Source organism: Enterobacter sp. BNK-29 (assembly GCF_048684785.1).
GTDB classification, from domain to species: domain Bacteria; phylum Pseudomonadota; class Gammaproteobacteria; order Enterobacterales; family Enterobacteriaceae; genus Enterobacter; species Enterobacter cloacae_M.
Genome location: NZ_JBLQTU010000004.1, coordinates 281,693 through 336,439, shown reverse-complemented (window position 1 = coordinate 336,439; position 54,747 = coordinate 281,693). Strand labels below are relative to the sequence as shown.

59 protein-coding genes and 2 pseudogenes (2 of these 61 only partly in view) are annotated in these 54,747 nt (G+C 55.5%); 23 read left to right on the top strand and 38 right to left on the bottom strand.

Going from position 1 to position 54,747, the window contains the following annotated elements:
• Positions 1-358 carry the final stretch of a Cu(+)/Ag(+) efflux RND transporter permease subunit SilA gene (silA, locus tag ACMGGX_RS21235; RefSeq protein ID WP_420299031.1) on the top strand. It extends 2,783 nt beyond the left edge of the window, so only the last 358 of its 3,141 coding nucleotides appear in the window; its start codon lies beyond the left edge, outside the window; the stop codon is at positions 356-358.
• A gap of 264 nt (positions 359-622) precedes the next feature.
• On the top strand, positions 623-850 hold the full coding sequence (locus ACMGGX_RS21230; protein WP_420298939.1) for a hypothetical protein: 228 nt from the start codon (positions 623-625) through the stop codon (positions 848-850).
• A gap of 130 nt (positions 851-980) precedes the next feature.
• Here ACMGGX_RS21230 and ACMGGX_RS21225 read toward each other — a convergent pair.
• Positions 981-1,100 (bottom strand): annotated as a pseudogene (locus tag ACMGGX_RS21225) (LysR family transcriptional regulator); the annotation flags it as partial.
• Positions 1,101-1,227: 127 nt separating this feature from the next.
• Between ACMGGX_RS21225 and ACMGGX_RS21220 the strand changes: the two are divergent.
• From ACMGGX_RS21220 to ACMGGX_RS21200, 5 genes and pseudogenes are all read left to right on the top strand, one after another.
• Positions 1,228-2,013, top strand: a pseudogene (locus ACMGGX_RS21220) (NAD-dependent epimerase/dehydratase family protein); the annotation flags it as partial.
• A gap of 75 nt (positions 2,014-2,088) precedes the next feature.
• Positions 2,089-2,532, top strand: coding sequence for a PACE efflux transporter (locus tag ACMGGX_RS21215; RefSeq protein ID WP_420298938.1), 444 nt, complete (start codon positions 2,089-2,091; stop codon positions 2,530-2,532).
• Positions 2,533-2,569: 37 nt separating this feature from the next.
• Complete coding sequence (locus tag ACMGGX_RS21210) at positions 2,570-2,998, top strand: DUF4354 domain-containing protein (protein ID WP_420298937.1); 429 nt, start codon at positions 2,570-2,572, stop codon at positions 2,996-2,998.
• 87 nt (positions 2,999-3,085) lie between these two features.
• Entirely contained in the window at positions 3,086-3,457 is a 372-nt protein-coding gene (locus ACMGGX_RS21205) for a VOC family protein (RefSeq protein ID WP_063439387.1), read from the top strand.
• A 148-nt stretch (positions 3,458-3,605) separates the two neighbouring features.
• Positions 3,606-3,968 carry an NUDIX hydrolase gene (locus tag ACMGGX_RS21200; protein ID WP_420298936.1) on the top strand — a complete coding sequence of 121 codons (363 nt, stop codon included), beginning with the start codon at positions 3,606-3,608 and terminating at the stop codon, positions 3,966-3,968.
• Between the two features lie 38 nt (positions 3,969-4,006).
• Here ACMGGX_RS21200 and ACMGGX_RS21195 read toward each other — a convergent pair whose 3' ends face one another.
• Positions 4,007-4,780 (bottom strand): DeoR/GlpR family DNA-binding transcription regulator, encoded by a 774-nt coding sequence (locus ACMGGX_RS21195; protein WP_325760259.1) that lies wholly within the window; start codon positions 4,778-4,780, stop codon positions 4,007-4,009.
• An 86-nt stretch (positions 4,781-4,866) separates the two neighbouring features.
• Between ACMGGX_RS21195 and ACMGGX_RS21190 the strand changes: the two genes are divergently transcribed.
• Complete coding sequence (locus ACMGGX_RS21190; RefSeq protein WP_033145559.1) at positions 4,867-5,451, top strand: NUDIX domain-containing protein; 585 nt, start codon at positions 4,867-4,869, stop codon at positions 5,449-5,451.
• Between the two features lie 302 nt (positions 5,452-5,753).
• Positions 5,754-6,446 carry a helix-turn-helix transcriptional regulator gene (locus ACMGGX_RS21185; protein ID WP_023311808.1) on the top strand — a complete coding sequence of 231 codons (693 nt, stop codon included), beginning with the start codon at positions 5,754-5,756 and terminating at the stop codon, positions 6,444-6,446.
• A 14-nt stretch (positions 6,447-6,460) separates the two neighbouring features.
• On the opposite strand, the gene ACMGGX_RS21180 is transcribed toward ACMGGX_RS21185, so the two are convergent.
• Positions 6,461-7,099 carry an acyl-homoserine-lactone synthase gene (locus ACMGGX_RS21180; protein WP_045354992.1) on the bottom strand — a complete coding sequence of 213 codons (639 nt, stop codon included), beginning with the start codon at positions 7,097-7,099 and terminating at the stop codon, positions 6,461-6,463.
• Between the two features lie 384 nt (positions 7,100-7,483).
• Here ACMGGX_RS21180 and tam point away from each other — a divergent pair, with 384 nt between their 5' ends.
• Positions 7,484-8,242 carry a trans-aconitate 2-methyltransferase gene (gene tam, locus ACMGGX_RS21175; RefSeq protein ID WP_420298935.1) on the top strand — a complete coding sequence of 253 codons (759 nt, stop codon included), beginning with the start codon at positions 7,484-7,486 and terminating at the stop codon, positions 8,240-8,242.
• Between the two features lie 4 nt (positions 8,243-8,246).
• On the opposite strand, the gene ACMGGX_RS21170 is transcribed toward tam, so the two are convergent.
• The 6 genes from ACMGGX_RS21170 to ACMGGX_RS21145 form a co-directional block, all read right to left on the bottom strand.
• The gene (locus ACMGGX_RS21170; protein ID WP_420298934.1) at positions 8,247-9,437 is read right to left on the bottom strand and encodes a cytochrome c biogenesis protein/redoxin; all 1,191 of its coding nucleotides are present in this window, start codon (positions 9,435-9,437) and stop codon (positions 8,247-8,249) included.
• A 135-nt stretch (positions 9,438-9,572) separates the two neighbouring features.
• Positions 9,573-10,871, bottom strand: a complete 1,299-nt coding sequence (locus ACMGGX_RS21165) for an ATP-binding protein (RefSeq protein WP_420298933.1) — start codon at positions 10,869-10,871, stop codon at positions 9,573-9,575.
• Positions 10,868-11,608, bottom strand: a complete 741-nt coding sequence (locus tag ACMGGX_RS21160) for a response regulator (protein ID WP_420298932.1) — start codon at positions 11,606-11,608, stop codon at positions 10,868-10,870. Before ACMGGX_RS21160 ends, ACMGGX_RS21165 begins: the two co-directional genes overlap by 4 nt.
• Before the next feature lie 44 nt (positions 11,609-11,652).
• A complete protein-coding gene (locus ACMGGX_RS21155; protein ID WP_032657053.1) occupies positions 11,653-12,648 on the bottom strand; it encodes an alpha/beta fold hydrolase in 996 nt (331 codons plus the stop codon).
• A gap of 145 nt (positions 12,649-12,793) precedes the next feature.
• Positions 12,794-13,234, bottom strand: coding sequence for a GNAT family N-acetyltransferase (locus tag ACMGGX_RS21150; protein ID WP_126795355.1), 441 nt, complete (start codon positions 13,232-13,234; stop codon positions 12,794-12,796).
• Positions 13,235-13,246: 12 nt separating this feature from the next.
• Positions 13,247-13,717 carry a GNAT family N-acetyltransferase gene (locus tag ACMGGX_RS21145; RefSeq protein WP_420298931.1) on the bottom strand — a complete coding sequence of 157 codons (471 nt, stop codon included), beginning with the start codon at positions 13,715-13,717 and terminating at the stop codon, positions 13,247-13,249.
• A 117-nt stretch (positions 13,718-13,834) separates the two neighbouring features.
• Between ACMGGX_RS21145 and ACMGGX_RS21140 the strand changes: the two genes are divergently transcribed.
• Entirely contained in the window at positions 13,835-14,383 is a 549-nt protein-coding gene (locus ACMGGX_RS21140) for a GNAT family N-acetyltransferase (protein ID WP_420298930.1), read from the top strand.
• Here the strand turns inward: ACMGGX_RS21140 and ACMGGX_RS21135 are convergent.
• From ACMGGX_RS21135 to sad, 9 genes are all read right to left on the bottom strand, one after another.
• Complete coding sequence (locus ACMGGX_RS21135) at positions 14,371-15,285, bottom strand: bestrophin family protein (RefSeq protein ID WP_420298929.1); 915 nt, start codon at positions 15,283-15,285, stop codon at positions 14,371-14,373. The genes ACMGGX_RS21140 and ACMGGX_RS21135 overlap by 13 nt on opposite strands.
• Before the next feature lie 200 nt (positions 15,286-15,485).
• On the bottom strand, positions 15,486-16,937 hold the full coding sequence (locus tag ACMGGX_RS21130) for a tagaturonate reductase (protein ID WP_420298928.1): 1,452 nt from the start codon (positions 16,935-16,937) through the stop codon (positions 15,486-15,488).
• A 118-nt stretch (positions 16,938-17,055) separates the two neighbouring features.
• Positions 17,056-17,583: a GNAT family N-acetyltransferase gene (locus ACMGGX_RS21125; protein ID WP_063439375.1), complete on the bottom strand. Its 528-nt coding sequence runs from the start codon at positions 17,581-17,583 to the stop codon at positions 17,056-17,058.
• Between the two features lie 82 nt (positions 17,584-17,665).
• Entirely contained in the window at positions 17,666-18,631 is a 966-nt protein-coding gene (locus ACMGGX_RS21120; protein ID WP_325759902.1) for a sensor domain-containing diguanylate cyclase, read from the bottom strand.
• 119 nt (positions 18,632-18,750) lie between these two features.
• On the bottom strand, positions 18,751-20,190 hold the full coding sequence (locus ACMGGX_RS21115; protein WP_420298927.1) for a diguanylate cyclase: 1,440 nt from the start codon (positions 20,188-20,190) through the stop codon (positions 18,751-18,753).
• Positions 20,191-20,303: 113 nt separating this feature from the next.
• The gene (locus ACMGGX_RS21110; RefSeq protein ID WP_045354969.1) at positions 20,304-20,660 is read right to left on the bottom strand and encodes a DUF4186 domain-containing protein; all 357 of its coding nucleotides are present in this window, start codon (positions 20,658-20,660) and stop codon (positions 20,304-20,306) included.
• Positions 20,660-21,586 carry a glutaminase B gene (glsB, locus tag ACMGGX_RS21105; RefSeq protein ID WP_023311792.1) on the bottom strand — a complete coding sequence of 309 codons (927 nt, stop codon included), beginning with the start codon at positions 21,584-21,586 and terminating at the stop codon, positions 20,660-20,662. The genes ACMGGX_RS21110 and glsB overlap by 1 nt, the downstream gene beginning before the upstream one ends.
• Before the next feature lie 62 nt (positions 21,587-21,648).
• A complete protein-coding gene (locus ACMGGX_RS21100; RefSeq protein ID WP_420298926.1) occupies positions 21,649-23,238 on the bottom strand; it encodes a methyl-accepting chemotaxis protein in 1,590 nt (529 codons plus the stop codon).
• A gap of 122 nt (positions 23,239-23,360) precedes the next feature.
• A complete protein-coding gene (gene sad / locus ACMGGX_RS21095; protein WP_420298925.1) occupies positions 23,361-24,749 on the bottom strand; it encodes a succinate-semialdehyde dehydrogenase in 1,389 nt (462 codons plus the stop codon).
• Positions 24,750-24,847: 98 nt separating this feature from the next.
• Between sad and ptrR the strand changes: the two genes are divergently transcribed.
• Positions 24,848-25,726, top strand: a complete 879-nt coding sequence (gene ptrR / locus ACMGGX_RS21090; protein WP_168979450.1) for a putrescine utilization regulator PtrR — start codon at positions 24,848-24,850, stop codon at positions 25,724-25,726.
• On the opposite strand, the gene ACMGGX_RS21085 is transcribed toward ptrR, so the two are convergent.
• The 3 genes from ACMGGX_RS21085 to ACMGGX_RS21075 form a co-directional block, all read right to left on the bottom strand.
• Positions 25,680-26,162: a GNAT family N-acetyltransferase gene (locus tag ACMGGX_RS21085; protein ID WP_047653295.1), complete on the bottom strand. Its 483-nt coding sequence runs from the start codon at positions 26,160-26,162 to the stop codon at positions 25,680-25,682. The genes ptrR and ACMGGX_RS21085 overlap by 47 nt on opposite strands.
• Positions 26,163-26,249: 87 nt before the next feature.
• The gene (locus ACMGGX_RS21080; protein WP_420298924.1) at positions 26,250-27,041 is read right to left on the bottom strand and encodes a PhzF family phenazine biosynthesis protein; all 792 of its coding nucleotides are present in this window, start codon (positions 27,039-27,041) and stop codon (positions 26,250-26,252) included.
• Between the two features lie 27 nt (positions 27,042-27,068).
• Positions 27,069-27,857 (bottom strand): PhzF family phenazine biosynthesis protein, encoded by a 789-nt coding sequence (locus tag ACMGGX_RS21075; RefSeq protein ID WP_420298923.1) that lies wholly within the window; start codon positions 27,855-27,857, stop codon positions 27,069-27,071.
• 177 nt (positions 27,858-28,034) lie between these two features.
• Here ACMGGX_RS21075 and ACMGGX_RS21070 point away from each other — a divergent pair, with 177 nt between their 5' ends.
• Complete coding sequence (locus ACMGGX_RS21070; RefSeq protein WP_033145533.1) at positions 28,035-29,231, top strand: sugar transporter; 1,197 nt, start codon at positions 28,035-28,037, stop codon at positions 29,229-29,231.
• Positions 29,232-29,316: 85 nt separating this feature from the next.
• Here ACMGGX_RS21070 and ACMGGX_RS21065 read toward each other — a convergent pair whose 3' ends face one another.
• The gene (locus ACMGGX_RS21065) at positions 29,317-29,982 is read right to left on the bottom strand and encodes a MarC family NAAT transporter (protein WP_023311775.1); all 666 of its coding nucleotides are present in this window, start codon (positions 29,980-29,982) and stop codon (positions 29,317-29,319) included.
• Between the two features lie 255 nt (positions 29,983-30,237).
• On the opposite strand from ACMGGX_RS21065, the gene marR reads away from it, so the two are divergent.
• From marR to marB, 3 genes are read left to right on the top strand one after another with little or no spacing between them, the layout of a single operon-like run.
• Entirely contained in the window at positions 30,238-30,672 is a 435-nt protein-coding gene (gene marR, locus ACMGGX_RS21060; protein ID WP_008502236.1) for a multiple antibiotic resistance transcriptional regulator MarR, read from the top strand.
• Positions 30,673-30,692: 20 nt separating this feature from the next.
• The gene (gene marA / locus ACMGGX_RS21055) at positions 30,693-31,073 is read left to right on the top strand and encodes an MDR efflux pump AcrAB transcriptional activator MarA (RefSeq protein ID WP_008502237.1); all 381 of its coding nucleotides are present in this window, start codon (positions 30,693-30,695) and stop codon (positions 31,071-31,073) included.
• A 32-nt stretch (positions 31,074-31,105) separates the two neighbouring features.
• Positions 31,106-31,324, top strand: a complete 219-nt coding sequence (marB, locus tag ACMGGX_RS21050; RefSeq protein ID WP_029741246.1) for a multiple antibiotic resistance protein MarB — start codon at positions 31,106-31,108, stop codon at positions 31,322-31,324.
• A 32-nt stretch (positions 31,325-31,356) separates the two neighbouring features.
• Here marB and eamA read toward each other — a convergent pair whose 3' ends face one another.
• On the bottom strand, positions 31,357-32,259 hold the full coding sequence (eamA, locus tag ACMGGX_RS21045) for an O-acetylserine/cysteine exporter (protein WP_181593149.1): 903 nt from the start codon (positions 32,257-32,259) through the stop codon (positions 31,357-31,359).
• Positions 32,260-32,452: 193 nt separating this feature from the next.
• Between eamA and ydeE the strand changes: the two genes are divergently transcribed.
• Positions 32,453-33,646, top strand: coding sequence for an efflux MFS transporter YdeE (gene ydeE / locus ACMGGX_RS21040; protein WP_202769678.1), 1,194 nt, complete (start codon positions 32,453-32,455; stop codon positions 33,644-33,646).
• Positions 33,647-33,692: 46 nt separating this feature from the next.
• Here the strand turns inward: ydeE and zinT are convergent, their stop codons facing one another.
• The 8 genes from zinT to ACMGGX_RS21000 form a co-directional block, all read right to left on the bottom strand.
• Positions 33,693-34,334 (bottom strand): metal-binding protein ZinT, encoded by a 642-nt coding sequence (zinT, locus tag ACMGGX_RS21035; protein ID WP_063441532.1) that lies wholly within the window; start codon positions 34,332-34,334, stop codon positions 33,693-33,695.
• 52 nt (positions 34,335-34,386) lie between these two features.
• Positions 34,387-35,085 carry an urea ABC transporter ATP-binding subunit UrtE gene (gene urtE, locus ACMGGX_RS21030; protein WP_045399259.1) on the bottom strand — a complete coding sequence of 233 codons (699 nt, stop codon included), beginning with the start codon at positions 35,083-35,085 and terminating at the stop codon, positions 34,387-34,389.
• A gap of 9 nt (positions 35,086-35,094) precedes the next feature.
• Complete coding sequence (urtD, locus tag ACMGGX_RS21025; RefSeq protein ID WP_023311769.1) at positions 35,095-35,892, bottom strand: urea ABC transporter ATP-binding protein UrtD; 798 nt, start codon at positions 35,890-35,892, stop codon at positions 35,095-35,097.
• Positions 35,892-36,965: an urea ABC transporter permease subunit UrtC gene (gene urtC / locus ACMGGX_RS21020; protein ID WP_420298922.1), complete on the bottom strand. Its 1,074-nt coding sequence runs from the start codon at positions 36,963-36,965 to the stop codon at positions 35,892-35,894. The genes urtD and urtC overlap by 1 nt, the downstream gene beginning before the upstream one ends.
• A complete protein-coding gene (gene urtB, locus ACMGGX_RS21015; protein ID WP_420298921.1) occupies positions 36,965-38,539 on the bottom strand; it encodes an urea ABC transporter permease subunit UrtB in 1,575 nt (524 codons plus the stop codon). Before urtB ends, urtC begins: the two co-directional genes overlap by 1 nt.
• A 22-nt stretch (positions 38,540-38,561) precedes the next feature.
• Positions 38,562-39,833, bottom strand: coding sequence for an urea ABC transporter substrate-binding protein (gene urtA, locus ACMGGX_RS21010; protein WP_223534019.1), 1,272 nt, complete (start codon positions 39,831-39,833; stop codon positions 38,562-38,564).
• A 202-nt stretch (positions 39,834-40,035) separates the two neighbouring features.
• Complete coding sequence (locus tag ACMGGX_RS21005; RefSeq protein WP_033145525.1) at positions 40,036-41,139, bottom strand: cobalamin-independent methionine synthase II family protein; 1,104 nt, start codon at positions 41,137-41,139, stop codon at positions 40,036-40,038.
• Between the two features lie 157 nt (positions 41,140-41,296).
• Entirely contained in the window at positions 41,297-41,710 is a 414-nt protein-coding gene (locus tag ACMGGX_RS21000; RefSeq protein WP_420298920.1) for a rhodanese-like domain-containing protein, read from the bottom strand.
• A gap of 73 nt (positions 41,711-41,783) precedes the next feature.
• On the opposite strand from ACMGGX_RS21000, the gene ftrA reads away from it, so the two are divergent.
• Both ftrA and ACMGGX_RS20990 read left to right on the top strand, forming a co-directional pair.
• A complete protein-coding gene (gene ftrA, locus ACMGGX_RS20995; protein WP_063441517.1) occupies positions 41,784-42,791 on the top strand; it encodes a transcriptional regulator FtrA in 1,008 nt (335 codons plus the stop codon).
• Between the two features lie 389 nt (positions 42,792-43,180).
• Positions 43,181-43,717, top strand: coding sequence for a dihydrofolate reductase family protein (locus tag ACMGGX_RS20990; RefSeq protein WP_420298919.1), 537 nt, complete (start codon positions 43,181-43,183; stop codon positions 43,715-43,717).
• Positions 43,718-43,881: 164 nt separating this feature from the next.
• On the opposite strand, the gene ACMGGX_RS20985 is transcribed toward ACMGGX_RS20990, so the two are convergent.
• Positions 43,882-44,244, bottom strand: a complete 363-nt coding sequence (locus ACMGGX_RS20985; RefSeq protein WP_063441521.1) for a hypothetical protein — start codon at positions 44,242-44,244, stop codon at positions 43,882-43,884.
• A gap of 243 nt (positions 44,245-44,487) precedes the next feature.
• On the opposite strand from ACMGGX_RS20985, the gene ACMGGX_RS20980 reads away from it, so the two are divergent.
• Positions 44,488-44,718, top strand: a complete 231-nt coding sequence (locus tag ACMGGX_RS20980) for a DUF2554 family protein (RefSeq protein WP_420298918.1) — start codon at positions 44,488-44,490, stop codon at positions 44,716-44,718.
• Here ACMGGX_RS20980 and ACMGGX_RS20975 read toward each other — a convergent pair whose 3' ends face one another.
• Positions 44,719-46,683, bottom strand: coding sequence for a peptidase U32 family protein (locus ACMGGX_RS20975; RefSeq protein WP_420298917.1), 1,965 nt, complete (start codon positions 46,681-46,683; stop codon positions 44,719-44,721).
• A gap of 80 nt (positions 46,684-46,763) precedes the next feature.
• On the bottom strand, positions 46,764-47,291 hold the full coding sequence (locus ACMGGX_RS20970; protein WP_063441527.1) for an XRE family transcriptional regulator: 528 nt from the start codon (positions 47,289-47,291) through the stop codon (positions 46,764-46,766).
• Between the two features lie 11 nt (positions 47,292-47,302).
• Between ACMGGX_RS20970 and ACMGGX_RS20965 the strand changes: the two genes are divergently transcribed.
• Positions 47,303-48,550, top strand: a complete 1,248-nt coding sequence (locus ACMGGX_RS20965) for a benzoate/H(+) symporter BenE family transporter (protein WP_181593159.1) — start codon at positions 47,303-47,305, stop codon at positions 48,548-48,550.
• Here the strand turns inward: ACMGGX_RS20965 and ACMGGX_RS20960 are convergent.
• Positions 48,530-49,402 carry a helix-turn-helix transcriptional regulator gene (locus ACMGGX_RS20960; RefSeq protein ID WP_032657103.1) on the bottom strand — a complete coding sequence of 291 codons (873 nt, stop codon included), beginning with the start codon at positions 49,400-49,402 and terminating at the stop codon, positions 48,530-48,532. The genes ACMGGX_RS20965 and ACMGGX_RS20960 overlap by 21 nt on opposite strands.
• Positions 49,403-49,576: 174 nt before the next feature.
• Here ACMGGX_RS20960 and ACMGGX_RS20955 point away from each other — a divergent pair, with 174 nt between their 5' ends.
• Positions 49,577-50,473, top strand: coding sequence for a DMT family transporter (locus tag ACMGGX_RS20955; protein WP_205915876.1), 897 nt, complete (start codon positions 49,577-49,579; stop codon positions 50,471-50,473).
• 34 nt (positions 50,474-50,507) lie between these two features.
• Here ACMGGX_RS20955 and ACMGGX_RS20950 read toward each other — a convergent pair whose 3' ends face one another.
• Together ACMGGX_RS20950 and ACMGGX_RS20945 are read right to left on the bottom strand one after the other, a co-directional pair.
• A complete protein-coding gene (locus ACMGGX_RS20950; protein ID WP_033145514.1) occupies positions 50,508-51,182 on the bottom strand; it encodes a DUF3313 domain-containing protein in 675 nt (224 codons plus the stop codon).
• 135 nt (positions 51,183-51,317) lie between these two features.
• Positions 51,318-52,913 carry an ABC transporter substrate-binding protein gene (locus ACMGGX_RS20945; RefSeq protein ID WP_420299030.1) on the bottom strand — a complete coding sequence of 532 codons (1,596 nt, stop codon included), beginning with the start codon at positions 52,911-52,913 and terminating at the stop codon, positions 51,318-51,320.
• A 111-nt stretch (positions 52,914-53,024) separates the two neighbouring features.
• Between ACMGGX_RS20945 and pepT the strand changes: the two genes are divergently transcribed.
• Positions 53,025-54,254 (top strand): peptidase T, encoded by a 1,230-nt coding sequence (pepT, locus tag ACMGGX_RS20940; RefSeq protein ID WP_420298916.1) that lies wholly within the window; start codon positions 53,025-53,027, stop codon positions 54,252-54,254.
• On the opposite strand, the gene tehB is transcribed toward pepT, so the two are convergent.
• Positions 54,251-54,747, bottom strand: the 3' portion of a protein-coding gene (gene tehB, locus ACMGGX_RS20935) for a tellurite resistance methyltransferase TehB (protein ID WP_348561130.1). It continues 118 nt past the right edge of the window; only the last 497 of its 615 coding nucleotides appear in the window; its start codon lies off the right edge, out of view; it ends in the stop codon at positions 54,251-54,253. The genes pepT and tehB overlap by 4 nt on opposite strands.

The following is a 54,747-nucleotide window of genomic DNA, read 5'->3' as shown; positions in this document are numbered from 1 at the left end:
CGGTTTTATCGCTCTGGCCGGGGTGGCAGCAGAATTTGGGGTGGTCATGCTAATGTATTTGCGTCATGCCGTTGAAGCGCAACCGGCGTTGTCCCATCGGGACACGTTCACCGAACAGGGGCTGGATGACGCCCTTTACCATGGCGCCGTGCTGCGCGTGCGGCCAAAGGCAATGACCGTCGCGGTGATCATTGCCGGTCTGCTGCCCATTCTTTGGGGGACGGGGGCAGGGTCAGAAGTCATGAGCCGGATAGCGGCACCGATGATTGGCGGGATGATCACGGCGCCGCTGCTATCGCTGTTTATTATTCCGGCGGCGTACAAGTTAATTTGGCTGCGCAGGCATAAAAAACCATAAAAAATCCCGCCAGCGATGGCGGGTTTTTTACGGGATGAACGCTTAGCGCTCTGTTTTAGCACGCGTCTGGCTGAGAAGCTTGCGCCAGGCACGATTAAACAGCAGCATCTTATATTCCTTGAGTGCCGGAACAGGGTAGGGAATAAGCCCATAGAGTGACAGAAATGTCACTCGCCAGTCATGCGATAAACAGCAGCCGGTTTTTATAATTCATTATAAAGAAGGCCATCAACTATTGGGCACTTTAACTTCGGAGATACAACCATGAAAAAGATCTTTTTATCTGTTATTGCCATCCTGGCGGTTTCTGCATCCAGTTGGGCTGCCAAGACAAACAACCACGAACAGGCAGCAATGTCCCATGACATGATGCAAAGCAACACATCAAATTCGAGCCAGAGCATGACGGAAATGCATAAGGAGATGATCAAAACCCGTCCATGCAGTACTAACGAAACAGCGACGTCGTTTTCTGCGTTACATTTAACATAATATACATTATGCGCACCAGTATGGGATCAGAAGGAATCTGGCATTTTATGGACATCGTTATGCTAATGACCTCTGAGTGTGTCTTCTCAAGTGCTGCTATCGTCACGCTGATCATCTCACAGTGCATGGCTTACCGTTTTGCCCTGTTGATATAAGCCTGTAAACCCTCAGCAAGAAAATCAAACACCGTTTTACAGGCCCGGCTGTGGCGTAAATCCTCATGCATCACCAGCCAGGTGTCCAGATGAAACGCAAAGTAATCAGGCATTATCCTCTGCATTCCATCGCCTGCGCATGGCCCATCAGCTCAACGGCTGCATCCGTGGCCTGCAATCCCGTCTGCGAACGGGTAAATAAAACAAGCCCCAGGGCTGATTCAGGTTCAGGCAGCGGCATCAAAATGCAGCGTGATTGTCCATGCCGTTAACCCGCCGGGGTATCGAAACTGGGAACAGCTGGTTTTGCCCATGCTGCATAACACTATCAGCGCAGCGGAGCGAAACGGTGCATTAATCGTTCTGCCGGGCACGATTTATAACTACGGTCCGGATGCTTTTCCCCTATTACGCGAGGATTCCCCTCAGGATCCGGTTACCCGAAAAGGAGCCATACGCGTGCAAATGGAAAAGGCGCTCGCAGCCTATGCACAGCGTGGCGGAAAGGTGCTGATTTTGCGGGCTGGCGACTTTTTTGGTCCCCATGCTGGCAACAACTGGTTTTCACAGGGATTAGTCAAACCGGGGCATCCACCGAAGGTCATTAAAAATCCCGGGCAAACCGGCGCAGGCCATCAGTGGGCCTATCTGCCGGATGTCGCCGAAACCGTTGCGGCACTGCTGGCGCGGCGGGATGAACTCGAAGCGTTTTCCTGTTTTCATATGCGTGGTCACTGGGATCCTGATGGGACAGCGATGACCACAGCCATAAAGCACGTCGCGGAGCATGCCGGTATTAAGGCGAAGGTGAAGTCATTTCCATGGTGGCTGATCTCTGCAATGAGTCCGTTTAACACCACGCTGCGTGAAATGCGGGAGATGCGCTATCTCTGGGAACAGACAATAGAGATGGATAATTCAAAACTGATAGCCTTTTTAGGTCATGAACCGCAGACCCCCCTTACCGAGGCCGTGCGTTCTACACTAGCGGGCCTGGGCTGTATTTAACATAACCTGCACGTTTAGAAAGGGTTGAAAAATGTCTGATATACTTCAACTTTTGAAAAACGCTGCCGTAAGCAAATGGAAATTGAATTAAATAAGAGTGTTAAAGAGAGAGTTTTCCATGCTGTCATTTTTGAAGTGACGGCCAACGTTATCATCGCGCTGTCTCTCGCCTGGCTGATGAACGTGTCGGTACTCCAGGCAGGCTCGTTGTCCGTGATATCCGCCCTTACCGCAACGGTCTGGAATTTTATTTTTAATAAGCTCTTTGACTCCCTGCAGAAAAAACATCAGTTTCAGCGCACATTTTTCGTTCGCGCAATCCATGCGGTTGGTTTTGAAACGGGACTTATCATCTCCTTAATCCCTGTGGCAATGGTTATGCTGAACCTGACCGTGGCTGAGGCATTTTTTGTTGAGATTGGTCTGGTGCTGTTTTTCCTGCCCTATACGATGCTGTTTAACTGGCTTTACGATTATCTGCGCTGGACGTTCGTTGGACGAAAGCGTTCGGCGTTATAGCTAAGTGAATCAATGTAAAAAATGAAGAGGAAGAAAAATGCGAAGTCTCCTGACTAAAGGAATTTGTCTTGCGTTAGCGTTGTCCGCCGCCAGGACGGCTCTGGCCGCTCAGAAAGAGAGCCATGACGACAAGCTCAACGGGATAACCATTTTCGCTCAAAAAGAGTCTCAGGGAAGCCAATGGGACAGTACAACGGGCGAAGCAAAATATATGGTCAGCTATAAAGTTACGCTTGATAACGCGTCGGGTAAAAGTATTGAGCCGGGCAAAGATAATAAGATGTGTTTCTTCTTGTTTGATAAAAACGGAAAAACATTTATGAGCACCGGCATTGAGCTTGAGATGTTGAAAAAATACAACCCACGGGACAACAGAACCGGATTGGTCTATTTTTCCAGCTCAAACCCTGACGTTTTAAATATGCCATTTGTCCGTTTCGGCATCGGAAAAGACTGCATAAATTGATGACTGTCACATTGACACGTTCTTTCGTATGTTCGCCCCACTCTCCTTCTATACTGGTTATTTCTCCATCTCATAAAGGAAGGAACCATGTTCGATCATGTGAAATTCGGCGTCAGTGATTATGAAAAAAGTAAAACCTTCTTCCTCCATGCGCTTAAGCCGCTTGGTGTAGAACTCATTGATGAAGGAACGCCAGACTACGGTGTCGAAATGAGTTCAGGCGACGTTTCGCTTTGTCTTTTTCAGACAAATGAAAAACCTGCTCCTCTGCATCTGGCGTTTGTGGCCGACACGCGCCAGCAGGTCGATGCGTTTTACCATGCCGCCCTGCGCGCAGGTGGACGCGATAACGGCGGGCCGGGGCTGAGGTCATACGGTGAAAATTACTATGCCGCGTTTGTCATCTCGCCCGATGGCCACAATATCGAGGCGGTGTGCCATGCGCCGGAAAGTCTGTAGCTCAGCCCTTCTGTCAGAAGCGATTAAATGATCTGTCATGCATTTTTTTGCACGATAATGCACGAAAATATTTCATAACGCGGCCAAAATCCCGTATGGTATCGGCAGTAAACGTGCAACTTCATGCAATAACACTGACAGAGGTACTATGACACAACAGCTAATTTTAATTGCTGGCCCCTATCGCAGCGGAACCGAAGGCGTTCAGGCACGCATTGATGATAATCTGGCGCGTCTCGAAAGCGCAGCACTAGCCGTTTACCAGCGGGGTCACATCCCGGTCATTGGCGAATGGCTGGCTTTGCCGTTGGCAAAAGCCGCAGGATCGAAAGCGGTTGGTGATGAAATCAGTGAAGCGATGCTGTACCCCGTTGCTCACCGGCTAATAGCTAAATGTGATGCCATTTATCGTATTGCAGGTGCGTCTAAAGGTGCCGATATGGACATTGAGGTCGCCCGCAAATATGGCCTGAAGGTTTATACCGCACTTGAGAATATTCCTGAGGCTTAAGGCAGTCCGCCAGCCAGCCTGTGAGCACAGGCTGGCTATCAGAGAGTGTCACTCTCTGAGGTCAACACGACGGATACCCCCTTTTCCGATACCGCGCGGATCCACTCCTTATCGGTATTGTCTTCAACGATAATGGTATTCACCGATGACACATCGCCAATCACAAACGAAGACGCTGTGTTGATCTTTTCCGGAGAAGCCAGGACAACTGTCTCCGCGGCTCTGCCGGAAAATGCACGTTTGATGCACGCTTCTTCGAAATCGCCGGTTGTCAGCCCCGCCTCAGGATGGATCCCGGTCACGCCCATAAAGAATAGATCTGCATGAATATTTTCGATGCCTTCGATGGCCGCAGCGCCGACCGCGACAATGGAGTGCTTATACAAGCGACCGCCGATCAGAATCACCTCGATGGACGGATGATCCACAAGCCCCAAGGCGATGCTCGGACTGTGCGTAACCACCGTGATGCGCAGGTCTGGAGGGAAAAACGTAATCAGCTCCGAAGTTGTCGTGCCGCCGTCAACGATCACCACCTGCCCTGATGAAATCAGCTGCGCGCCTTTGCGGGCGACCCGTTTTTTCGCATCCATTTTCACGGATTGCCGTTCAGCAAAGGGAGCAATAGCAGAAGATGACGGCAGCGCGCCGCCGTGAACGCGCTGCAAACGCCCTTCTGCCGCCAGCTCGCGTAAATCACGCCGAATGGTGTCTTCAGAGACATCAAAGAACATGCTGAGCGCTTTTGACTGGACCTGGCCTTCGGTGCCGAGCTTTTCGAGGATCAATTGTTTTCGCTGACTGGTGAGCATCATGAATTCCTGATGTTGCATGTTTTATCTTGAATGTGCACGATAATGCTGTTTATGATAATTACTCTACGTAAGGAGGAACAAACGTGCAATCAAAACGTGCAGATGTGCGCATCATTGACAGTGAAACCCTGTCAGATAACTGGTACAACCTTAAAAAGTACACCTTCGACCTGCAGCGCCGTGACGGAGAATGGCAACGACAGCAACGAGAGGTCTACGACCGTGGCAACGGCGCGACTATTCTTCTCTACAACCGTGAGAAAAAAACGGTGATCCTGACGCGCCAGTTCCGCTTCCCTGTCTTTATCAACGGCCATGAGGACGATTTAATCGAAGCCGCGGCGGGACTGCTGGACAACATGGATCCCGAAAGCCGCATAAAAGCAGAAGCGGAAGAAGAGACAGGGTTTCAGGTTTCGAGCGTGCAGAAAATCTTTGAAGCCTATATGAGCCCGGGCTCCGTCACGGAAAAACTTTATTTTTATCTTGCCGAGTACCAGCCGAAAGACAGAACCGGCGCAGGCGGCGGGATCAAGGCTGAGGGAGAAGATATCGACGTGCTGGAAATGACGCTTGAAGAGGCATTACGCGGCATTGAAACAGGCAAGATTGTCGACGGTAAAACCATCATGCTGCTTTATCATATTGCTCTTAAAGGCATTATGTAGACCGCGGGTTAAAATCCTGAATTTGAATCTGGGTCGGTACGCTTGTCCATTACTCAAATGTAAAGCGGAAAACCTCCTAAATTTTGCAGCCTACTATATTTAGTGAACTATTTCGGGATTTGACAAAATCTTCAAAAATTCGCCGAGTCATCTGCATTTACCATTAGAAATGCCACACGTTGGCCAGGCTACCAGTTGAGGTAGCCTGTCTTATCTGTTGGCTGGATTAAAATGCGACTCGCTACAGATAACGAAGCATATTATACTTGCTCCTCCACTCGAACAGGAGGCAAGCAACTCACGTGAAGGATACATATTACAACGACATAGCGATCAATACGCTAATTCAGAGTGAGCTGGACGCGTTTTTTGAGGACTTCAAAGGGATCGTCTTCGCCTACGCCATTATGAACAAGAAAGATCCTTCACAGATGCGGATAATCAATAACAGCCCCGAGTGGTTTGATATCTACCTCGACAGGAAATATCAGTTCATTGACCCTGTTATCATTCGGGCTTTGCGCTGTGTTGAAGATTTTTTCTGGGAAAGTGATGTCATCCTGTCTGATGGTTATAACCTGACGCGCATTTTCAACGAAAGCGTCCAGTATGATATCTACCAGGGGCAGACGTTCCCTCTGCATGACTATCTGAATAATCTTGTCGTCTTATCCGTCATCAGTCCTAAGCATTCTGGTATTGATATAGAAAAATATCGGCCACAATTTCTAAGCTTCCTTGTTCAACTGCATCAGAAGACACTCAATCTCTATAGCCAGCATCAACAGAAAAAGAATGTTTTTCTGTCACCACGTGAGCGACAAATCCTTAAATGGGTCAGCGCCGGGAAAACCTACGCAGAAATTTCTGTTATTTTGTCTATTGCTGAACGCACCGTTAAATTCCATATGGGGAATGTAATGAAAAAACTCGGTGTGAATAATGCCAGACACGCAATTAAACTTGGAACAGAACTACGATTACTGGACGACTGAGCCTCAGCCACTGGTTATAAGTGGCGTAAATGCTCCAGCATTTCGCGAAGCCAGTGACTGGATTTATCTTTGCTAATAATGTCTTCAATAATGTTGATACTGGCAGGCATAAATATATAGTAAATAACCTCCCCTTTTTCAGACAGGCCGCGTTGAATAACTTCAACTTTCCAGTTTGCATGGCGAAAAATAGCATACATACCACGACTGACTACTGCGTACATTCCATGATATTTATTCTTAATGCAATAAATATTCATCGCAAGAAACAATGCCTTACTGGCGGGCACCCCCTGCAGACTTGAGGAGTCTCGTCTTTCTTTATCTAAAAATAAACGGCTAATTTCACAGCAGGGAACATCAGTCGGTAAAATAATGGTTTCGGCAAAATAATTGTGAAAAATTTCGCTTATCATCGTCGGATGCGTCGAGTTAATGAATCGCGCGCCGCATAACAACTCTCCCTCATACATACCCAACAAGTATGTCGTGTTTGGGTTGTCAAATTGATCCTTTTCCATATCTTCAACGCATTCAACTTTCCAGTCGAGTCGGTCCCGAAAGGTTTTTCTCCTGAGTCGGAAGAGTTCGCGGGCTAATGCTGACGGTAAATCATCGTAATCATGCAAAAAAAACTCAATAACAGAATTCATTGCTCTTATTCCTGATAATAACACCTGAAACTATTATCCCCTGTCTTTTAGGACAGCTTTCATTGTGCATGGTATTCCTTATACTTGAAAAGTACCCGGCCACTAAGTCCTCGTGAAACTCAGTGGCCAGGAGGTCAAAGACCTACGAAACACCAGGGATATATCCATTCATGATTATCTAATATTTATAGTTTCGGGTACAGAGCGTAAGAAGCACTTAGCCGATAAAATATTAAAAAACGATAATCATAAAATAATTACAATTAAAGTATTGCCCCTTAAGAATTTAAGGGGTAATATTTCCTTTTCCTTGTTTTTTCCCCTATTATCTCTGTTCTCACTGCTGTGCTACTCTTGCAGAAGCATGCTAAACGGAGAACCAAAATGGCCGACTGGAATCCTTCTCTTTACCTGCAATACGGCGCGGAAAGAACGCGTCCTGCCGCAGAACTGCTCGCCAGAATTCCTCTGGATGAGGTCTCCACCATCGCTGATTTAGGCTGCGGGCCGGGAAACAGCACCGCGCTGTTGAAGCATCGCTGGCCTTCGGCGCACATTACCGGGGTCGACAACTCCCCTGCAATGCTCGAGGAAGCAAGAGCCGCATTGCCAGGCTGCCATTTTGTTGAGGCCGATATCCGCCAGTACAAGCCTGGCCAGCCGCTGAGCCTGATTTATGCCAACGCTTCGCTGCAATGGGTTCCTGACCATTACGACCTCCTGCCTCATCTCGTTTCTTTACTCACGCTTAACGGCGTATTAGCGATCCAGATGCCTGACAACTGGCTTGAACCCACTCACGTAGCGATGCGTGAAGTGGCGCTGGAGCAAGACTACCCTGACCGCGGCCGTGAACCTCTCCCGGGGGTGCATGCCTATTACGACATCTTGTCGGAGGTGGGCTGTGACGTGGATATCTGGCGGACAACCTATTTCCATAAAATGAGCTCGCACCAGGCCATTATTGACTGGGTAAGCGCCACCGGCTTGCGTCCGTGGCTCCAGGAACTGAACGAGAGCGAGCAGAAACGTTTCCTGAAACGCTACCATGAACTGCTGGAAGAGCAGTATCCGCTCCAGGAGAATGGGCAGATACTGCTCGCTTTTCCGCGGCTATTTATCATGGCGCAACGCCAGCCCTGACGGGTTATGACCTGGCTTCTTTCAGCAGCTGCTGGATGACCTTTTCCTGCTGCGCATAATCTCCTTCGCCAAAGGCGGTATAGCGTAGCTGGCCTTTGGCATCGAAATAGTAATGCGCTGGCCAGTACTGGTTCCCGAAAGCGTTCCAGATTTGATAGTTGTTATCCGTCACAACCCGATACGGCAGCTGCCATTTCTCCACCGCGGTTTTTACCGACGAAAGCGGCTTCTCCCAGGGATATTCCGGGGTGTGAACCCCAATCACGACCAGCCCCTGAGACTGATACTTCGTGGCCCAGTCTCTCACATGGGGAAGCGTATGCTGGCAGTTAATGCAATCCCACGTCCAGAAATCAATTAATACCACCTTCCCTCGCAGGGATTCAGACGTGACAGGGTCACCGTTTATCCACCCTGTTCCCCCGCTTAACGAAGGCAGCTGGCTGCTGGGCTCTGTCATCACGACTGGCCGGAGCTTCACCGGCGCGGCTGTGGGTTTCGCCAGCGTCAAAAGTGTTGTCTCCAGACGATCCGCAACGCCGTTTGCTCCTTTCAGAAGCGAAGTCATTCCTGTCGCGTTAAATACGACTGCCGCCAGCATCGCCACGCCAGCCCCCTGCCGCAGCCTTTCCATCAGCGCCGATTTTGCTCTTAGCGGCGCCATCAGCGTGCGGCCGCCGAAAACGAGCAGGCTCAGCATCAGCGCGCATCCGCTGCCGTAGGCCGCCAGCAGCGCGCCCGTCGTAGCGGCCGAATGGCCCGCGATATTAATGCTGAAAATGGCGCCCAGTATGGGGCCGGCGCAGGGAGACCAGAGCAGCCCCACCGCGAGCCCGGCCAGAAAAGCCGATGCCATACCGCGCGTTTGCCCGCTTCGGGTGTTCAGGACATTTCCCGCGCTGACGGCCGGACCCGCAATACGCTGGGCGAATGACGGAAAAATTAAGGCCAGCGCGGCCGTGGCCAAAATAACGAGAGCGATCCAGCGCCCGACGATGGTTGCCTCTGCGATCCACTCGCTGGCGACGGTGACGGCCATCGCCACCAGGGTGAACATCACGATCATCCCCGCGAGCAGGGCCAGAATATGTCGTCGCTGTCCCTGAAAACCGGCGAACAGGAGCGGAATAACCGGGAGCGTACATGGACTGAGCAGGCTTATCATCCCGCCCAGAAAAGCGATTACCAGAAACATAGACACCTCACAATACAAGTCCTGCGACGCTGCAGTGAGGCTATTTCATCGTGCGGATGTGTTCAGGATATGTGTAAAAAAGCAGGTTTTGTCTGGCTCTGTATCACCCGGGCCGGGAGATACAAAGCCGTACAATTAACGGCGCGGTAGCGTAATGGAAACATCCAGCCCGCCTTCGGCACGGTTCGTCAGGTTGAGCTTTCCTTCCAGCTGAGCGGTGAGCTGCGCGGCAATCGCCAGTCCGAGTCCTGTTCCGCCGGTATCGCGATTGCGCGATGTTTCCACCCGGTAAAACGGCTGTAATACCGCCTCTAGTTCGTCATCGGGTATTCCCGGCCCGCCGTCCGTGATGTGAATCACCACCTCTGTGGAAGACGAATCATCAATCGCAATGACGGCATACTCACCGAACTTAAGGGCATTATCCAGCAGGTTGGTCATCACCCGGCGAAGCGCCTGCGGACGCGTAACGATCGGTAAGCGAGTATCGTTTGCCTGAAGCTGCACGTTTTTACCGATGTCCTGATAATCGCAGGCGATGCTGTTGATCCAGGCGTTCAGCTCCAGCTTCAGCGGGGTCTCTTCCAGCGATTCTGATGACCGGGCATACGCAATACCCTCGCGAACAAGACGCGTCATGCTATCGAGATCGTGCAGGAGCTTGTCGCGAAGTTCAGGTTCCCCTGCCATCTCGACGCGCAGCTTCATGCGGGTAATCGGCGTCTGGAGATCGTGAGAAATGGACGCCAGGATCTGCGCGCGCTCCCGGAGATAAGACTGAATGCGCGCCTGCATCGCGTTGAAAGCATGCGCTGCACGCTGCACCTCAAGCGGACCTTTCTCCGTCATTGGCGTGCTGGCCGCCGGATCCAGCGAATCCACCGCGCGGGTAAATTGTGAAAAAGGCCGCACCACCTGCCGCACGGCAATCCAGGCGCACGCAGCCAACAGCAGCAGCTGCAGGATCAGCACTACGGGCAGCCAGCTGGCGACCGGCGGCATGCGCGGGATCAGGTCAATGGTCAGCGGCGCGCCGTCGCGCAGCGTCAGATGCGCCTGGATGTGTGAAACGGCACCAGGGACGGCGGTGAAGCTGAGCGGGTACTGTGTCGCGAGCGTCGCTTTTAAGGTTCGGATGGCGTCCTGCGAACGCCTATCCGTCGGCGCGTTGCCGGGCTCTCCCGGCCCCAGAATATAGCGGTAGTTGCCCCGTTCGAGGCGCGGCAGCCACGCCGCGCGTTCGCTGGCCGGTAAGCGGTCTAAAATGGCGACGCTGGTTGCGACGTCGTTTTCCAGATTACCGAGCATCACCGTTCTGGCGCTGTGCATTCGTTCAATCATGACCAGCGTCAGGCTCAGGGCGTTGGCCAGCAGCAGGCCGGACAGCACGACGAGCAGCAAGCGGGCCAGCAGCGAGCGTGGCCAGAACCTCATTCGTTAGCCTCTTTGATGGTGACCGGCATCGTAAAAACGTAGCCTTCGCTGCGCACGGTCTTGATATAGGCGGGCGTGCGGGCATCTTCGTTCAGGCGCTGACGGACCCGGCTAACCAGCAGGTCGATAGAACGTTCAAACAGCTCGGCGTCTCGCCCCTGCGTCAGGTTGAGCAGCTGATCGCGGGTCAGCACCCGCTGAGGATGGTCAAGGAAAACGCGCAGCAGGCGATACTCCGCCCCGCTGAGCGCGACGATCACCCCTTCCGGATCGATTAAGTGGCGGGCGACGGTATCGAGCTGCCATTCACCGAACATTACCAGCCGCCCGGCTTCTGTCACCTGCAGATTGGGCGGCATCGTGCGAAAACGCCGTAAAATCGCTTTGATACGCGCCAGCAGTTCGCGGGCGACAAACGGCTTCACCACGTAGTCATCCGCGCCCATCTCCAGACCCAGGATCCTGTCCGTCTCCTCATTGCGGGCCGTCAGCATCAGGATGGGCAGATCTTTATATTTCCCGACGCGTAGCTCTCGGCACAGCGTAAGGCCGTCTTCGCCGGGCATCATGACATCCAGCACCACCAGGTCGATATGCTGTTTATCCAGCACGACGCGCATCTCTTTGCCGTTGGCCGCGCCCGTCGCGCGATAGCCAGACTTACCGAGATAATCGACAATCAGTTCACGAATATCCCTGTCGTCATCGACGACAAGGATATGATCAATATGCTCCACCGAAATCTCCAGACCGAAGGGTAACGTACTGAAAATAGCACATTTCAGAGCTTGTCAGCGTCAACGACGGCCTTGACGAAATCCTGCGGATCTTCCTGTGGCGGATTGTGCCCCACGGTTGCCCCGAAGGTCCGGTGCTCATATTTACCGGTAAATTTACCCGCGTAGGCCTGCGGTGCCGGATGCGGTGCACCGTTGTTTCCGCCTTCGATGGTGATCGTTGGAACGGTGATATTCGGCAGCGTAGCGAGTTTTTGCTCGTAGCTGTCGTATTTGCGCTCGCCTTTTTCCAGCCCTAAACGCCAGCGATAGTTGCTGAGCGTCACGGCAACGTGATCCGGATTATCGAGGGATTTGGCGCTGGCGTTAAAAACAGCATCGCTAAATTTCCAGTCAGGCGAGGCCTGAGACCAGATTAAGCGCGCGAAGTCGTGCGTGTTTTTGGCATAGCCCTCAGCACCGCGCGCGGTGGCGAAATAGAACTGATACCACCACTGCTGCTCCGCTTTTGGCGGCAGCGGCTGTTTGCCAATCTGCTGGCTGCTGATGAGATACCCGCTCACCGACACCAGTGACTTAACGCGCTCTGGCCACAGCGCCGCAACGATATCCGCCGTACGAGCGCCCCAGTCATATCCTGCAAATACCGCCTGCTTAATATTCAGGGCATCCATCAGGTTCACAATATCTTTCGCCATGGCTGAAGGCTGGCCGTTGCGCGGCGTTTTGGCTGACAGGAAGCGCGTGGTGCCGTAGCCGCGCAGAGAAGGCACAATCACCCGATAGCCTTTTGCCGCAAGCGCGGGGGCGACGTCGGCGTAGCTGTGAATATCGTACGGCCAGCCGTGCAGTAAAATAACCGGCTGGCCATTTTTCGGGCCGATGTCGACATAACCGACATTCAGATCGCCGGCGTTAATTTGCTGTGGATGATCAAAGGCTGCCGCGAAAGTTGTGCCGGTAACTTCGGCCTGACAGGACATCACGGTGCCAAGCGAAACGGTCAGTGCGAGAGTTGAGTACGCGAATTTGCTAAACATGTTGGTATCTCCGGTTGAGTACAATTCACGGGGATATAACAACACGGCAATGTATAGCGGATATGTGCGAAAGCGGGTTTATTGCAAGCCTGTGTATGTATCCGGGACGCAGATACAGTGTGATACAAACACAGGCGTTGTCGCCTTAAAGGGAGAGGCGATAGCGGACGTAGTCGTCAGCCTCACCATATTTGTCATAGAGTTTACGCGCCGGGTTGTTCTCCCGGGTGACCCAGTACAGTTTTGACCACCCTTCGCGCTTGCCTTCCTCAATCAGAGCATCAATGAGCGCCTTACCGGCTCCCGCCCCGCGTTCGTCGGCATCAACAAACAGATCTTCCAGGTAGCAAACGGGGGCCGTTGACCAGGTTCCTTCATGCAGAATGCACATTGCGAAACCGATGACCTTTTGGTCCTTCTCGACCACCCGGCAAAACATCCGGGAATGCGCTGAGAGCGCCCTTTCCCATGTCGATGCGGTGACGGATTCCTCGAGGTAGCAATCATAAAAATGGGTATAGCCATCCCAAAGCGGTCGCCATTGGGAGTAATCGTCTTCGCATAGAGGTCTTACCGTGACAGCCATGTGTTCCTCACATTACAAATCGATCGCCATTTCGAAACAGCGTAAATCAACACCTGCCATACGCGAGTGATGATAGGTTTCGCTCAGCGTAACAAACCCCAGCTTCTGATAAAACGACTGGGCGTTAGGCGTTGCATCCAGCCTCAGGCGGGCTATCCCCCGGGTGCGGGCCTCATTTTTTAGCGCCTCGATTATCCGGGTCGCCATGCCTTTACCGAATGCCGCGGGCAAGGTGAATATCGCCTCCAGACAGTGGGTATCCAGATCCAGATAGCCGGTTGCCGCAATATCACCCTTTTCATCTTCCACCACGTAAAAAGGGTATTCAATGACCATCTGCCGATAGCGTTCGGGCATGAGATCCGGCGTCCAGCGCGCAATGACGTCGGCGTCGTAGCTAGTTTTACAGCCGTGACGAATCGCCTGATTGCGAATATTCCAGAGTATTTCGGCTTCCTGTGGGTTTGCCCGTCTTAATGCCATGATGACCTCTGCAATTCTTAGTAGTATGGGAAAAGAGCTCACTGGGATAGAGTGCCGTAAAGATGAAAATACCAGAACGCAAACAAAAGCATAACGCTTAAATATGGAGATCCGCGGATGAAGATACCGACGCTCACGACAGAACGCTTACTGCTAAAACCGCTGGTTGCCGAAGATGCGCCTCAGATACAAAAGCTTTATCCGCGTTGGGAGATTGTCCGCTATATGGTCTCTTCCGTGCCATGGCCCTACCCGGATAACGGCGCGGAAAACTATGTCAACAACGTGGCGCTGCCGGATATGGCAAAAGGAATAGCCTGGTTCTGGAGCATCCGTCGTCGCCTGGTGCCGGATGAGTTGATGGGTATTATCTGTTTGTATGACGTTGAAGATAACAACCGTGGATTCTGGTTGGCACCGGAGTTTCAGGGCCAGGGATACATGCGAGAGGCCAGCATTGTCGCGACGGATTTCTGGTTTAATACCCTAAACAAACCCGTGTTACGCGCCCCGAAAGCCGCCGCCAACAGCCGCTCCCGGCGTATTTCAGACAGTAGCGGCATGCGGCTTATCAGAACGGAACAAAAAGCCTACGTCAGCGGCATGCTGGATTCTGAACTGTGGGAAATCACCCGCGACGAGTGGAATGCCCGTCAGGTCAGCTGATAATGCTTATCCGGCATCAGCCTTTCCGGAATGTTCTCTTCATCGTTCATCTGCAGCAGATCGCGTTCTATCATGTTGCAGATGGCGTCCAGCGGCAGATCGTTATCTTCTGTGCCGAACGGGTCTTCCAGCTCTTCCGCCAGGGTGTCCAGCGAGATAAAGGTGTAGGAGATCAGCGCCGAGACAAACGGCGTCATGTAGTGCAGATCTACAACCAGCGCGAACGGCAGCATGATGCAGAACAGATACACCGTGCGGTGCAAAATCAGCGTATAGGCAAACGGCACCGGCGTTGTCGCAATACGCTCGCACCCCGAAAGAACGATGGACATATCGTTCAGACGGTTGTTCAGGCTGTGGAACAGGATGTCTGAAAGCTGGCTGTTTCGCCGCCGCACGGCCAGCCACTCCCCCATGATCAGTAAAATACGGTTCGCCGGCGAGTTGGCGCTCATCACGTGGCGTAAATCATCCGGGGCAAGATAGCGAGAGAGCTTTTCGGCGTTCAGGTCCCGGCGCAGGGTCATACGCAGGCAGTTGGCAAAAGCAATCTGCAGGCGGACAAATTCCCCCAGGTGCTTATCGTCAGGCAAGGTGTTTTTTACCTCGCGAAACAGCGAGCGTGCCGCTATCATCAACTGCCCCCACAGCAGGCGAGCCTCAACGTAGCGTGAATAACAGGCGTTGTTTCTGAACCCCAGAAAGATAGCGATCGCCACGCCGAGAATGCTAAATGGCGCCACGGTAAATTTGATGCCCAGCGAGGTATACCACGGCAGCATCAGGATAACGGCGATAGAAAGCAGGAAGTTGAGCAGCAGTCGGGTGTAGATTTTGGGAAGTACCGAACCGTGCCAGACAAAAATCAGTTGTAGCCAGTGCTGTTTAGGACGAACAATCATAGTGAGTTTCAGGAAGGAAAAGAGCGTGGCTATTAAACGTGATCTCCCTCACCGTTGCAAGCATGTTAACGGAACATTGTATTTTATGACCTGTTTAGCGATAACTGCACGGTGCTGCATGTGGTTTTAAAAAAACAGTAAATAGTATGTTGTAACTAAATTAAGATGTAATTAAACCCGGCCGAAGCCGGGTGACGTCATTAGCACAGGGGTTTCACCGCTGCGCGCATTCCCTTCAGGAGAATGGCGTCAAGATCCAGGGTGACCTGGTCGACAAGTCCGGAGACCCGCGTGAGATCCTGTTCCCAGTGCTCGCTCACGCTCAATACGGCCTGTACCAGCTCACGGGTGCTCAACTGCTGGTCGCGATGCTGCGCCCAGAGCTGCTGATAACGTTCCAGCCAGAATGCATCATCCTGCACCGGATAGTTTTCCCCGTTACGTTCCCCTCGATAAAACGCTATCAATGCAGCCAGCGCGAACGTTAGACGCGCGGGCAGTTGTCCGCTTGCCTTCTGCCCTGCCAGCAGCTGCGGCAGGATGCGGGTGCGGTATTTAGTCATGCCGTTGAGCGCAATGGAAAGCAGCTGGTGTCTGATGTAAGGGTTGCGAAAACGCCCTGTTACCGCGCTGGCGAAAGATTCCAGCTCGTCACGCGGCAGATCGAGGACCGGAACGATCTCCTGATAAATCGCTTTTTCGACAAACGAGCAGATCTCAGCATCATTCATCGCCTCGCCCACCGTATCCAGCCCGGCCTGGAATGCCACCGGCACCAGCGCAGTGTGCGCGCCGTTCAGGATAGCGACTTTGCGCTCTTTGTAGGGCCTGATGTCGTCGACAATCAGCACATTCAACGGGTACTTATCCAGACGGAGTTCCTGAGCAAGGGATGCCGGCCCCTGGATAACGAACAGATAGAAATGTTCAGCCGTGTCCAGGAACCCATCGTGATAGCCCAGCTCAGCCTCAAGCGTGGCCGCTTCGTCGCGCGGGTAACCGGTCACGATACGGTCGACCAGCGTCGAGCAGAAGCTGTTTGCCTCGTTAAGCCACTGGATAAAGGCTTCAGGCAGCCCCCACTCCCGGGCATAGCGCAGGACGAGTTCACGCAGCGCGTCACCGTTGTAGTCAATCAGCTCGCACGGAATAATGATCCAGCCTTTGTCCGCAGCACCGTTGAAGTGGCTATAACGCTCAAACAGCAGTCGAGTTAGCTTCGCCGGGTAGCTCACCGCAGGGGCATCGTCGAATCTGTCCCCCGCGTGGTAGCTGATACCCGCTTCGGTGGTGTTTGAGAAAACAAAACGCATATCCGGATTGTGCGCCAGTTTCAGGAACGCATCATACTGGCCGTAGACGTCTATCTCCCGGTTAACCGAGCGGATAAGACGGCTCTCACTCACCGCTTCACCCTGTCCGTTCAGGCCGCGAATGATAGTGGTATAGAGACCATCCTGAGTGTTCAGCGACGGCGGGAAGTCGCTCTGAATAGGACGAACGATAACCACACCGGCGTTAAGATCGGTATGTTCATTTAGCAGGTCAATTTGCCAGTCGACAAACGCACGCAGGAAATTGCCTTCACCAAACTGAATAATGCGTTCCGGGTGTTGAGCACCGGGAAACTCACGACGGTTGAGCGTGTTCACAAGAGGGTTCCTTTTATGATTAGTCATACAGCCTGATAAGATTGGTACGATAACTTATCAAAACTTAACGACCAGAAACCCTGTTTTGATCAATCCACGGTGTAGTTGTACAAAATAATCATAAGAACTTATAGAACACGGACGTGGCCGTCATGGCGCCGTCCGGCATCAGGGCATAGCGCGGGATCTCCCCCACCTTTTGCCAGCCGGCGCGCTGGTAGAACGTCTCGGCGCCGCTGCCGGTGGAGGTATCGAGCACCAGAACGGAAATATCTCTGGCCCGCGCCTCCGCTTCAAGCGCTTCCATCAATGCCATCGCGGCACCTTTCCGGCGCGCTTTCTCGTGAACCAGCAGCTTCGCCACATCGGCGCGATGCGGCTGGTTTTCTGGCTGGTCGACGATCAGCTGCACCGTTCCGATGACGCCGTCCTGCGGGTCGATACTGGCCAGCACGAGGCGCTCGTTGCGCCCTACGCTTTCAGCGATGCCGCGCCAGAACGAACGAGCCTTATCCAGACTAAAGGGAAGCATAAAGCTGACGGATGCCCCGCCGCTCACACAGTTTTCGAGGATCCCGGCCAGCGCATCAAGATGGGTGAGAATGTCGTCTCGGGTGAGGTTTTTGATTTGCAGTGAGGTATTCATTGTTTTTCCTTACGTTGAATACCGTCACTGTGCATTTAACATCTTCTTAACGCAAACGGATCGGACATACGCTTTTGTTATGTTACCGGGCGCGCTGGCGCTGCTGTTTCATGGCATACATCTTTTCATCGGCATCTTTTAACCACTGCTGCAGGTCGTTGCCGTTATGATCGAATTCACTGAGCCCCCACGAGAAATGGAGCGACCAGGGATGTAGCTTGCGGGCGTTATAGTTTTCTACCTGCTCGGCAAGATACTGCATGGCAATCCATGCGCCCTGCTCATCCGTATCCGCGAACAGCACGGCGAACTCGTCCCCGCCAAAACGAACCAGCAGATCCGCCTCACGGAAAGAGGCGCGCATCAGCTGCGCCATCGCTTTCAGCGCCTTATCCCCCTCTTCATGCCCGAAGCGATCGTTAATTTCCTTAAAGCGATCCAAATCCAGCCAGCCGAGCGTGAGCGGCTCAGCGCGACGCCGGGCAACGGAAAGCGTGAACCGCACGAGCTGATTAAAGCCCCGGCGGTTGAATAACCCGGTTAACTCATCCGTGGTCGCCGCGCTGATGGCAGCAAACTCATCCTCTGCCAGCGCGCCAAGGTCACCCAGCACGGCGAGGTCGGCGGCAGAAAACTCGCGGGGAGCGTAATCAATCAGGCACAGCGAGCCAACGCTTGCGCCGTCGCGCAGGCGCAGCGGGAAGCCCGCGTAAAACCGCACGCGAGGCTCACCGGCCACCAGCGGGTTATCCGCAAAGCGATCGTCCTGAAGCATATCCCCCACCACCAGCGGCGCTTCGGTGAGGATCGTATGCCCGCAAAATGAGATATTACGCGGAACGCTTCCGGGTGCGTGACCGTCGGCCGACTTAACGATCAGCGAATGCTCATCAATGAGATTGACCATCGCCAGCGGCACCTGGAAGAAGCGTTTTGCCAGACGCGTTAAGCGGTCAAACGCCGGGGAGCTGTCGATCTCTAGCAGACCTGATTCTCGTAGCGAGTTGAGTCTGTCTGTTTCATTTTCAGGGGTTGCAGGTGCTTTCATAATGTCTCCTGACGTAAAGCGTTACTAAAAGCGTAGCTTAAACAGAGACATTGTCAGTGTTCTGACGTCCTGTTAAGCCGCTTACTATTCACGTCAATGCCTTATGACGATTAACGCAGCTATGTTTCACTCCCGGAGGGCGCGGCAATCTGCTCGTCCGCCACCCGGGCGCTGGTACGGTTTCGACCCGCTTTTTTGGAACGATAGAGATGATCGTCCGCTTCGGCCATGAGCTTGTTGAAGACCTCGGTCAGCTGCCAGGACTCAGCCTTTCCGCTGCCGAGGCCAATGCTGACCGTCAGATAGAGCGTCTGGTGACGCCATGTAAAAGGATGGCTGGCAACGGTGGATCGGATACGTTCAGCCAGTTCAAAACCATGCCGCGCGTCGCCTGAATTGACCACCACGGCGAACTCTTCCCCGCCCATACGCGCCACCATGCCGTCTTCGCCGACGACCTGCTGCACCTGTCGGGCAAACGACGCCAGCACGCGATCTCCGCACTCGTGGCCGTAGTTATCATTAATGCTCTTGAAATAATCAATATCCAGCAGCATGACGGTCAGAAAACGCGTATGCCGGTACGTCTCTTCATGCTTTAACGCCTCATAAAGCCCGGAACGCGAGTAGACGTGCGTTAAGAAGTCATAATCCGCCCTCAGTGAAACCTGGCGGATCAGGGAATTAATCGCCGCCATGCTGACGGAAACCATCACCGGACAGATCGCCATCGTGGCGATCCCCAGCCGGGCTGAAAACATCATTGGCGTCGTAAACGGCGTCGCCACGGCAATATTAATAATCGAGTTGGCGACCAGAATAATTTCAGTGGCGCCCGTGATAAACGTCAGCAGACAGGTCGCAGGCAACGAGTAACGAACCGCACACCAGATAAGCGCAGGCAGAGGAAACGAGAGGCTCCCCGCGCCGCCAATCACCACCGATGCGACCACCGAGACGATCAGCGCAATCACCGGCAGCAGCTGCTCCAGACGTAGCCTGAGCTCACGCCCGGGCATGCGTAACGTGAGCATACAGGGCACAACAAGCACGCCGGTTGAGAACTGCTCGCTAAACCAGTCGGCAAACAGCGGCCAGAAGGTATGACTGTCAATCCCGACCGACCCTACCGCGCCGAGCAAGGCGCAAAGCAGCGCGGCAATCAGACAGTAGTTAAACAGTCGTAGCGCGTTAAGCGGATCGGGGGTTTTCTTCATCAGCCGCTTGTCGCGCTGAACCAGCACGGCGACGACGACGATAAAGATCATGTTTGACAGGTTGATCACCACGGAGGCCATACCCCAGTTGGTCGTTACCGCGTCGTACAACAGCATCGCGGCATAACATACCGCATAGTAATGCAGGCGATTCAGGTAAACATAGCGGGCAAAGATCCCTGCCATGACGCCATTCAGCGGCCAGAACAGCGACAGGGCCTCAACGAGCCGTAATTCCGCGCCCACAAAATAGAATAAGGTTGTAACGATGAAGATCGTCGCTGCATTTCGCAGCGGCGTGTCAACCTGGAACGGCCTGAAAGCGGTAAGAGCAGAACGCATTAAATATCATTCCATATGAAAGCTTATGGCAATTATTGCGGTCGTCAGCATGATCGGGACTAACTTGGGATGCATCTATAACACAAATACCACGGGAGTATAACTCGTCAAATTTAGGCGTTCATCTGCAGCACCAGCCAGTGATGGATGACGCTGACGATATAATTTTGTTGCTGCGCCGTGAGCGTTACGCCCTGTGGAATGTTATGCCATTTTGCCAGACAGCCCCGACAACAGGTAGCGGTGGCATGCTGGGCGATAAACACCGGGTGACCGCGCATGGGCGTCTGTTTACCGTCGTTTGCGGGGTGCGCGGGCGCAAGGCGCTTTTCGACAAAATCCGCGGCGTGCCGATCAATGGTTTCGGGGCCTTTGTCCCAGCAGTACTGTCGTTCCTTATCGCCTAAGCGAAAGCGCGAGCGAAATGTCGATCGCGCCAGGCGGGAAAAGAGAGGATCCAGATCGGACATCAGTATACGGAACGTCCCAGACGCTGGGTCAGTTTCTCCAGAACCGCCACGCCGGCAAGCGAATTTCCCGTTTCATCCAGTTCCGGGCTCCAGACGGCTATCGCCATTTCATGCGGCACAATCGCCACGACCCCGCCGCCAACGCCCGATTTAGCCGGAAGCCCAACGCGCCAGGCAAACTCACCGGCGTTTTGATACATCCCGCTGGTGGCCATCAGCGCGTTAACCTGCCGGGCCTGAAGCGGAGAAACAACCTCCTGATCGAGATGCGGCGCGTGCCCCTGGTGCGCAAGGAACAGGAACGTCTGGGCCAGCTCAACGCAGCTCATTTTCAGGGCGCAGTAATGGAAGTAGTTTTGCAGCACGGTCGCCACGTCGTTGTGGAAATTACCGAAGGACTTCATCAGCCACGCGATAGCCGCGTTACGGGCGGAGTGTTCGAACTCGGAGCGTGCCACCACCGCATCATAGGCAATATCGTCAACGCCAGAGAGCTGGCGAACAATCTCCAGCATTCGCTGACGCGGTGCGCTGAGGCGGCTTTGCAGCATATCGCAGACCACCAGCGCCCCGGCATTGATAAAGGGATTTCGCGGTTTACCCTGTTCAATCTCGAGCTGAAGCAGCGAGTTAAAAGGCTGGCCGGAAGGATCTTTACCGACACGCTGCCAGATCTCTTCTTCTTCATACTGGCGCATCGCCGCAACCAGACTCAGCACTTTCGAAATGGACTGAATGGAAAAACGCTCAGTCGCATCGCCTGCCTGGTATCGCTGTCCGTCAATGGTACAGATAGCAATCCCCAGCTTATTCCCGCTCACCGAGGCAAGGGCCGGAATATAGTCGGCAACCTTCCCCTTTCCAATTAACGGACGAACCTGCGCCAGAATCTCGTCCAACATCTCATTATGGATGACCGCAGCCACACTTTGCTCCTTGCCCTCAGGCTAAAACGGGCTGCGAGTATAACAGAGGCTTATGTATTGCGTCAGGCGCTAAGACGAAAACGCGAAACGGCCTGCAATAAAAGATCGGATTGCTTTTGCAGCCGCTCAGAGGCATCCGAGGCGTCAGAGACCAGCAGGTCCGTCTGACGGGAGACCTGATTCAGCGCCTGAAGCTGGCGCGTCATCTGGTGAATACTGTCTCCCTGGCTGAGCGTGGCGGTTGAGATCTCATTAAGCAAACTGCTTAAATTCCCCACCAGGCCGGTGACCTGCTGCAGATTTTCTTCCATCAGGTTAACGGCGCGCGAACCGTCTTCAATGCCCAGCAGCGAGCGGTTGATAAGCTCCTGAATGGTCTGCGTCGAGTGGCTGCTTTTTCTGGCCAAAAGCCCGACTTCCCGCGCGACGACGGCAAAGCCGCGCCCCTGGTTTCCGGCATGGGCCGCCTCGATGGCCGCATTCAGCGCCAGAATGTTGGTCTGAAACGCCACGCTGTCGATCATCGCCACGATCCCGCGCATCTCAGAAGATCGGTCGACGATCGCCTGCATAGACGCATTCACGGTAGACATCATTCGGTCGCCGCCCACGGCGGCCTGCCGCGCTTCATCGGCCCGCGAGCTGGCGAGCCTGGCATAGCCGGTATTTCCTTCCACATGGCTTTCCAGCGCCGCGATATGTGCCGTCACATCCTCAAGCTCTTTCGCCTGGCGCGCTGACTGCTGATACAGCTTCTGGTTACCCTGCGCAAGGGAGTCAATGTTCTCCACCATCGTTGCGGTGGCATGGCTGACCTGCGTCACCAGCTGCTGCAGACCGTTCTGCATCGTCGCAATGCTGTCGCTAAGCTGACCTATCTCCCGGTTAAAGCGCATGACGTTCGGCGGCGTGCCGGAGAGATCCCCTGCCGCCAGCCGGTTAATATGCGCTATCAACCGACGCAGCGGCGTAATCACCCATCTGGACATGCCGAACCAGACGACAGCCGCGATGGCAAGCAACAGCACCGGCGCAAACAGGAACAACGTTTGCAGGCCGGAGAGCTGCGCCATTAAGCTCTGACGCCCCTGCATGGCCTGCTTCTCGCTTGCCTGCTGATAGCGCGCATAGTTGTCGTTAAAATCAGACTGAAACGCCTGAGCCGGTACGGCAAAAAACGCGTCGATCGTGTTGGTCTTAATCAAACCTTCAGCCTGCTCGTTGATCGCGCCGTAAAAAAGCTGATAGCTGTTCACCAGGGCGTCGTCTTTCGGCGGATTCAGCGCCAGCCAGGCCTTCCACGCCTGCTGAGAAACCGCCAGCGCCTTTTGCGCATCGTCCATAAGGCTGTGCCAGCTCCCTTCGGAGCCGGTCTCTTTATCCTGCATAAACCAGACGCCGGACCGGTTAAGCAGGTCGCTTGCCGCCAGCAGGGAAACACGGGCCAGATCCAGCTTGCTCTGCTGCTGCCAGGCGAGAAGGTTTTGCTGCTCGTTGCGCTGGGCGTCGTTCAGGGAAGCGTTAAGCAGGAATGAGGAGGAGAGCTGCAGCGCGGAGAAAAGGCCGATAATGCAAAAGATACCCGTCAGCAGGCCAAAGTGACGAGGGGTGAGACGCTGCGCAATACGGCGAAAAATTTGCGTTATGTTCATAATTATCTTCATTAACAATGCGTTAGACGCGTGCGAGTCTACGAAATGAAAATGACAGAACCATTGCAGATAAATGACAACGGCCCTCGTGATGAGGGCCGAAATCGCAGGCGGGCGATAAATTATACGCGATCCTTCCAGACGGTTTGAACGTTGCAGAACTCGTGCAGCCCAAAGTGGGAAAGCTCGCGACCAAAGCCGCTTTTCTTCACGCCGCCGAAGGCCACGCGCGCGTCGCTGGCGCTAAAGCCGTTGATAAACACCCCGCCGCACTCCAGTTCGCGGGAGAATTTATCCGCCAGCGCTGCGTCAGCGGTGAAGACGGTGGCGGACAGACCAAAGTCGCTGTCGTTGGCAAGCGTCAGGGCGTGCTCCGCGTCTTTTGCTACCGTAACGGCCGCGACCGGACCAAACAGTTCCTGGCGAAACGCCGTCATCGACGGGGTGACGTTCGTCAGCACGGTTGGCGCGTAGTAATTGCCCTCTCCGCTGATTTTCTCTCCGCCCAGCAGCAGCGTTGCCCCTTCGGCCAGGGTGGCCTGCACCTGCTGATGCAGCTCATCGCGCAGGTCAAAACGCGCCATCGGGCCCAGGTAGTTCTCTTCTTCTTCCGGCGCGCCCATCTTTAACGCGGCGACGGCGTCGACGAAGCGGCGGGTAAAGGTGTCTGCAATCCCCGCTTCCACAATGAAGCGTTTGGCCGCCGCGCACACCTGTCCGGTATTCTGATAGCGACCCGCCACCGCCGCCTTCACGGCTAGATCCAGATCGGCATCGTTGAGAACGATAAACGGGTCGGAGCCGCCCAGCTCAAGAACGCATTTTTTCAGCGCGGCTCCCGCCTGCGCGCCAATGGCCGCACCGGCACGCACGCTGCCGGTGACGGTCACGGCCGCAATACGGCGATCGTTAATCGCCTGGCTTACGCCGTCATTGGTGGCGTTCACCCAGCCGAATACGCCTTCAGGGAAACCGGCATCCGCAAAGATCTGCCCAATAAGATCCGCAGAGCCGAGCACGTTTGGCGCATGTTTCAGCAGATAGCTGTTACCTGCCAGCAGGATCGGCACCGCGCCGCGCAGCACCTGCCAGAGCGGGAAGTTCCAGGGCATTACCGCGAGAATCGGCCCCAGCGGACGGTATTCAATAACAGCGTTGTGGTTTTCCACCAGCGTGGGTTCCGCACGCAGCATCGCCGGGCCATGCTCGGCATACCAGTCGCAAAGACCGGCGGATTTTGCCACTTCCGCCCGCGCCTGCAGGATGGGTTTCCCCATTTCACGGGAGATGGTCTGCGCCATCTCTTCTGCGCGGTTTCGCAGCGCTGCGCCGAGATCCCGCAGCTTCTGCGCCCGATGGGACACGCTTTCGCGTCGCCACAGGCGATATCCCGCGTCAGACTGAGAAATCGCGCGTTCAACCTCTTCCGGCGTCGCCCAGGCGAAGGCACCGAGGGTTTCCCCCGTTGCCGGGTTAACAGAGAGGGCATGTGTAGCAGATGAATATTTCATGATGTTCTCCACGCATTTCGGTTGATTCATTGTGGCTCACTCTGCTATTTCTTAAAAATGAATAATACTAACCACCTTATTCACGAAACGAGAATGCTATGGACTTAACCCAGCTTGAAATGTTTAACGCCGTCGCGCTGACGGGCAGCATCACCCAGGCGGCGCAGAAGGTGCATCGCGTGCCGTCCAACCTGACGACCCGCATCCGCCAGCTGGAAGCCGATCTTGGCGTTGAGCTGTTTATTCGTGAGAACCAGCGTTTGCGCTTATCCCCCGCCGGGCATAACTTCCTGCGCTACAGCAGGCAGATCCTCGCGCTGGTGGATGAAGCGCGCATGGTCGTCGCGGGTGATGAGCCGCAGGGGTTATTTGCCCTCGGCGCGCTGGAAAGCACCGCCGCGGTGCGCATTCCCGAAACGCTGGCGCAGTTTAACCAGCGCTATCCGCGCATCCAGTTTGCCCTTTCTACCGGGCCATCCGGGACGATGATTGATGGCGTGCAGGAGGGAACGCTAAGCGCCGCCTTTGTCGACGGACCGCTGTCGCACCCGGAGCTGGAGGGCATGCCGGTCTACAGGGAAGAGATGATGCTGGTCACGCCTGCCGGGCATGCGGAGGTGACGCGCGCCACACAGGTCAGCGGCAGCGACGTTTACGCTTTTCGAGCGAACTGCTCGTACCGTCGACATCTGGAAAGCTGGTTTCATGCGGACAGAGCCACGCCCGGCCGCATTCATGAGATGGAGTCCTATCACGGCATGCTCGCCTGCGTCATTGCGGGCGCGGGTATCGCGCTGATGCCGCGCTCAATGCTGGAGAGTATGCCGGGACATCATCAGATTGAAGCCTGGCCGCTGGCGGAAAACTGGCGCTGGCTCACTACCTGGCTGGTGTGGCGGCGCGGAGCGATGACCCGCCAGCTGGAAGCCTTTATAGCGCTGCTAAACGAACGTCTTCAACCAGCGCCTTCTCCATAAACAGGCTGAGCGGATCGTCAGCGTACGGGGCAAACGCCGGACGCAAATCGTACCCGCACTGCTCGTACAGACGAACCGCGGCGCGCTGTTTGATGCCCGTCTCCAGTCGCACCGTGTGGCAGTGTCGGCTCAGGGCTTCATCTTCCAGGGCGGCCAGCAGCGTTTCACCCAGATGCTGCCCGCGATGGGCCGGATCGATATAAACCCGCTTCATCTCCCCCGTTCCGTCGCCGTTGAGCACGATAGCTCCGCAGCCTACGGCATGCAGCTGCTGGTCACGAATGACCATCAGGATCAGCGAAGCTTCCGGCAGCGCGGACAGATCGAGAAGATGATTGCTTTCGGCGGGATAGAGCTCGCTCTGGTAGCGGTCAAGCGCCGCGATCAGCGTGAGAATGTCCGGATGACGTGCAGATTCAGAGGTAATGGAATACATGGCAGGCTCCTTGCTGTTTTTTTTATATCAACATAGCTCAGGCCTGCCGGGGTGGTTCATAGTATTAACTTATAGCGCGTCTCTCAGCTAGCGCAGGAAGATTCGCCCTTTCAGATACAGGGTCGCCTGGCCGCCAATCAGCACGCGGTCGCCTTTCAGCTCGCAGCGCAGATCCCCGCCACGGTATGACACCTGGCGAGCATGGAGTGACGTTTTGCCCAGCTTTTCGCTCCAGTAAGGGATCAGCATGCTGTGGGCGGATCCGGTGACCGGATCTTCCGGCACCCCTTCGCCCGGACAGAAGAAGCGGCTGACGAAGTCATATTCTTCTCCCGGCGCCGTCACGCAGACCATTTTATCCAGCGGAAGCATGGCCCCAATATCCGGCGTTAACGCTTCAACCTGCTGCTGACTCTCCAGCACCACCATGTAATCGCGTCCGACGCGCACCTCTTTCGCCTCCGTGATGCCCAGCGCGCTAAACAGCACTTCAGGTGGGTTCTCGACAACCTCCGTCGACCACGCGGGGAAGTTCAGCGTCAGCCAGTCGCCGCTGCGTTTGACGGTCAGCTCGCCCACGAAGCGCGTGGTGAAGGTGATTTCGGTATGCGGGTAATCAAGGTATTCGAAAATGACGTGCGATGCGGCAAGCGTGGCGTGACCGCAGAGGTTAATTTCATCCAGCGTGGTAAACCAGCGCAGCTCAAACCCGCCGTCGGTGCGCACGAAAAAGGCGGTCTCAGACTGGTTATGCTGCTGCGCCATTTTGAGCAGCGTTTCGTCCGGCAGCCACTCTTCCAGAGGACATACCGCCGCGGCGTTGCCGCCAAAAGTTTTATCGCTGAAGGCATCCACCAGATAAAAATCAATTTCCTGCATTGTCTCTTCCTCTCTTGTTATGGGTTTTTAGCGCAGAAAAACTGTGCCTTTCAGATAAAGCGTGGCCTGCCCGCTCATCAGCACGCGTGAACCTTTCAGCTCACAGCGTACATCGCCGCCGCGCGCTGAAACCTGACGGGCAAACATCGTGGTTTTGCCCAGCTTTTCGCTCCAGTAAGGGATCAGCATGGTGTGCGCGGAGCCGGTGACCGGGTCTTCCGGGACGGAAACGCCCGGTGAGAAAAAGCGGCTGACAAAATCATATTCCCCCTCCCCGCGCGCCGTAACGCTCACCTTATGCTCGCCTGGCGTCATCGCCGAGAAGCGCGGCGCAAGCGCTTCAACCTGCTGGCGATTCTCCAGAACGATCAGCCAGGCGCGCCCTTTACGGGCTTCAACGTAGCGACTGATACCCAGCGCCGAGAGCATCTCCGGCGGGGGTGTCTCCTGATGGGTTGGACATGCCGGGAAGTCCAGCGTCATCCACTCCCCCTCCCGGCTGACCGTCAGGCGGCCAGAGGCGGTTTCAAAGTGGATCCGCGAATCCGGGTAATCCAGCTCGGTAAACAGCACGTGCGCGGCCGCCAGCGTAGCGTGGCCGCAGAGATTGACTTCGGTAAGCGTGGTAAACCAGCGTAGCTCAATGCCCCCTTTACTGCAGACGAAAAAAGCCGTCTCCGACTGATTATGCTGCTGCGCCATTTTCAGTAAGGTCTCATCGGGTAACCATTCCTTGAGCGGGCAAACGGCGGCCGGATTGCCGCCAAATGAGGTATCGCTGAACGCATCTACCAGATAAAAATCAATCTCCTGCATTGTCTTACCGCCTGTTTTTATTGTGTTGTTCTTTTATATTCAATGAAAACGACGTTCCCGGCTACCGCTTTCATAAGGTAAATATTGAGATCTGCGTCACATAATGGTTGAGTTTTCGCCGTTCAACGTTTTAAGATCGTCTCCTCTTCTTTTCAGCAACGAATCTCCGACATCCCTATGACAACGAACACAGTTTCCCGCAGGGTTGCGTGGCTACGCGTGGTCACGCTGGCCATTGCCGCGTTTATTTTTAATACCACAGAATTTGTTCCGGTTGGGCTGTTGTCTGACATCGCTGAAAGTTTCCAGATGGAAACGGCGCAGGTGGGCATTATGTTGACCATCTACGCCTGGGTAGTGGCGCTGATGTCCTTGCCGTTTATGCTTTTGACCAGCCAGATGGAGCGGCGCAGGCTGCTGATCGGTCTGTTTGTGCTGTTCATCGCCAGCCATGTCCTGTCGTTTATGGCGTGGAATTTTACGGTGCTGGTCATTAGCCGCATCGGCATTGCCTTTGCCCATGCGGTGTTCTGGTCGATCACCGCGTCGCTGGCTATTCGTCTCGCTCCGGCAGGGAAACGCGCCCAGGCGCTGAGCCTGATTGCCACCGGTACCGCACTGGCGATGGTGCTGGGTCTGCCGATTGGCCGCATCGTAGGGCAATACTTCGGCTGGCGTACGACGTTCTTCGCCATTGGTATGGGCGCGCTGGTTACGCTGGTATGCCTGATTAAGCTGCTGCCCGCGCTGCCGAGCGAGCATTCCGGCTCGCTGAAAAGCCTGCCGCTGCTGATGCGTCGCCCGGCGCTGCTGGGTATCTACCTGCTTACCGTCATTGTGGTGACGGCCCATTACACGGCGTACAGCTACATTGAACCCTTTGTGCAGGTGGTGGCGGGCTTTAGCGCCAACTTTGCCACCGTCCTGCTGTTGATCCTCGGCGGAGCGGGCATTATTGGCAGCGTGCTGTTCGGTAAGCTGGGTAACCGGCATGCGTCGACGCTGGTGAGCTGCGCTATCGGTCTGCTGCTGGCCTGCCTGCTGCTGCTGATGCCTGCCGCAGGCAGTGAAAGCCATCTGGCGATCCTCAGCCTGTTCTGGGGCGTGGCGATCATGATTATTGGTCTGGGCATGCAGGTGAAAGTCCTGGCCCTGGCGCCGGATGCAACTGACGTCGCCATGTCGCTGTTCTCAGGGATTTTCAATCTGGGGATTGGCGCGGGCGCGCTGGTGGGAAATCAGGTAATACTGCACGTATCAATGTCGGCGATTGGCTATCTTGGCGCCATTCCGGCTCTGGTGGCGCTGGTCTGGTCAGTGCTCATCTTCCGTAAATGGCCGGTGGCGCTGGAGGAACAGGGTCAGCACGGGTGAGCCTTCTTGCCGGGTGGCGGCTTCGCCTTACCCGGCCTACAAAACCCGTAGGCCCGTGCAAGCGAAGCGCCACCCGGCAATCACATCAATGATAGGTCTTAATAATTTCCAGCACGCCGTTAATAATAAACTGCACGCCCATACAGACCAGTAAGAAGCCCATCAGCCGGGAAATCGCCTCGATACCGCCCTTGCCTACCCAGCGCATAATGGCGCCAGAACTGCGCAGCGACGCCCACACGATAACCCCGATAATCGCAAAAATCAGCGGTGGCGCAACCGTCAGCACCCAGTCCGGGAAGGTTGCGCTGTCACGCACCGTTGAGGCGGAGCTGATGATCATCGCGATGGTACCCGGCCCCGCCGTGCTCGGCATGGCAATTGGCACAAAGGCGATATTGGCACTCGGCTCAGTTTCCAGCTCTTCCGATTTGCTGGCCGCTTCCGGCGACTCATGCGCTTTTTGCGCCGGGAACAGCATGCGGAAACCGATAAAGGCCACAATCAGCCCCCCGGCGATACGCAGGCCGGGGATGGAAATCCCGAAGGTGTTCATCACCACTTGTCCGGCGTAGTAAGCCACCATCATGATGGCAAATACATACACCGAGGCCATCATCGACTGATGGTTGCGCTCGGCGCTGTTCATATTCCCTGCCAGCCCGAGGAACAGCGCCACCGTCGTTAGCGGGTTAGCCAACGGCAGCAAGACCACCAGCCCAAGGCTGATTGCTTTTATTAAATCCAACATAGTGCGTTGTCGTCCTTATCCATATTTAACACAGCAATTATAGGGTGAAAGTGTGACATTGAGCCATGGGCGCAACGCAACGATTATGTCCGTCCTGGAAAGATAACTTACAGTTATCCATATGATTTGAAAGACCTCAAAAAAAGTTCATGAAACGTTTTAGCAATTCGTGGCATCGGCTGACTCATTCAGTTGACTTATACTTGCCTGAGCAATAATATCTGCCGTGACTAACTACTTGCCAGGGCAACCATTGTGAAAAGCACCAGTGATATCTTTAACGACGTTGTTCCGCTGGGTCGTCTTATTCATATGGTAAATCAGAAAAAAGATCGCCTGCTCAATGACTATCTGTCACCGCTGGATATCACCGCAACACAGTTCAAAGTGCTGTGTTCCATTCGCTGCGAAGTGTGTATTACACCGGTTGAGCTTAAAAAGGTGCTCTCTGTCGATCTGGGCGCGTTAACCCGCATGCTCGATCGTCTCGTCTGCAAAGGATGGATAGAACGAAGCCCTAACCCGAATGACAAACGCGGCGTACTGGTGAAGCTGACCAGCGATGGCGCGGCCATGTGCGAGCAATGTCATCAATTAGTAGGACAAACACTGCATCAGGAACTAACAAAAAACTTAACGGCAGATGAAGTGGCAACCCTTGAGCTTTTGCTCAAGAAAATACTGCCGTAAACAGAAAAAGAGGTATGACGATGTCCAGACGCAATACTGACGCTATCACCATTCATAGCATTTTGGACTGGATCGAAGATAACCTGGAATCGCCGCTCTCCCTTGAAAAAGTGTCTGAGCGTTCTGGTTACTCCAAATGGCACCTGCAACGGATGTTCAAAAAAGAGACCGGTCATTCATTAGGTCAATACATTCGCAGCCGCAAGCTGACGGAAATTGCCCAGAAACTGAAAGAAAGCAATGAGCCGATCCTTTATCTGGCGGAGCGTTACGGATTTGAATCGCAACAAACCCTGACGCGTACGTTCAAGAACTATTTTGACGTGCCGCCTCATAAGTACCGAATCACCAGCGTGCCGGGCGAATCCCGATACCTGTATCCGTTAAAACACTGTAGTTAATCATCGCCTGTAAAGACGTAACCGAGGAAATCATGAAAGTTACCGCCTCCGCCGCCCTCGCCTTGCTGGTGCTATTCTCCAGCCAGACCTTCGCGGAGCAAACCCCTCGTGCAACGCAGCAAAATAATCCTGATACGATGATTTTGCCGTCCGCACATGACCAGTCGCCTTATGATTTCAACCATATGGGTGCTGGTAGCGACAAATCCGACGAATTAGGCGTGCCTTATTATAATCAGCACGGCCTCTGATTCGTTTTTGCCCCGCAGATGCGGGGCTTTTTTTATGCCTTTCTTACCCGCGTCGCCCGGCGCACGCGCAGGCCAAAGACGTTAATGTACAGTCCGGCCATGATCAGCACGGCGCCAATCAGCTGCAGCGCGCTCAGCGTTTCATCCAGTAAGAGTGCCGCACTGGCAAGCCCCACCACCGGCACCAGCAGGGATAACGGTGCAACGCGCCAGGTTTCATAGCGCCCCAGGAGCGATCCCCAGATCCCGTAGCCCACAATGGTGGCGACAAAGGCCAGATAGACAAGAGAAAGGATTGTGGTCAGATCGATTTCGACCAGACTGTTCACCATCACATCCGGACCATCCAGAATAAACGACGCCGCCAGAAACGGGATTATCGGGATCAGCGCGCTCCAGACCACCAGAGACATCACCGCCGGACGCGCCTCGTGCTGCATAATCAGCTTGTTGAAGATATTCCCACATGCCCAGCTCAGCCCCGCCGCCAGCGTCAGCATAAAGCCGAGCAGCGCCACATCCTGGCCGTTCAGGCTGGCCTCTATCAGCACCAGTACGCCGAACACCGCCAGCGTGATCCCCGCCAGCTGTTTGCCCTGCAGGCGTTCACCAAACACGAAGGCGCCGAGAATAATGGTAAAGAACGCCTGCGCCTGCAGCACCAGCGAGGCAAGACCGGCCGGCATACCGAACTTGATGGCGCAGAAGAGAAACGCGAACTGGCCAAAGCTGATGGTCAGACCGTAGCCCAGCAGCAGTTTAAAGGGGATCTTTGGACGCGCCACAAAGAAGATGGCCGGGAATGCGACCAGCAGAAAACGCAAACCGGCCAGCATCAGCGGCGGCATATTGTGTAACCCCAGCTTGATGACCACAAAATTGAGCCCCCATACTACGACCACCAGCAACGCCAGCAGCCCGTCTTTACGCGTCATACCCTGCCCCTGAATTATTAATTATTTGTTAACAGTTCAAGGTAACAGAAAAAAGCGGGCGGCGAGAAGATCATTAATTCTGGCAGTCAGTCTAAGCACTTACGGATAAATTGGGCGCTATACAAGCCCCTTATGTCGTGATACTCCTTTTAGGACACAACATAAAAAGCATAAGCAACTGTCGGGCAGGAATATGAAACCATCTCTCAGGCGCTCAACCGCAGCGCTGCTGGCATCGTCATTGTTATTAACCATTGGTCGGGGGGCAACGCTTCCGTTTATGACCATTTATCTCACGCGCGTCTATAGCATGAGCGTCGAGAATATTGGTTATGCCCTGACGATTGCGCTGACCATCGGCGTAGTGTTCAGCCTGGGATTTGGCATTCTTGCCGATAAGTTTGATAAAAAACGCTACATGCTGATCGCGATCGTGGCCTTTATCGCCGGGTTTGTCGCGATCCCGCTGGTCGAAAACGTCACGCTGGTGGTGCTGTTCTTTGCGCTGATCAACTGCGCCTATTCCGTCTTTTCGACGGTGCTGAAGGCCTGGTTCTCCGACGTGCTCACCGCAAGCCAGAAAGCGCGCGTCTTCTCCCTTAACTACAGCTTCCTGAACATTGGCTGGACGATCGGGCCGCCGATTGGCACCCTGCTGGTGATGTACAGTCTGCAGCTGCCGTTCTGGCTGGCGGCCTTCTGCGCCGCGCTGCCGCTCGGATTCATCCATTTCTTCGTGCAGAAAAGCGTTGCGCTGGATACCGCCGAGGAGAAGATGCCCTGGCAGCCGTCGGTATTGCTGAAAGACCGCGCGCTGTTCTGGTATACGCTCTCTGGCCTGCTGGCGTCATACGTCGGCGGATCGTTCGCGACCTGCATTTCGCAATACGTTCTGGCCGCGCATGCAGACAGTAATTTCGCTGAAAAGGTGGTCGCCGTGGTATTGCCCGTCAACGCCGCCGTGGTGGTGACGCTGCAATATGCGCTGGGCCGCAAGATCTCTGCCAGCAATATTCGCCCGCTGATGACCCTCGCCACCCTGTTTTTTATCGTGGGGCTGGGGGGATTTATGGTCTCTGGAGAAAACCTGGTTTACTGGGGCATCGCTGCCGCCATCTTTACCCTGGGTGAGATTATCTATGCACCGGGCGAATACATGCTGATCGACAACATTGCCCCGCCGGGAATGAAGGCAAGCTATTTCTCCGCGCAGGCGCTGGGCTGGCTCGGCGCGGCGGCAAACCCGATGATCACCGGTATTATTCTGACCAACCTGCCGCACTGGTCGCTTTTTGTCATCATGATGGTCGCCATCGTCATTGCGTGGCTGATGATTTTGCGCGGGATGAGCGTGAAGGCGTGGTGTGAAACGCCCAACGTGGCGTAGCGCTTCCAGGCCGGGTGAGGCGTAGCCGCCACCCGGCAATAAAGCATCAGTGGTGCAGCATTTCTTCTACCACCTGCTCTTTGTACATCTCATTCGGATAATAGGTCGGCCAGTTATCCATCTCTTTCAGCAGCGCCTCGTGGGAAGTGTTGCCCATGAAAATATGGAAATGGGAAGAGGCCTTCGGGGCGATGGTGTGGTCGCTGAACTGAACAAACTTCGGTGCCTTGCTGCCGGCGTCCTTACACTCAAACAGGTAACGGACCCCTTTTTTGCCCGATGCGTAGGTCAGTATTTTGTAGCCGCTGTAATCATACTGACAGCGGCTGACCGCTTTGCCCTTATGAAATTCCATCACGTTATTTTCGATGCCGATGGCATCCACGTCCGTCGCATAGCCCTTGCGGTAGTACGCTTTCACCTCGTCAAAGGTTTTGCTTTTGTCTTTCTGCGCTTTTTGTTTAAACACCGGATCCAGAGAGCCGTCCAGCAGGAACGGATAGACCGACTGCCAGGTCCCGTCCCAGTCTGACAGCGCTCTGTCCTTGACGTCCTTATCCTCAAACACGCCGTTTGCCGCCCTCTGTTCCGCTTCGGTCATCTGATGGCCGTGCGAGTGAGCAAACAGCTGGCCGCTGACCAGCAGCGCCCCCAGAGTCATGGCAAATTTCCCAATATGTGCAGCCAACATAACACCCTCATTCCGTTTTGTAAGAATGCGGATGTTATATTATAACATTTTAAATCGCAACCAATCCTCGAACGCCCTCCTGCTCCATGTTTTCACCCCGCCCGCGCTGGATAATGGTGCCGCGCGACATCAGCAGATAGCTGTCGGCCAGCTCGGCGGCAAAGTCGTAAAACTGTTCGACAAGCAGGATCGCCATGTCGCCTCGGTTCGCCAGGGTGCGGATCACCTGTCCAATCTCTTTAATCACCGACGGCTGTATGCCTTCGGTCGGCTCGTCCAGAATCAACAGCTGCGGACGGCTCGCCAGCGCGCGGCCAATCGCCAGCTGCTGCTGCTGTCCACCGGAGAGATCGCCCCCGCGGCGGTGCTTCATCTCTTTGAGCACCGGGAACAGCTGCCAGATCTCATCCGGAACCTGCTTCGCCTCGCGAGCGGAAAATCGTGATAGCCCCAGCAGGAGGTTCTCTTCCACGGTCAGGCGCGGGAAAATCTCGCGGCCCTGCGGAACGTAAGCCACGCCAGACTGCACCCGCTGGTGCGGCCTGCTGTGGGTGATCTTTTTACCCTGCCAGATGACCTCCCCGGTTTTCGCCGGGATCAGCCCCATCAGACACTTCAGCAGCGTGGTTTTCCCGACGCCGTTTCGCCCCAGCAGGCAGGTGACTTCTCCGGTGACGGCCTCAAAACTCACGCCGCGCAGGATATGGCTGCCGCCGTAATACTGATTCAGTTCGTTAACCTGTAACATCATCGCTCCTTAGCGCCCCAGATAGACCTCAATCACCTGCTCGTTGGCCTGCACCTCGCGAAGCGAACCTTCCGCCAGCACGCGTCCCTGATGCAGCACCGTGACGTGGTCGGCGATAGTCTCAACAAAGCCCATATCGTGTTCCACCACCATCAGGGAATGCTTACCCGCCAGAGTTTTGAACAGCTCGGCGGTGTATTCGGTTTCCGCGTCGGTCATCCCGGCGGCCGGTTCATCCAGCAGCAGCAGGTGCGGGTCCTGTACCAGAAGCATACCGATTTCCAGAAACTGTTTTTGCCCGTGCGAAAGCAGCCCGGCGCGGCGGTCGCGCTCGCTGCTAAGGCGCAGCAAAACCAGCATCTCATCAATGCGGTCGCGCTGTTCACCGTTGAGTTTTGCCCGCAGGCTCGCCCAGACGGATTTATCGGTTTTCATGGCGATCTCCAGGTTTTCCCACACTGTCAGGGCTTCAAAAACCGTGGGCTTCTGGAATTTACGCCCGATCCCCTGGCGGGCAATGGCCGCAGGCTCCAGCGCGGTCAGGTCGATGGACTGATCGTAAATCGCCCTGCCGCTCTTTGGCCGAGTTTTACCTGTGATAACGTCCATCAGCGTGGTTTTACCGGCGCCGTTGGGGCCAATCACACAGCGCAGCTCGCCCACGCCGATATTCAGCGACAGATCGGTAAGGGCCTGAAAACCATCAAAATTGACGTTAATGGCCTCAAGCTGCAGCACCGGGTCGGTCTGTTCACGGTAACGATCGCCCGGCAACTGGCGGGTAAATAACCCTTCGGCTGGCTGCATTATTTGTCTCCCTTCCGAAACAGACCGTAGACGCCGCGCGGTAAAAACAGCGTGACGGCGATGAAAATCAGCCCCAGGAACAGCTGCCAGTATTCCGGCATCGCGACGGTGAAGAAGCTCTTGGCGCCGTTTACCAGCGCCGCGCCAATCACCGGCCCGACCAGCGTGCCGCGCCCGCCCAGCGCCACCCAGATCGCGGCTTCAATCGAGTTGGTCGGCGACATTTCGCCAGGGTTGATAATGCCCACCTGCGGGACGTACAGCGCCCCCGCCAGGCCGCACAGGACGGCAGAAAGCGTCCATACCAGCAGCTTGAACCCGCGCGGATCGTAGCCGCAAAACGTCAGGCGGTTTTCGGCGTCGCGAACAGCGGTCAGGATGCGGCCAAACTTGCTCTTCGTCAGGGCAAATCCGGTGCCCAACGCCAGAATAAGCAACAGCACGGTCGCCAGAAACAGCGCGATACGGGTGGTCGTTTCCGTCACCGAAAACCCGAGCAGCGTGGTGAAGCCGGTAAAGCCGTTATTGCCGCCAAAACCGGTTTCGTTGCGAAAGAACAGCAGCATCCCGGCATAGGTCAGCGCCTGGGTCATAATCGAGAAGTAGACCCCTTTGATCTTTGAGCGGAAGGCGAACCAGCCGAACACCAGCGCCAGCAGGCCCGGTACCATCATAATCAGCACCAGCGCCCAGGCAAAATGCTGTGTTCCCCACCAGAACCACGGCAGTTCGCTCCAGGAAAGAAACGACATAAACGCGGGAAGACCGTCACCCGCGGCCTGACGCATCAGGTACATGCCCATCGCGTAGCCGCCCAGGGCGAAGAAGATGCCGTGCCCAAGAGAGAGCATCCCGGCGTAGCCCCACACCAGATCCAGCGCCACCGCAACGATGGCATAGCAGAGGATCTTGCCAATCAGCGTCAGCATCCAGGTCGACAGCGCCAGCGGATGCGTCGCAGGCAGTAAGGCGAAAAACGGTAATATCAGCAGACACACCACCAGCAGGCTGCCTGCAAGTTGCGTTGTGCGCGGCGCTTTGCGCGCCAGCGTTAAGGTCAGCGGCTGGCTCATCAGTCAATCACCCTCCCTTTCAGCGCAAACAGCCCCTGAGGGCGTTTCTGAATAAACAGCACGATCGCCACCAGAATCACGATCTTGCCCAGCACCGCCCCCATCTGCGGTTCAAGAATTTTATTGAAGATACCCAGACTAAACGCCGCGGCCACGCTGCCTGCCAGCTGCCCTACGCCACCGAGAACGACCACGAGGAAGGAATCAATAATGTAGCCCTGGCCCAGCTCCGGCCCGACGTTACCGAGCTGCGATAGCGCCACGCCGCCTAACCCGGCAATCCCTGATCCAAGCCCAAACGCCAGCATATCGACGCGACCTGTCGGTACCCCGCAGCAGGCGGCCATGCTGCGGTTCTGCGTCACCGCGCGCACGTTGAGCCCCAGACGGGTTTTATTCAGAATGAGCCAGGTAAAGAACAGCACCAGCAGCACGAAGCCCAGCACCACGATGCGGTTCCACGGCAGCGTCAGGTTGGCAAAAACCTGCACCCCGCCGGACAGCCATGCCGGGTTGGCCACCTCCAGATTCTGGGCGCCAAAGGTCATGCGCACCAGCTGGATGAGCATCAGGCTAATCCCCCACGTTGCCAGCAGCGTTTCCAGCGGGCGTCCGTACAGATGGCGGATCACGGTGCGTTCCAGCACCATTCCGATGCCCGCCGTCAGGCAGAACGCCACCGGAAGCGCGATAACGGGATAGAGCGCCAACCACTGGGGCGCAAGCCCGGCCATCGCCTGCTGCACCATCCAGGTGGCATATGCCCCCAGCATCAGCATCTCGCCGTGCGCCATATTGATAACGCCCAGCAGGCCGTAGGTGATGGCAAGCCCCAGCGCCGCCAGCAGCAGCACCGACCCCAGGGAGAGCCCCATAAACGCCTGGCCCAGCAGATCGCCCCACATCAGTCGATGCTGGATCTGGCTCAAACTATCCTGCGCGGCAGCGCGAACCCCGGCATCCGGCTCTGTCTGCGCCCGGGTAAACGGGGTAAGTCTGGACTCAACGTCCGGATCGTCGGACTGCCCTAATAACTCGACGGCCTTGCGGCGCACTTCTGCCTGCGGGCTGGAGAGCTGGAGATTCGCCACCGCCAGTAAAAGCGCCTGACGTGCCACCGCGTCCGTTTCATCGTTTACCCGCTTTTCCAGAAAAGCGAGCATTCCGGGCTGGGCATCCCGCTGAAGCTGACGAGCTGCCGCCCGCCTTTCTGTGACACTGTCACTCACCAGCTGATGCGTAGCGATGGCCGTGGCGGCCAGAACCCGCAGCCGGTTGGTCAAACGAACGGCTTTGGCTGCCCCTTCCATCGACTTAGCGTCACCGAGCGACACCATTTGACCGCTGCGCTGCGCAAAGGCGTGCTTTTGGCTGTCGGTATAGAGATTTTCTTTTTGCAGTGCCTGCAGCAGCGGCAGCCTCGCGGCGTCCGGCGCGGCGGCCCACTGCGAAAGCAACTCCGCCTGCTGGCTGCGGCTGGCGGCAACAAAACGATCGGCATCCGATGCCTGCGCCATCCCTGGCAGCAGTCCGGAAAGCCATACAAGAGCGATGAACATGCGCATGGCGTTCATGACGTTTCTCCCTGGTGATGGCTTAGTTGCTGGCGGTTTTCATCGGCTGGTCGGGCTTTTTATCGTTTCCGGCGATGAACGGGCTCCACGGCTGGGCACGTACCGGCTGCTCAGTCTGCCACACCACGTTGAACTGGCCGTTGCCTTCGATTTCGCCGATCATGACCGGCTTATGCAGATGGTGGTTGGTGGCATCCATGGTGAGCGTAAAGCCAGACGGTGCCTTAAAGGACTGGCCGGCCATCGCCTCACGCACTTTATCCACGTCGGTAGTACCCGCTTTTTCCACCGCCTGCGCCCACATATGGATCCCCACGTAAGTCGCTTCCATCGGGTCGTTGGTCACCACGGTATCGGCGTTCGGCAGCTTGTGCGCTTTGGCATAGGCTTTGTAATCCGCCACGAAGGCCTGGTTGGTCGGGTTATCCACGGATTCAAAGTAGTTCCACGCCGCGAGGTTGCCGACCAGCGGTTTGGTGTCGATCCCGCGCAGCTCTTCTTCTCCCACGGAGAACGCCACCACCGGCACGTCGGTCGCCTTCAGACCCTGGTTAGCCAGCTCTTTGTAGAACGGAACGTTGGAATCGCCGTTGATGGTCGACACCACGGCGGTTTTACCGCCCGCAGAGAATTTCTTGATGTTGGCGACGATGGTCTGGTAGTCGCTGTGACCGAACGGGGTATAAACCTCCTCGATGTCCTTATCCTCTACCCCTTTCGAATGCAGGAACGCGCGCAGGATCTTGTTGGTGGTGCGCGGGTAAACATAGTCCGTGCCCAGCAGGAAGAAGCGCTTCGCCGCGCCGCCGTCTTCGCTCATCAGGTATTCCACCGCCGGGATGGCCTGCTGGTTCGGCGCCGCGCCGGTATAGAAGACGTTTGGCGACATCTCTTCGCCTTCATACTGCACCGGATAGAACAGCAGACCGTTCAGCTCCTCGAAGACCGGCAGCACGGATTTGCGCGATACCGACGTCCAGCAGCCGAATACCACCGCCACTTTATCCTGACTTAACAGCTGGCGCGCCTTCTCGGCAAACAGCGGCCAGTTTGAGGCGGGATCCACCACCACCGGCTCCAGTTTTTTACCCAGCACGCCGCCTTTCGCGTTGATCTCGTCGATGGTCATCAGCGCGACGTCTTTCAGCGGCGTTTCGGAGATGGCCATGGTGCCGGAAAGAGAATGCATGATCCCCACTTTGATGGTCTCGGCCGCCTGCACGCCAAAACTCATTCCCATCGCCACGACGGACGCGGATAACGCAAAGGCTTTTAATAAGGTACGACGCTGCATATTTTCACTCCTGAAAAAGAACGCTGTGCGAAAACGTCCGTTACGGCGTGGACGCGGAAAAAAATGTGTCAGCGAAGCAGGAGCAAAAAGGATGCCAGAATGAAGGAAGCGCTATTTCAGGAGGGGGAACGCAGGATGTAAAGAGAACGACTCAGAATGGCACAGCGCTGCACTTTTATAATGCAGCGCTGTGGAAGAGGCTTTACCAGACTTCGCTGGCGATCTGCGTGACCAGACGGACTTTGTCCCACTGCTGGGATTCGCTCAGGCTGTTGCCCTCTTCGGTAGAGGCAAAGCCGCACTGCGGGCTGAGGCATATTTGCTCTTTTGCCACGTATTTCGCCGCCTCTTCCAGACGGGCCTTAATCCCCTCCGGGTTCTCCAGCTCGCCGTTTTTGGTGGTAATCAGGCCCAGCACCACCTGCTGCTTGCCCGGGCGAATGAAGCGCAATGGCGCGAAATCCCCGCTCCGGTCGTTATCGTATTCAAGGAAGAACGCGTCAACGTTGACCGTGCCGAACAGCACTTCCGCCACCGGCTCGTAGCCGCCTTCGGAAATCCAGGTTGAACGGAAGTTACCGCGGCATACGTGCAGGCCGATAGTTAGATCGTCCGGCTTGCCTTCCAGCGCCTTGTTCAGAACGCGGGCATAGATGCGTGCCAGCTCATCGGCATCATCGCCTCGCTCGCGGATCTGACGGCGCTGGTCGTCCGAACACAGATAGGCCCAGACGGTGTCGTCCAGCTGCAGGTAACGGCAGCCCGCGTCGTAAAATGCGCGGATGGCGTCGCGCCAGGTGGTCGCCAGATCGTCGAAATAGTCATTCAGATCCGGGTACACCGTCGCATCAATGTCTTTACGCCCGCCGCGGAAATGGAGCACGCTCGGGCTGGGAATGGTCATCTTCGGCTGAGCATTGCCGCTAATGCTTTTCAGGTAGCGGAAATCTTCGAGCATCGGATGGTCGCCAAAGCCCAGCTTGCCGGTTACGCGCACGCCGTGGGCTTTGGTTTGTACCCCGTTGAACTGGATGCCCTGCTGTGAATCGTAGCGCTCAACACCCTGCAGACCGTCGAAGAAGTCGAAGTGCCACCAGGCACGACGAAATTCACCGTCGGTGACCACATGCAGGCCGCACGCACACTGCTGCTCAACGACGTGGCGGATGGCATCGTCCTCTACCGCGCGAAGCTGTCCGGCGTCAATTTCGCCGCTGGCAAACTTCAGGCGAGCCTCTTTGATGGCATCCGGGCGTAAAAAACTGCCGACTACATCGGCGCGGTACGGGGCGTGCTGTCGTTGCATGGAAATCTCCTCAGTCTGCCGACGATAATTGCCAGCAGTGATAATTCATCACTTGAAGCTTTAGACTTCTGGATGTCTAAATGTCCAAAAAAAGATGTCATACCTGTCCCGTTCCGGCAAACGAGAAAATTTCACGGGTGTTGAAAAAAATTCATGTTCACAGCGCGACGGCAGTTTCGCTGCTGGCAAAGGCGAACTTTTCATCCTCCCATCCGCTGATCCCCCCGAGCATGATTTTGACCGGCAGCCCGAGGCGCGCCAGCTTGAGCGCGGCCCTGTCCGCGCCGTTACAGTGCGGCCCTGCGCAGTAAACGACGAACAGCGTGCCTTCAGGCCATTCGGCCATGCGCTCGGCGGTCATCTGGCTCCGCGGCAGGTGCAGTGCGCCAGGTACGTGACGGCGGGCAAACTGCTCCGGGCTGCCCACGACGTGCAGCAGCACGAAGTCCTGCTCATGGTTGACGATGGCGTGATGCACATCCGCACAGTCGGTTTCAACGCTCAGGCGGCGCAGAAAATGGGTAACGGCTTCCTGCGGCTCGGCAGCCGGAAATTCAGTAACATAGCTCATGATCCTTCCTCATCTTTGGCGTTTGTGTTAACACTACTCTATCCACAAATTCAGCCCGTGAATGCGTTCGCTTATGCCAGAAAACAGCAAAAAGATGACAAACTTAAGACAAATTGCCCGCCCGCAGGTGGTGGTGCTGGCGTATGACGGTCTGTGCACCTTTGAGTTTGGCGTGGCGGTGGAGATCTTCGGCCTGCCGCGTCCCGAGCTGGGCGACGAGTGGTATCGTTTTGCGGTGGCGAGCGTGGACAGCGGTGAACTTCGGGCAACTGGCGGGATCCGCATCGTTACCGATGGTGATTTAAGCCTGCTTGCGTCTGCGGACCTGATTGTGGTTCCCGGCTGGCGGGGGCTGGATTCACCGGTTCCGGACGCGCTCTGCGAGGCACTACGCCAGGCCAGCGCGAGAGGATGCCGGCTGCTCTCCATCTGCTCGGGGGTGTTTGTGCTGGCCGCAACGGGGCTGCTGAACGGCCGCAAAGCCACGACGCACTGGCGCTACATTGACGCGCTGAAAGTCCGCTACCCTGACATCGACGTGGTTGAGGATGTTCTCTACCAGGACGAAGGCGATATTCTGACGTCCGCTGGCAGCGCGGCGGGAATCGATCTCTGTCTGCACGTTGTGCGGCGGGATTATGGCATGGAAACCGCCAACAGCGTGGCGCGTCGGCTGGTCATTCCCCCTCACCGGGATGGTTCACAACCACAGCAGCTGAGCCGTCCGGTAGCCCAGCTGCGGGAAAGCCAGCGCCTCGGCCAGCTGTTTGATTTTCTGCACACGCATCTTATCGAGGCGCACAGCGTCGACTCCCTGGCGCGTCGGGTCGGAATGAGCCAGCGCACCTTCCTTCGTCGCTTCGAGGCGGCAACGGGGACGACGCCCGCACGCTGGTTAATCAATGAGCGCCTGCTGAGAGCAAAAGATTATCTGGAAAGCAGCCGGTTAAGCATCGACAGCATCGCTGAACAGACCGGGTTTGGTCAGGCGTCGACACTGCGTCATCATTTTCGCCAGCAGTTCGCGCTTTCCCCGGCTCAGTATCGTAAACAATTTTCACGTCCGGGTACTGCACGCTAACGGTTGAGGGTTCCCCACAAAATAATGCCTGCACGGACGCCCCCCTCTCCCTTGAGGGAGAGGGCTGGGGTGGCTCAATCGCCACCACCCTGGCGACCCGGGCTCCCGGCGGTAAATCGCCGCTTCGCGGTCCCCTCAGCTTATTCCTTCAGGCTATCGGGTCGGGCATGAGCCTGCATCCCTGCAGGCCACGCCCTCTCGGCGCATCCCTGCGCCTCGCCCCGGCCTTACGGAAACGCTTCGGCGATTTACAGCCGGACCAGGGCATCGCTGTAAATCTGTCATTATTCTGAAGACAGTCTTATTGCTTCTGAATACATGTTTACAAAGGGGCCCCTCTCCGCTAAGAGGAAGAGTCATTTTTTAATTTTCGTAATACGGAGCACCTGATGGTCACTACACACGTTTTTATCGCGGTCAGTCTTGATGGTTACATCGCCCGACAGAATGACGATATCGACTGGCTGCTGCAGCGCGACGATCCAACGGAAGATCATGGCTATGAGGCATTCATCGCGGACAAAGAGTGGATCGTGATGGGCCGGGGTAGCTATGAAAAGGTACTGACCTTTGACGCATGGCCTTGCGATCGTCCCGTGCTGGTGCTCTCCCGACAGCTGGTCGGTACGCCCGTGCCTGAGGCGCTAAAGGGAAAAGTGCAGTTTTCATCCCGGACGCCAAAGGAGGTGCTGGACGATCTCGCTGCGCAGGACGTACATCGCGTCTATCTTGATGGCGGACAGGTGATACAGTCGTTCCTGCGCGAAGGACTGGTAGCCGATATGGTGATCACGACCGTACCTGTACTGCTCGGGGAGGGAAAACCGCTGTTCGGAACGTTGTCCCGGGATATTAATTTGACACTGGTATCAAGCCGCAGCTTCCCTTCGGGCCTGGTGCAGTCGCATTATCGGCTGACGCCATAACCCTATCGCGACGGTCTGCGCAAAAAAAAACCGCCAAAAAATGGCGGTAAATGCTTGCATGGATAGATTTATGTTTTGGTCTCTACGTCCCGACACTCCATGGCCGGGCAGCGGATCTCACACAACCTAACACCTGTTGTCTTAACGAACGCTAAACAACCTTATTAACCAGTATGGGTATTGATCTGCAAATAACGCATAAGGCCCTGCTCAGCGCTCTGTTTTGCATCGTCATTAATGGCTTCCAGATAAAAGGAGCGAGCGACACCATAAGGTGCTTTTTCAGAGGGATACACCGCAAACTGGAATGTTTTTCCTCTCGCCTGATGAGTGCAGTCTAATTCCCAACGCTGATCGTTCACTTTTTTGCTGGCGCAGGCAACGCTACCATAATCGCTGGTTAAATAAGAACCCACGCGAATTTCTGCAGATTGAATATATTCTGGTTCGTCATTACCTGCATAACGAACCCCTGCAGCGGCTCCAACAGCCACTACCAGAAGCGCAAGCGCTATTATTTTTTTCATTTATAAATGACCTGTTCCTTAGCCTAAGATTACTATTATATAAGATTAATCCTTAATGCATACCTCCAATTGTGGACCAGAAATAGTAGTTTACAAAGATTCAGATGTTTTTAGGAACTGTCCTAACCGCTATTTCGAACGTACATTATTTGACATTTTCTTTGCGCTAATTTTAATTTTTGAATAATAACCCTAAGAAATAATCGACATGATTATTCCGCATTGTTTTTCAGCGGTGAAACCATGATAAATAAAGGGTTATCTTTCGTCATGCTTATTTGTGCGCTGTTTTCAGGCCAGCTTATGGCCGGACACGAAGGACACGAATATTTATGGGTCAAGAATGTAGGGCATCAGCTTCGTCATGAAGCCGACAGCGATGAGTTGCGAAGCGCTGCAGAAGAGTCGGCGGAGGGTTTGCGCGAACACCACCTGTGGCAGAAGTCGCGCAAACCGGACACGCACGTTCGGTAATTAGCTGCCCTTGCGTTTTGGCAGGGTTTTCATCAGATCGTCCGGGCTGACGGACGCCACAATACTGCCGGGCTGCGGCATTTTGAAGATGTGGTTTTTCATCTTACCAATCACATGCATTTCGCAGGGACGGCAGTCGAACTTGAGGGTCAGAACTTCATCGCCGTTTACCAGCTGCATGGGGGTAGCCTTCCAGCTCTTAATGTTCCCTTTCGCCTGCTTAGGACACAGGTTAAACGCAAAGCGCAGGCAGTGCTTGGTGATCATCACCGGCACATCGCCCTTCTCTTCATGCGCTTCATAGGCTGCGTCGATCAGCTGCACGCCGTGGCGATGATAGAATTCACGCGCTTTATGGTTGTAGACGTTGGCGAGGAAGGATAAATGGGTGTCCGGGTAGACTGGCGCAGGGACGGCTTCCGCTTTACGGCTTCCGCGCGGATACTGTGCCAGGCGCGCGGCGTCCAGCATCTCTGCCGTTTCACGGCGGAACTGGTTAAGCAGGCTGTTTGGTACAAACAGCGCGTCCGGCAGATTCACGTCGATAGCGCGCGCGTAGTAAATCGTCTGGCCCAGCTTTGCCACGCCATCCTTCAGGCTGTTAAGCGCTTTTGCGGCGTTGTTTGCCACCTCGAAAAGACCATCGAGCGTATGCGTCACGCTAATTCCGTCTTCACAAGTCATCGTCAGAATCAGCTGCTCTTCCCAGCCGCCCAGCTCAATATCCACGGCGATACGACGTTCGCTGGAGGTTTTCAGCAGCGCCTGCTGCCAGTTATGATCGAGGTTACGGTTAAGGGCCGCGTTCGGCCGCGCCTTGTAGAGATCGGCGGGCATTTCATTCGGCCAGACGCGGTAGCGGTTCTCGCCGGTTTTCTCGACCGTATTGGCACGGAAGCCTACGACCTCACGCTTAATCATCACGTTAAGGCCATCGCCGTTCGCCAGCGGTTCCGTCACTTCGACATCAAGGTGATCTTTCGCCACTTTCAGCACTTCGCCCACCGGTAAACCGATAAACTTCGGTGAGTCAAACGCGCCGATATCCCCTTTACGGGCGTTCACAAAATAGTCCGTGCTGCCGCGGTGGAACGTTTTGTCCGTCGATGGAATAAAGAAATGCTCGGTGCGGCCGGCCGACGCGCGCGCCAGGTCGCCGCGATCTTCGATAATGGCGTCCAGCATCTGGCGATAGTGCGCGGTGATGTTCTTCACGTAGCTCATATCTTTGTAGCGCCCTTCAATCTTGAAGGAACGCACGCCCGCGTCGATCAGCGCGCCCAGGTTGGCCGTCTGATCGTTATCCTTCATGGAGAGCAGGTGTTTTTCGAACGCCACGACGCGGCCCTGATCGTCTTTCAGGGTATACGGCAGACGGCAGGCCTGAGAGCAGTCGCCGCGGTTGGCGCTGCGGCCCGTCTGCGCGTGGGAAATGTTGCACTGACCGGAGTAAGCGACGCACAGCGCACCGTGGATAAAGAATTCAATCGTCGCGTCTGTCGCCTGGTGAATATCGCGGATCTGATTCAGGTTCAGCTCGCGCGCCAGAACGATCTGCGAAAAGCCGACGTCGGAGAGAAACTTCGCCTTCTCGACCGTGCGGATATCGCACTGGGTACTGGCATGCAGTTCAATGGGCGGAATATCCAGCTCCAGAACGCCCATGTCCTGAACGATCAGGGCATCCACCCCGGCCTGGTAGAGATCGGTAATCAGACGTTGCGCAGGCTCAAGCTCATCATCATGCAGAATGGTGTTCAGGGTCACGAACACTTTCGCCCCGAAACGGTGGGCGAACGGCACCAGTTCAGCAATATCGCTCAGGCTGTTGCTGGCGTTATGGCGGGCACCGAAGCCTGGGCCGCCAATGTAGACGGCATCAGCACCATGAAGGATCGCTTCACGGGCAATGGCGGCGTCGCGGGCCGGGCTTAAAAGTTCAAGATGATGGGATTGCAGGCGCATACTTCGTCGTTATCCGTTATGGTCAAAATGGCGGCTATTGTAGTCAGAAGTATGCGTCAGCGAAACAGTTTTGCGTAGCGTCAGCGGGGATAATGAATCAGGGAGTGAAAATGCACCGTCCGGTCGCTGCTGTTGCGGTAGGCGTGCGGTTTATCGCCGGCGAAACGGACGCCCGAATCGGCAGAAATCGTCTGCCACTCGCCGTCAAGCTTCATCTCCAGCTCGCCGCTTACCACCACCACATGTTCAACCACACCGACCTCGTGCGGCGTGGATTCACTCAGCGCGCCGGGTGCCAGGGTAATGGAGAAATAATCAAACCCGAGCGTCTCGTCCCACGGAAAGAGCGGTTTGACCACCATTGCCTGCTGCTGCGGGTCAAACACCGCCTGCCGGTCCGCCTCTGGCGTAATGAACGCGGAAAACGGCACGTTCAGCCCGGTGGCTATTTTCCACAGCGTCGACACCGTCGGGCTGGATTCATTGCGCTCGATTTGCCCCAGCATCGCTTTTGACACGCCGGTCTCGTCCGCGAGCTTCGACAAACTCCAGCCGCGCGCCTGGCGCAGCGTTTTCAGCGTTGTTGCAAGGTGTAGTGTGATGTCCATGGTCCCTCCTGATGGCGATCAGCATACCACTTGTACGCTATAGCGCACAGTGTTACCTTATATTGGACGTTATAACGCACAACGGAGTTTTCATGCGCCCTTCCTCTCACCTTGTTCCAGTCGCCCTGGCTGGATTTGTCGCCGTGCTGGTCGGTTACGCCAGCTCGGCCGCCATCATCTGGCAGGCCGCTGCGGCGGCTGGTGCCAGCGCACAGCAGATCGCAGGCTGGATGACCGCGCTGGGGATTGGGATGGGCGTCAGCACGCTGGCGCTTTCCTGGTGGTACAAAGCGCCGGTGCTGACCGCCTGGTCAACGCCCGGCGCGGCGCTGCTCGCCACCAGCCTGCACGGCGTGACGCTGCCGGAAACGATCGGCGTGTTCATCTTTGCTAATGCGCTCATTTTACTTTGCGGCATCACCGGGCTCTTCGCCCGTCTGATGAGGCTGATCCCCCATTCGCTTGCCGCCGCCATGCTGGCAGGCGTGTTGCTGCAGTTTGGCCTGCACGCGTTTGCGCACCTGGAGGGTCACTTTCTGCTGTGCGGCAGCATGATTGCTGCGTGGCTAATAGCAAAAGCGCTGGCCCCGCGCTATGCCATCGTGGTCACGCTGCTGGTCGGCGGTATCGTGGCATGGGCGGGCGGTGACGTTGTCACTGATAAGCTCACGCTCTCGCTTGTGATGCCCGAGTTTATTGCGCCCACGTTCACCTTCACCAGCCTGGTGAGTATTGGCGTGCCCTTCTTCCTGGTGACCATGGCATCACAAAACGCGCCGGGGTTCGCCACGATGAAGGCCTCCGGTTACCCGCTGGCGGTCTCGCCGCTCATCATCGTTACGGGAGCGCTGGCGCTGCTGTTTTCCCCTTTTGGCGTCTTTTCAATCTGTATCGCAGCCATTACTGCCGCCATTTGTCAAAGCCCGGATGCGCACCCGGATCCCGCAAAACGCTGGCTGGCGGCCATCGCAGCCGGAGGATTTTATCTGCTGGCGGGGATTTTCGGCGGCTCGATTACCGGGCTGATGGCCGCTCTGCCGCTCAGCTGGATCCAGACGCTCGCCGGTCTGGCGCTGCTGGGCACCATCAGCGGGAGTTTATATCAGGCACTGAGCCACGAGGCGGAGCGCGACGCGGCCATCGTCACGTTCCTGATGACCGCGAGCGGCGTCACGATCCTGGGCATCGGTTCGGCATTCTGGGGGCTGGTGCTGGGCGGCGTGTGCTATGCCCTGTTTTCACGCGCTCGCCGCGCGTAGCTGCGAAGGCGTCATGCCCGTCGCGCTGCGAAAGCGGTTGCTAAAGTGGCTGGCGGAGTTAAACCCGCAGGCAAGGGCGATGTCCGTCAGCGGCGTCGCCGTGTTCTGCACCAGCGCCTTCGCTTTTTCCATTCTTCTCTGCATCACGTACTGATGCGGCGCCAGCCCCGTCGACTGACGGAACATGCGGGCAAAATGGTATTCGCTGAGGGCGGCCTGCGCCGCCAGTTCAGCCAGCGTCAGGGGTTGCCCGAGGTTCTCTTCAATAAAGGCCAGCACGTTGCGCAGCACGAATGGCGATAGCCCGCCGGTGACGACCGGCAGCTTCCACTGAACGTTAGAGTAGTTTTGCAGCAGATGGGTCAGGAGCAGCGTAGAGGCCGTGCTCAAAGTGAGCTGGTTGGCGTGCTGCTGCCAGTCGCAGCCGAGCAAAAACTGGCGATACAGCGCGGTGATCTTCGGATCGCTACCAAAAATGCGCTCGTCCAGCGTCAGCGAAAGCGGGCGCTTGTCCCAGATCTTCTCCCCCACGTCGCGCAGGTGTTCATCGGTGCAGTACAGATGCACAAACGACAGGTCATCCCGGATATCCCACGTCGATTCGCTCTCTTTTGGCATCAAGCAGAAACGGTCCGGCCCCCCGCCGTTCTTCCAGCCGCCCGGCGTTTTTTGATAGCTTTCGTAGCCATCCGCTACGTACAGGCTGAGAGTATGGTGGTTACTTTTTACCGTAATCGTATCGTGCTTGTTGTACCACGCTGCCAGCTGAATGCCCGAATTCAGCGAGACGGTTTCCCGGAGGACCGCATTCTGTTGGCAAAGCGTTTCAAAGGTATCGTAAGCGTGAGACATGACCGTAAGCGCGTGATTGACTGGAATATCAGTCTAAGAAGAGTTGTCTCCCGTTGCCAGCCCCCGGGAAAGAAAAAAGCGCAAGATTTTGCAAGTCGACCGCAAGCCGGTGAAAGCCCCTGACCGATCTCGGCGCCATACTGCGGGCTTTCGTGGTTTGAGAAGAGAAAAAGTATGAACGCATTATTATACGGACTGGTGGTGGTCATCTGGGGAACCACCTGGATTGCGATTTTCCTGCAGCAGGGTCCCGTAGCGGCGCCCGTCTCTATTTTCTGGCGTTTCGCCGTCGCCAGCCTCACGATGATGGTGGTGTTAATCGCCCTGCGCCGCCTGCGCAAGCTGGCGCTGCGGGATCACCTTTTTTGTATCCTCCAGGGATGCTGCGTTTTCTGCTTTAACTTCTGGTGTTTTTACGCCGCAGCCTCGCACATCAACACCGGGCTGGAATCGGTGATCTTCTCCATGGCCGTGCTCTATAACGCCATTAACAGCTTTATTTTCTTCGGCCAGCGCCCGCCCGCGCGTTTCTGGACGGCGGCGGCACTGGGCCTGACTGGGATCGTCACCCTCTTCTGGGACGATCTGCTGGCCAGCGGCTGGAGCGCGTCGCTCCTGACCGGGATTGGTCTCTCCGCGCTCGGCACCTACGGCTTCTCGCTCGGCAACATGATCAGCATGCGTCACCAGCGCAGAGGACTTGAAACCATGACCACCAACGCCTGGGCGATGCTCTACGGCACGCTGGTGATGGGCTGCATTGCCCTGTTCAGAGGCGACAGCTTCGCGCCAGAGTGGACCGTCAGCTACATTGGCGCGCTACTCTATCTGGCTGTGTTTGGTTCGGTGATTGCGTTTGGCGCCTATTTCACGCTGGTGGGGCGCATTGGTCCGGGCAAAGCGGCCTACAGTACGCTGCTCTTCCCGCTGGTGGCGCTGACCATCTCCACGGTGTATGAAGGCTACGTCTGGCATATCAACGGTATCGTAGGGTTATTGCTGATTCTGGGGGGGAATATGGTAATGTTTACCAAACCAGAAACCTGGTTCAGACGCTTACGAATGGCGTAAATAAAAAGGCCTGCATTACGCAGGCCGTTTTATTTTATTTCGCGGTCTTTTTCACATCAAACATGGTGGCGTCCGTCGCCATGTCATCAACTACCTGCTTCAGCGTCGCAAAGGTCATCGGCGTACTTTCGTTGTTCAGATCTTTACCTTCGCCTTTACGCACCACCTTCATGACCGGTTTGTTGGTGGCCGCATCGATCAGTTCGCCTTCAAAGAAGAGATGCGTATCCATGGTGCGATGCCCGGTTGCCATCTGCGTACCTGCTACCACCAGCGCGACCGGCACCACTTCATAGAACTGCAGACCTTCTTTCTGCGAACTCACCCCGGTAATTGCACCGCGGAAAATCAGGCTGTGTTTACCCGGCGTGGTCACAACTGGCTTACGGGTACCAATAGCGGTTTTCATTTTGTTATTGGTGTAATTCAACAGCTCATCAAGCGTTTTTTGACCAATTTGAGTGGTCGGTTTAGGCGCAGGATAATAAGTAATCGGCGTCCAGAGAATACTGTCGTAATTAGCTTCGTTATAAGAAGGATCCACCCAACGCAGCGTTGGTTTTCCCGTCGCAGACGTCGTCTGCTGCAAGCCTGAATAGTCTTTTAAAAAGCCAGAATATTGTTCGGGAGCCGCGACTTTTGAAGAACAGCCCGCTAACGCCAACAGACCAGTAAGCACTGCAACTTTAAAAAAAGTTTGAGTACGCATGATAGTTTTCCATGTTATCTGCAAGTATGCATTTGAAGTTATAGCAAAAGACCGGCGGGTTTGTTGTGACAAAAAATGATGCGGAGAGCACAAATTGCGAAAAGACTGCCCGGAAGCGTGCCGGGCAGTGAAAAATTACTGATTTATATCCAGTTGCCAGAACAGATGTTTGCCAAACGGGTCAATTTCATAGCCCGTCACCTCCTTGCGCACCGGTTCGAAAATGGTTGAATGCGCAATCATCACCGCCGGCATTTGATCATGCATCATTTGCTGAGCCTCTTTATACAGCGCCACGCGTTTATCGCGATCGGTGGTTGATTTTGCTTCCGCAATAATTTTATCGAAGGGCTTATAGCACCATTTCGCCGAATTTGAGCCACCGTTTGCCGAGGTACAGGTAAATAGCGGACCAAAGAAGTTGTCGGGATCGCCCGTTGCGGTCGTCCAGCCCATCAGCGCGGCCTGGTGTTCCCCGCCCTTCACGCGCTTAAGGTATTCGCCCCACTCGTAGGTCACGATTTTGGTCTGTACGCCGATTTTCGCCCAGTCGGACTGAATCATCTCCGCCATGCGTTTCGCATTCGGATTGTACGGACGCTGCACCGGCATCGCCCACAGGTCGACGCTCACGCCGTTGGCAAAACCGGCCTCTTTCAGCAGCGCTTTCGCCTTTTCAGGATCGTAATCGTAATCCTTAAGCTCGCTGTCTGCGCTCCAGACGCCCGGCGGCAGCAGGTTCTTTGCCGCAGTGCCGGTGCCGTGGAAAACCGCATCAATAATGGCCGGCTTATTGATGGCCATCGCCAGCGCCTGACGGACTTTTACGTTATCCAGCGGCGGCTTTTGGGTATTGAACGCCAGAAAGCCGGTATTCAGTCCGGCTTTGCTCATCAGGTTGATGTCTTTGTTCGCCTTCATGCGCGGCAGGTCCGCTGGGTTTGGGAACGGCATCACCTGACACTCGTTCTTCTCAATTTTGGCAAACCGCACGGAGGCATCCGGCGTGATGCTAAACACCAGCCGATCCAGCTTCGATTTCCCCTGCCAGTAGTCGGCAAACGCCGTAAACAGGATCCGCGAATCCTTCTGATACTGCGCCAGCTTAAACGGCCCGGTACCTATAGGCTCCATATCCACCTTCTCCGGCGTGCCCGCTTTGAACATCGCGTCGGCATATTCCGCGGACAGGATCGAGGCAAAATACCATGCCAGATCGGCGACAAACGGCGCTTCCGGGTGCGCCAGGGTAAAGCGCACGGTGTGGTCATCAACTTTATCAATGCCGGTAATCAGGCTGCCAAACTCCAGACTTTCGAAGTTGGAATAGCTGCCGTTAGAGACGTTGTGATACGGATGATTCACGTCTTTCTGGCGCATAAACGAGAAAATCACGTCGTCGGCGTTAAAGTCGCGGGTCGGCGTGAAGGATTTATTGCTCTGGAATTTAACGCCCTTACGCAGATGGAAGGTATAAACCTTGCCGTCGTCGCTCACCTCCCAGCGCTCCGCCAGGCTCGGTACCAGCTCCGTGGTGCCGGGTTTGAAATCGACCAGCCGGTTATAGACCGGCACGGCGCTGGCGTCCACGCTGGTTCCCGAGGTGTATAGCTGAGGATTAAAGTTTTCCGGCGATCCTTCGGAGCAATACACCAGCGTTTTCGCGGCGACGGTGGAACTGACCGTGAGTGCAGCAAGCGCCAGCGTTATAGTTGTGAGTTTGCTTTTCATCATTTATTCCTGTCTTTTTAATTCGACGGCTAATTAATTCTTTTGCCATTTCATAAATAACATTAAAGTGATGTGGCAAACACCCGAAAAATAAATAAGGAACAAATCACTATGGGCTCGCCGCTTTCCAGACAATTAACGCACCGTTTTTTCCGCTATCTCGCTATCACCAGCCAGAGCGATCCCAAAGTCAAAACCCTGCCCTCAACGCCGGGCCAGCACGACATGGCGCGGGAGCTGGCGCAGGAGCTGGCACAGCTGGGGTTAGACGACATTGTGATTGATGAATTTGCTACGGTAACGGCGGTAAAAAAAGGCAACGTGCCCGGCGCGCCGCGCATCGGCTTTATAACCCATATTGATACCGTGGACGTGGGATTATCACCGGATATTCATCCACAAATATTAACGTTTACCGGTGAAGATCTCTGTCTGAATAAAGAGAAAGACATCTGGCTGCGGGTTAACGAGCACCCTGAAATTCTGGCGTATTCGAATGAGGAAATTATTTTCAGCGACGGAACCAGCGTATTGGGCGCGGATAATAAATCGGCGGTCACGGTGGTCATGACGGTGCTGGAAAACCTGACGGCGGAACATCAGCACGGGGATATCGTCGTGGCGTTTGTGCCTGACGAAGAGATCGGTCTGAACGGTGCAAAAGCGCTGGACCTTAAGCGCTTTGACGTCGACTTCGCCTGGACCATCGACTGCTGCGAGCTGGGAGAAATTGTCTACGAGAACTTTAATGCGGCAGCCGCTGAAATCCGCTTTACCGGCGTAACGGCGCACCCGATGTCCGCCAAAGGCGTGCTGGTGAATCCCCTGCTGATGGCGACTGACTACATCAACCATTTTGACCGCCAGCAAACGCCGGAGTGCACCGAGGGGCGTGAGGGCTATATCTGGTTTAACGGCATTCAGGCCGGGCAAAACGAGGCCATTCTTAAGGCCAATATCCGCGACTTTGACAAGGACAACTTTGCCGCCCGCAAGCAGCAGATTGCCGACGTAGCCGCGCTGGTTGCCGCCCAGTATCCAACGGCCAGGGTGGACTATCGCATTGAAGATACCTACAGCAATATCAGCAATGCGATTGGTGAGGACCGGCGCGCCATCGATCTGATGTTCGAGGCGATGGAATCGCTCGGCATCACGCCGAAGCCGACGCCCATGCGCGGCGGTACCGACGGCGCGGCGCTCTCGGCAAAAGGGCTGCTCACGCCGAACTTCTTCACCGGCGCGCATAACTTCCACTCGAAGTTTGAATTCCTGCCGCTGTCGTCGTTCGAGGCGTCTTACCACACCGCCCTACAGATCTGCCTGCTGGCCGCCCGCTAAGCGGGCTTGCGCGCCAGCATAGTGGCAAAGCGCAGCTTGATGCGGTTGCCGTTTTCGTCGGTGCGGTGCAGTTCGCCAACGTCTTCGTTGTATTTGAGCAACTCCCAGCCTTCGTAGTAGTTGCTCAGCTCGCCGCTTTTGAACGCAAACGGGAAGCCGACGGTGCACGGGTAATCCGCCGTGTCCATCGCGGCAACAATCAGGTTGTAGCCGCCGGGCCTGGTGCAGCGCTGCATGTTGGCGATAAGTCCCGGGATGGTTTTTGACTCCAGGAACATCAGCACCACGGTGGAGAGAATGAAATCGTACTCGCCGTCAAAATTCAGGTTGTTGAGATCTTTAATTGCCGTGTAGAGGTTATCGATCCCTTCTTCCGACTTGATGCGCTCGATATTCTCGATGCTCATCGGGTTTTTATCCCACGCGGTCACCTCGTAACCGTTGGCCGCCAGATAAAGGCTGTTGCGGCCATTGCCGCAGCCCAGATCAAGCG

What these genes read in the sequence shown, in the direction of transcription:
- ACMGGX_RS21230 (WP_420298939.1), top strand. Translation starts at nt 623, where the DNA reads ATGAAAAAGATCTTTTTATCTGTTATTGCCATCCTGGCGGTTTCTGCA.
- ACMGGX_RS21215 (WP_420298938.1), top strand. Translation starts at nt 2,089, where the DNA reads ATGGAAATTGAATTAAATAAGAGTGTTAAAGAGAGAGTTTTCCATGCT.
- ACMGGX_RS21210 (WP_420298937.1), top strand. Translation starts at nt 2,570, where the DNA reads ATGCGAAGTCTCCTGACTAAAGGAATTTGTCTTGCGTTAGCGTTGTCC.
- ACMGGX_RS21205 (WP_063439387.1), top strand. Translation starts at nt 3,086, where the DNA reads ATGTTCGATCATGTGAAATTCGGCGTCAGTGATTATGAAAAAAGTAAA.
- ACMGGX_RS21200 (WP_420298936.1), top strand. Translation starts at nt 3,606, where the DNA reads ATGACACAACAGCTAATTTTAATTGCTGGCCCCTATCGCAGCGGAACC.
- ACMGGX_RS21195 (WP_325760259.1), bottom strand. Translation starts at nt 4,780, where the DNA reads ATGCTCACCAGTCAGCGAAAACAATTGATCCTCGAAAAGCTCGGCACC.
- ACMGGX_RS21180 (WP_045354992.1), bottom strand. Translation starts at nt 7,099, where the DNA reads ATGAATTCTGTTATTGAGTTTTTTTTGCATGATTACGATGATTTACCG.
- tam (WP_420298935.1), top strand. Translation starts at nt 7,484, where the DNA reads ATGGCCGACTGGAATCCTTCTCTTTACCTGCAATACGGCGCGGAAAGA.
- ACMGGX_RS21170 (WP_420298934.1), bottom strand. Translation starts at nt 9,437, where the DNA reads ATGTTTCTGGTAATCGCTTTTCTGGGCGGGATGATAAGCCTGCTCAGT.
- ACMGGX_RS21165 (WP_420298933.1), bottom strand. Translation starts at nt 10,871, where the DNA reads ATGAGGTTCTGGCCACGCTCGCTGCTGGCCCGCTTGCTGCTCGTCGTG.
- ACMGGX_RS21155 (WP_032657053.1), bottom strand. Translation starts at nt 12,648, where the DNA reads ATGTTTAGCAAATTCGCGTACTCAACTCTCGCACTGACCGTTTCGCTT.
- ACMGGX_RS21150 (WP_126795355.1), bottom strand. Translation starts at nt 13,234, where the DNA reads ATGGCTGTCACGGTAAGACCTCTATGCGAAGACGATTACTCCCAATGG.
- ACMGGX_RS21145 (WP_420298931.1), bottom strand. Translation starts at nt 13,717, where the DNA reads ATGGCATTAAGACGGGCAAACCCACAGGAAGCCGAAATACTCTGGAAT.
- ACMGGX_RS21140 (WP_420298930.1), top strand. Translation starts at nt 13,835, where the DNA reads ATGAAGATACCGACGCTCACGACAGAACGCTTACTGCTAAAACCGCTG.
- ACMGGX_RS21135 (WP_420298929.1), bottom strand. Translation starts at nt 15,285, where the DNA reads ATGATTGTTCGTCCTAAACAGCACTGGCTACAACTGATTTTTGTCTGG.
- ACMGGX_RS21125 (WP_063439375.1), bottom strand. Translation starts at nt 17,583, where the DNA reads ATGAATACCTCACTGCAAATCAAAAACCTCACCCGAGACGACATTCTC.
- ACMGGX_RS21120 (WP_325759902.1), bottom strand. Translation starts at nt 18,631, where the DNA reads ATGAAAGCACCTGCAACCCCTGAAAATGAAACAGACAGACTCAACTCG.
- ACMGGX_RS21115 (WP_420298927.1), bottom strand. Translation starts at nt 20,190, where the DNA reads ATGCGTTCTGCTCTTACCGCTTTCAGGCCGTTCCAGGTTGACACGCCG.
- ACMGGX_RS21110 (WP_045354969.1), bottom strand. Translation starts at nt 20,660, where the DNA reads ATGTCCGATCTGGATCCTCTCTTTTCCCGCCTGGCGCGATCGACATTT.
- ACMGGX_RS21100 (WP_420298926.1), bottom strand. Translation starts at nt 23,238, where the DNA reads ATGAACATAACGCAAATTTTTCGCCGTATTGCGCAGCGTCTCACCCCT.
- sad (WP_420298925.1), bottom strand. Translation starts at nt 24,749, where the DNA reads ATGAAATATTCATCTGCTACACATGCCCTCTCTGTTAACCCGGCAACG.
- ptrR (WP_168979450.1), top strand. Translation starts at nt 24,848, where the DNA reads ATGGACTTAACCCAGCTTGAAATGTTTAACGCCGTCGCGCTGACGGGC.
- ACMGGX_RS21085 (WP_047653295.1), bottom strand. Translation starts at nt 26,162, where the DNA reads ATGTATTCCATTACCTCTGAATCTGCACGTCATCCGGACATTCTCACG.
- ACMGGX_RS21080 (WP_420298924.1), bottom strand. Translation starts at nt 27,041, where the DNA reads ATGCAGGAAATTGATTTTTATCTGGTGGATGCCTTCAGCGATAAAACT.
- ACMGGX_RS21075 (WP_420298923.1), bottom strand. Translation starts at nt 27,857, where the DNA reads ATGCAGGAGATTGATTTTTATCTGGTAGATGCGTTCAGCGATACCTCA.
- ACMGGX_RS21070 (WP_033145533.1), top strand. Translation starts at nt 28,035, where the DNA reads ATGACAACGAACACAGTTTCCCGCAGGGTTGCGTGGCTACGCGTGGTC.
- ACMGGX_RS21065 (WP_023311775.1), bottom strand. Translation starts at nt 29,982, where the DNA reads ATGTTGGATTTAATAAAAGCAATCAGCCTTGGGCTGGTGGTCTTGCTG.
- marA (WP_008502237.1), top strand. Translation starts at nt 30,693, where the DNA reads ATGTCCAGACGCAATACTGACGCTATCACCATTCATAGCATTTTGGAC.
- marB (WP_029741246.1), top strand. Translation starts at nt 31,106, where the DNA reads ATGAAAGTTACCGCCTCCGCCGCCCTCGCCTTGCTGGTGCTATTCTCC.
- eamA (WP_181593149.1), bottom strand. Translation starts at nt 32,259, where the DNA reads ATGACGCGTAAAGACGGGCTGCTGGCGTTGCTGGTGGTCGTAGTATGG.
- ydeE (WP_202769678.1), top strand. Translation starts at nt 32,453, where the DNA reads ATGAAACCATCTCTCAGGCGCTCAACCGCAGCGCTGCTGGCATCGTCA.
- urtE (WP_045399259.1), bottom strand. Translation starts at nt 35,085, where the DNA reads ATGTTACAGGTTAACGAACTGAATCAGTATTACGGCGGCAGCCATATC.
- urtD (WP_023311769.1), bottom strand. Translation starts at nt 35,892, where the DNA reads ATGCAGCCAGCCGAAGGGTTATTTACCCGCCAGTTGCCGGGCGATCGT.
- urtC (WP_420298922.1), bottom strand. Translation starts at nt 36,965, where the DNA reads ATGAGCCAGCCGCTGACCTTAACGCTGGCGCGCAAAGCGCCGCGCACA.
- urtB (WP_420298921.1), bottom strand. Translation starts at nt 38,539, where the DNA reads ATGAACGCCATGCGCATGTTCATCGCTCTTGTATGGCTTTCCGGACTG.
- urtA (WP_223534019.1), bottom strand. Translation starts at nt 39,833, where the DNA reads ATGCAGCGTCGTACCTTATTAAAAGCCTTTGCGTTATCCGCGTCCGTC.
- ACMGGX_RS21005 (WP_033145525.1), bottom strand. Translation starts at nt 41,139, where the DNA reads ATGCAACGACAGCACGCCCCGTACCGCGCCGATGTAGTCGGCAGTTTT.
- ACMGGX_RS21000 (WP_420298920.1), bottom strand. Translation starts at nt 41,710, where the DNA reads ATGAGCTATGTTACTGAATTTCCGGCTGCCGAGCCGCAGGAAGCCGTT.
- ftrA (WP_063441517.1), top strand. Translation starts at nt 41,784, where the DNA reads ATGCCAGAAAACAGCAAAAAGATGACAAACTTAAGACAAATTGCCCGC.
- ACMGGX_RS20990 (WP_420298919.1), top strand. Translation starts at nt 43,181, where the DNA reads ATGGTCACTACACACGTTTTTATCGCGGTCAGTCTTGATGGTTACATC.
- ACMGGX_RS20985 (WP_063441521.1), bottom strand. Translation starts at nt 44,244, where the DNA reads ATGAAAAAAATAATAGCGCTTGCGCTTCTGGTAGTGGCTGTTGGAGCC.
- ACMGGX_RS20980 (WP_420298918.1), top strand. Translation starts at nt 44,488, where the DNA reads ATGATAAATAAAGGGTTATCTTTCGTCATGCTTATTTGTGCGCTGTTT.
- ACMGGX_RS20975 (WP_420298917.1), bottom strand. Translation starts at nt 46,683, where the DNA reads ATGCGCCTGCAATCCCATCATCTTGAACTTTTAAGCCCGGCCCGCGAC.
- ACMGGX_RS20970 (WP_063441527.1), bottom strand. Translation starts at nt 47,291, where the DNA reads ATGGACATCACACTACACCTTGCAACAACGCTGAAAACGCTGCGCCAG.
- ACMGGX_RS20965 (WP_181593159.1), top strand. Translation starts at nt 47,303, where the DNA reads ATGGCGATCAGCATACCACTTGTACGCTATAGCGCACAGTGTTACCTT.
- ACMGGX_RS20960 (WP_032657103.1), bottom strand. Translation starts at nt 49,402, where the DNA reads ATGTCTCACGCTTACGATACCTTTGAAACGCTTTGCCAACAGAATGCG.
- ACMGGX_RS20955 (WP_205915876.1), top strand. Translation starts at nt 49,577, where the DNA reads ATGAACGCATTATTATACGGACTGGTGGTGGTCATCTGGGGAACCACC.
- ACMGGX_RS20950 (WP_033145514.1), bottom strand. Translation starts at nt 51,182, where the DNA reads ATGCGTACTCAAACTTTTTTTAAAGTTGCAGTGCTTACTGGTCTGTTG.
- ACMGGX_RS20945 (WP_420299030.1), bottom strand. Translation starts at nt 52,913, where the DNA reads ATGAAAAGCAAACTCACAACTATAACGCTGGCGCTTGCTGCACTCACG.
- pepT (WP_420298916.1), top strand. Translation starts at nt 53,025, where the DNA reads ATGGGCTCGCCGCTTTCCAGACAATTAACGCACCGTTTTTTCCGCTAT.